Consider the following 56,289-nt stretch of genomic DNA (forward strand, 5'->3'; position numbering starts at 1 on the left):
AGAGGAGTGAGTTGGCGGCAAGCTGCCACCAACTAAGCCGAAAATTTCAGGGTTCCCCCGGTAATTCTCAATAAACAGTGCTTGTTGAGAATGACCAGGCAATCAGACTTAACATCTAGGGGGAGATGTTCCAGTTGCTCGCTTTGTTTTGTCGGCTCTTCGGTAATTGTTATGCAAATAATTAACTTAAAATAAAATTCGATGAGAGCAACTACGCTCAAAAGTAGCTGAAATTCATACAGGGAAAAACTTAAGGTACAAACAGGTTAATGCCAAAAGATAGACAATTGAGTTAAGATTTGATATAATAGCCAAAAACGAGATTATTTTACTTATGATACTTGACAAATTTTTGAACTTAAAAGGAACGTCTATTCAAGGCTATCTACACCTAGAAAATATCGGGATAGTTTGCCGAATCGAATCGAAAAATCAAAAAGCCATCTGTCCTCGTTGTGGGTTAGAGAGCGATAAACTACACCAAAATCATCGACATTTAGTCAAAGATTTACCAATCTCAGGTCAACCAGTGTACCTACAAGTTAATCGTCGTCAATTTAAGTGTGGTAATTGTCAGAAACCCTTTAGCGAAGAGTTAGATTTTGTCGCCAAGAAACGAACCTATACGAAAAGACTAGCCGAGAATATAATCGAACAATTAAAATCAGGAGATATTTTAAATGTTAGCCGAAGAAATGACGTAACGGAAGAAGAGATTCAAAGAATGATAGAGGACATAGCTGAAGAAATTACAGAGACAGACCTATCGAAATTAAAAAGACTAGGAATTGACGAAATCGCTCTAGTCAAAGGACAAAAAAATTACTGTGCGGTTTTAGTAAATTTAGATACGGGAAAACTAATAGCTATTCTAGAGAAGCGAACACAAGAAGAATTGAGGGAAACGCTTACAGGGTGGGGAAAAGAGGTGTTAGAGCAAATTGAAGAAGTCAGCATAGACCTTTGGTTGCCCTATAAAAATTTAGTGAAAGAATTGATGCCATCGGCCGAGGTAGTCGCCGATAGATTCCATGTAATGAACAAATTAATCAAGAGTTAGACGAACAGAGAAAAGCAGAAAAAAGAGCGGTAGAAGCGCAGAAAAATAAAAAACAGAAAGCGGAAAAAGAAGCGAAGCTAGAAGTTTTAAAGCGAAGTAAATATAGTCTGTTAAAAAATGAAGAAGATTTAACGGAAACTCAAAAAATCAAACTAGAAGCTATCAAAGAAAAATTCCAAAATTTGAAAAAGATGCAGGAATTAAAGGAAGAATTTAGAAAGATTTATGAAACCTCAGAGAATCCGACAGAAGGACTGCTATCTATCTCAGAATGGTTGGCAAAATCCTCCAGTGTTTTTACCAAGAGTTGTCAAACAATCCGAAACTGGTTTGGAGAAATCATTAGTTATTTCGAGCGAAGGACAACGAATGGGGTGGTCGAGGGAATCAACAATAAACTTAAACTAATAAAACGGAGAGCCTATGGCTTGAGAAACTTTCGTAATTTTTGGGTTAGAAGTATGTTGTCTTGGCATCTTGTCTGTTGATTTAGCATAAAGGGTAACGAAGAGCCAAAATTCTTAAATAGACCATTTAATTGATTAATGCTCATTCTTAATTCTCCTGACGACCGGCTACTGGCTCGGAGACTCCTAACCCTAACAACAATTTTTGATTTTTACAAGAGGTCTATTTAGGGTTTGCTGAATAAATCTAACAACCTTGTTGGATAAGGTTTTTAGACTTTTTTTCCCTCAAAAAGTGCCGACCATTGGAGTGATTGGGGGGAAATTCCGGGACTTTTTCCCTGAAAATTAGGTAATTGACCACCTGAAAATCGGTAAAACCCCACACCCCACACCCTACCCCCAGGAAAAACTTTTTGCCGCAAACCCTATTTACCCTCGACCAACTCAAAAAAACCCCGGCCGACTTTCCCGATCGCTGCCCTCTGTGAGACAATCGATCGAGTGTTATCCTAAACTCCGCCAATTTTCATGTCCGACGACGCTACTATTCGCACTGCTGTACAACGTCTCTACAATACCTATCCTTTCCCTCCCGAACCGCTCCTAGACGAACCTCCTCCGGGTTACAATTGGCGCTGGAATTGGATTGCTGCCTATAACTTTTGTTGTCATCGTAAACCCGAACGAGAGGATATCCGGATTCTCGATGCGGGTTGTGGTACCGGTGCGGGAACCGAATATCTGCTCGCGCTCAACCCTTTTGCTCATGTAGTCGCTATAGATATCAGTGAAAAAGCTCTAGAAATTGCCAAAGAACGCTGTAATCGTTCGGGAGTCGCACTAAAACACCGAGGTTCTCTGGCTTTTCACCATTTAACCCTTGAATCCGCCACTAATCTCCCCGGAGAATTTGATTTAATTAACTGCGTCGGGGTGCTGCACCATCTCCCGGACCCGATTAAAGGGATTCAATCCCTCGCGCAAAAGCTGGCCCCCGGTGGTCTGCTGCACATTTTCGTCTATGCACAATTGGGCCGCTGGGAAATCCAGTTAATGCAATCTGCGATCGCACTTTTACAGGGAGACCGGCGCGGGGATTATAAAGATGGGGTCGCTGTCGGCCGAGAGATTTTTGCTTCACTACCGGAAAATAATCGCATTTTGAAACGGGAAAAAGAGCGTTGGTCAATGGAAAATCATCGCGATGAATCCTTCGCTGATATGTACGTTCACCCCCGGGAAGTGGACTATAATATCGATACCCTCTTTCAACTGATTGATGCGTCAGGATTAGCCTTTATTGGCTTTTCTAACCCTTCCTACTGGCAATTAGAGCGTTTATTGGGTAAATCCCCCGAATTGATGGCTAGAGCGCAAAATTTAGGGGAAAGGGAACGTTATCGCTTGACGGAATTATTAGACCCAGAAATCACCCACTATGAATTTTTCCTCGCTAAACCACCGATTTTGACTGCTGATTGGTCAGAGGATCAAGTCCTAGAGAATGCAGTGGCCGAAGTTCATCCCTGTCTTTACGGTTGGCCTAGTGCAAGTGTTCTAGATTACGATTATCGGCCGGTTAATCTCTCGGAGAGAGAATTTGCTTTTCTACAAGCTTGTGATGGTCGTTTAAGCGTGGGAGCAATCGATGCTCAAGTTGGTTTAGGATTAACTGGTGTGCGTTCTTTACAACAGCGCCAACTACTGATTTTAAGTTAGGGAAAACTTGGGGATGTTAGAGATAGCGTCCCTTGGCAATGGGTAACTTGTGAACTAACTTGGCTAAATCTTGCCAAAAATTCTTTTTTATTAACAATTATCCCCTTCCTGTCCCCATAGTTTCAGCCCCAGAATTAACCGGGGCTGAATTATAATAGTTATATAGAGTGGACAAGGCTGATAAATTTCTGATTGGTCCGATTTTTACCCAGATCGGCAAACGGGAGTTTAGTCATTATCCCAAGATTCCGAGGCGATTAAGTCACCAATTTGATCTCTGAGAAGGTAGTCACACCGTTCTAGTTCACATTCAACACAAACCCACTCCCGGGGGGAATGAACTGACAGAGGGTGTAGATCGGTTGGTGTCTGCTCACTACCCCCTGTTCTACCATCTGACGGACTTCGTCCTTAATCATCCTGATAGAGTAAGCGGTGGGAGCGGTGGAGAAAGTTATGGCACTCATGGGAGATTTCCTGCAAGATCTACAAAAGAAGTCTTATCAATAACTATAGTCTAACCTATAGGGGGACAAAAGAGATTTTTTGCTGTATCGAGGATGACAATTTTTTATATATAGCTAAACCCTCTCCCCTCACCAGTTTAGGCTTAGGTTAAGAAAAGTTAAATTTATCGGCTAAAAGCTGTCGAGTACCCTTATACCGAATCAGTGATCAGTTAAGCTGTTGACTATCTAGAGTTTGCTGAATAAATGTGAAATGTAGGCAAGGTAAGGGTTTTGTGGCTTTTCTTGCGAAACAGGTGCAAGATTTTGAAAGAATCGTGGTTCAAAACCTTGCATCTTCATCGGCCCGTGTCCTGTAGGGGCGAAGCATTCGGGCAATAACCTATCGGTGAAACCGGAGATTTTCTATCCGAATGCTTCGCCCGTACTTTTTGCCGCAAACCCTATCTAAATTACTGGTTAAGACTGCACCGCAGTGCCAGAGTTGGCAGCAGGGAAAGAAAGTTCGATCATTTGTACTTAATTTTCCCCTACGCGTTTTAAAATCAGTACAGATGATCAGTGATCAGATTTGAGTTTTCAGTTTACCGTTTACTGGACGGCTACGCCGTGCCTTTGGCAACACTGAAAAAAGTTTCCCGCTTAAGCTAATAAATGGGGAATAAAAATAAAAGCCGCTACGAGTAAAGCGGCGATCGAGGCGATTAAAACGGCACCAGCGGCACAATCTTTCGCTATTTTGGCTAAATCATGGTAGGATTGCCCCACCGTCAGATCTACCACTGATTCTAGGGCAGTGTTAATTAATTCTAAGACCATCACCAGAGCGCAGGTAAGGGTGACAATCGCCATTTCCATGGCATCAACCCGCAAAAATAAGCCCCAACTAACCGCTACTAGGGTAATCAGGGTGTGAATGCGAAAATTTCTTTGACTAACAAAAGCATAACGGACTCCGGCCCAAGCGTAGCGAAAACTGACTAACAGATTCGAGGCGACTTGCCAAGCGTATTCTCTTTGACTGGGATTGTTGCCCTCACTCACCTGTCCCGATCGAGGGATAAAATTATTGTTGAGATAGGGATTAGGTATGCTGGCAGATTGGTTGGCTTGATGATAATTTGTCTTCATATTCCTCAATAATGCTTGACAAAAATAACTAACTATGTATCGGCATTTCGACGGTTTTTAACAAAGTTTCCTGTAAAGATAGCATTTCCAAGAGACTTGTTTCATCGGGATGATCCCAACCCAAGAGATGTAAACAAGCGTGGGCAGTTAACCAGGCCAATTCTCGCGCCAAAGAATGATTTTGTGTTAAAGCCTGTTGTTGTGCTGTCTGGACAGAGATGATAATATCCCCCAAATATAAAGGTTCTGTCTCTAAAATGCCCTCATCCACTGGTAAATCCACTTCCAGAGCGGCAAAAGCGAGAACATCCGTCGGTTGATCTTTGTGGCGATATTGGCAATTATAGTCCTGAATTTCTCGATCGTCTGTTAAACGCAAACTTAGTTCATAACCGGCGGCAACGGGGAGATAATCCGATAGATAGCCTAACCATGTCTCCAACCAATAGTGCCAAGTTTCCCCATCCACAGGACTATTTCCGGGATCAAAATAATTATCCTGTAGGCATAAATCCACCAGTAGGGGCAAAGTCTCACTCACCAGATTTCACCCTAGGGACGCGTCAGATAGGAAATACCGACAAAAAAGGCCAGTAAGGCTGCCGTGGTCAAAAAAAAGTGTTTTAACGAGACGCCTTTTTTCTTGACCATATTCCGCATCGCCAGCTTGACGTAACTGGGTTGCGCTTCGGTGGCGGTTTCTACTGCGGGGTCAGTGGTGCTAACAGGTTCAGTCATCAGTAATTCCCCAGACAAAGATTGATCGCTATAAGTGTAACAGATTATTAAAAAAGTGCAAAAAAAATTCAATTATGGGAAAAATTGTTACCCTTCCGGAATAGTCAAAGTGGTCACTGCGTGCGCGTTGCGGGGGGTTTTGGGGTGTTAGGGTTTTAGTTCAATTTCCCCATTTCCCCACTTCCCCACTTCCCCACCTCCCCACTTCCCCACTTCCCCACCTCCCCAATTCCCCAATTCCCCACTTCCCCAATTCCCCACTTCCCCAGCAGTTAACCCATGTCTTCCCAAGATACCGAAAGCATCCAGACTATTTTTCAGAAAATTTGGGGCTATGATAGCTTTCGCTTTCCCCAACAGCAGATTATCGAGACAATTCTAGCGGCACAAGATGCCCTAATTGTCGTGCCCACGGGATTCGGTAAATCTATCTGTTTTCAACTGCCCGCTTTATTAAAAACCGGCTTAACCCTAGTGATTTCTCCCCTGGTTGCCCTAATGGAAAATCAGGTGGAGGAATTATTAGCCAAAAAACTACCCGTTGCCCTGATTCATAACGAAATCCCCCGACAACAGAGAAAGAAAACCTTAGCAGCGATCGCAGATCAAACCCTGCGACTTCTCTATCTTTCCCCAGAAACCCTCTTAAGTCCGCCCCTCTGGTCAAAATTAACCCTTCCCCACGTTAAAATTAACGCTCTCATCCTCGACGAGGCCCATTGTTTAACCCAGTGGGGCGATAATTTTCGTCCTGCCTACCGTCGTCTCGGTGCCGTCCGTCCCGCTCTTCTGCAATCAAAACCGGCCGGCAGCCAAATAGCGATCGCTGCTTTTACCGCCACCGCTAACCCCGCCACCCGTGAGACTCTCACCTGCGTCTTACAACTAGAAAAACCGCAGCTTTTCTTAATAAATCCTTACCGTCAAAACCTTGACTTAAGCACCAAAATATGTATTAGCCCCGGTTGTCGTCGTCATCAACTATTAAACTTCCTCACCGGTCAACCTCGACAATCCGGCCTGATCTATACTCGTTCCCGTCGCCATAGTGAAAATTTAGCGGCATGGTTGCAATCTCTCCACTATCGCACCAGTGCCTATCATGCCGGTTTATCGCCCTTTCAGCGTCGGGAAATAGAACAAAATTGGCTGCGGGGGGATTTAACTTTTGTTGTCTGTACCTCAGCTTTTGGCATGGGTATCAATAAACCCGATGTGCGTTGGGTTGTCCACTACCAACCCCCGGCTTTACTATCGGAATACCTACAGGAAATCGGCCGCGGTGGTCGCGATGGGGGTAAAATGCAGGCTCTCACCTTAATTAGTGAACCGACGGGATGGTTAGATAATAGCGATAAAAACCAGCAAAAATTCTTTAACTCCCAACAGGAACGCCAATACCGACAAGCTTGGCAAATTTTAGCCCAAATTCCCCTAGAGGGCAAATTAGAGGCGATTAGTGCCGAATTTCCCGATGGTGCGCTCATTCTCTCCCTTTTACACAGTCTTGATCGCCTAGAATGGCTCGATCCTTTTCATTATCGGCTTATTTATCGCCATAATTCCGCCAAGATGACTTTTAAACCCAGAAATGAGATATTTCCCTACCTCTATACCCGTCGCTGTCGTTGGCACTTTCTCTTAAATGCCTTTGGTTTTCAGGAAAATGCCGATAATTTTCGCTGTGGTCATTGTGATAATTGTCGTCGCAATCGACCTCTGGTAAGCTAGGGAGCGCCAGAGCAGGGAGAGCAGAGCTTTTGTACTAAATTTTCCTGTCTTTTTTCCCCTCCTGTCTGGGATTCTCCTCACTTAAGGTCAGATTTTTGATTTTTGCAGGAGATCTATAGCGGTTTTCACAGAAGTTAGTCCCGATTGAATCTATCAAGGGATTTACCGTACCTTACCCGAAATAATAGTGAAATTTTGTGACAAAGTGCAGGCAGATACAAGAATCTTTGCTAGATTCCTAGAAGGATTCTGTGATAAGTTTCCTTAAAAGGAGATTGTTTGCAGTAAGCTAATCTGGCTAACACGCTTTTGAAAGTTGCGATATTGGTTTATGCAAAGAAAGTACATATACCCAGTTCTTGGTCTTTTTGTTGGTGCTATCGTCAATGTCATTTTCAATTTGATTGCAGCGGCTATTCAGCAACGAACTATTGGTGAAAAATTTAATGATCAAATGATTTTATGGATGATCGCATTCGCGGTTTTTGGTCTGTTAATTGGGTATTGGCTAAGTCTCAAGACAGGAAATACAAACGCTTCAGAGCAGAAAGGTGGCATCAAAGCTAAAGGTATAAGAAGCCGAAAAGGGCGATTTGTGGCAGATGAGAGAACTGGACAAGGTATTGATGCAGAAGATATTAGAGCCAGAGGTGACATCTCACTTACAAGCTCAAATAGCCATTTCAATCAGCCCCCCACAAATAAAAGCGGTTCATCAGAAGCAGGAGTGATAGACGCAAGAGCATTGAGCGCTGGTGGTAACATAGCAATCTTCAATGGCTCAGTACCATTAGGAGAGCAACTTGAGTATTTCCGAAATCAGCTAAATATTTCATCTCCACAGTTAAATGATTATGCTACAGCCGAGTTTCGATCATATTGGGATATGTGGAGAATACTTCAGCTATTACGTTTGGCTGGAAATGATTTGTGGAAACAAGCAACTCATGAGAATGTTTTGACTTTTTCTAGCCAACTAAGAGCAACGCTCGAAAAAGTTGAAGAAAGCGCAATCTTTTTTGATGAAATAGACTATGAAAAACTTAAAAATATTTTAAAAATATTTGGTGAATTTAGACTCGGAAAAATTCGACTTTTAGAGATACGTTCAGAAGGAGATCTGCGGTTTGTAGTCCCAGATATAGCAGAAGAACAAATTGACCGTAATCTGCGATATAAACATGAATATGAGGAGCTTTTGAATGAAATTCGTATATCATTTAGAAAAAAAATCTGTCGTTAGCAAGTGCGATCGCTAACGCAAGTGCGATCGCCAATATTGTAGGGTGCGTTCCTTAATGTGACTCCTATTGCTCCACCGATCGATTTTTGGGGAACGCACCATGCACATTTATTGAAGTTGTGATACCAAATCCTGTTATAATAAAACGAGATATAGGGTGCGTCCGACGCAGCCTTGACCTTTTTGAAAACACTTTCAATGATGTAGCTATGGACTGGGAAACTCGAATTACACTAAATCCCGATATTTTGGTGGGAAAACCTATCATTAAAGGAACAAGGATTGCGGTTGAATTTATCATCGATCTTCTCGCCCAAGGTTGGAGTATTGATGAAATTCTGCGAAACTACCCAGGTATTACAGTAGAAGATATTCAAGCTTGTCTTAGCTATGCTAGTGTAATGCTCAAATCTGAGAAAGTCTATGCTATTGCTGCTTAACTGATGCGTTTTCTAGCGAACGAAAATTTCCCCCTTGATGGGGTTGAAGCCCTACGACAAAATGGCCATGATGTCCTGTGGATTAGGGTGGAATCCCCCGGAATCTCGGACTGTGAAGTTTTAAGTCGCGCCCAAGCAGAAAATCGTATTCTCTTGACATTTGATAAAGATTTTGGAGAACTCGCCTTTCGTTCAAGGTTGCCGGCCAGTGTTGGTATTATTTTGTTTAGAATAAGAGTACCTTCTGCATCTGTAGTCGCGGGAGCATCTCATTTACGCAATGAGTAATTATACTTAGCCTAAAAGCCACTCTTAATCGTGTCTTGGAACGAAATAGAGGCTTTTAAAGACTGCGTACATGGAGAATTAAAACAAGAATTACCCTCGAAAAGCCTATTTTTCCACTAAGTATTTATGCTCATTGCAAAGGTGAGATGCTCCCTGTAGTCGCTGAGAAAGTTGCCAAGGTTATCTCATTACGGGATGACTGGTATGGACACTTTACAGTTATTGAAGAAGACAAAATTAGAATGAGAGACTTAACGGTGCGATCGCCGATCTTGTAGGGTACGTTCCCTCATGTGACTCCTACTGCTCCAGCGATCGATTTTTGGGGAACGTACCATGCACATTAATTGAAGCGCCGATTCAAATTTGAAGTGCACCACTGGGGGGCTTCCGATGAGGCGGCTCATCAGTAGTAGAGCGGGAGCACTTCGTTAGAATAAATCAGAGTATAATTAAGGCAAAATACTGAGTTGAGGTCAACCCTATGGCAGTTCGTCAACGGCGTTATCCCAAAGATGAGTTAGCCGAGCGAGGGCAAAAACTCTACGAATCTGGCATTCGGCAGCAAGTCGAAGCCGGTAATGAAGGTAAGATTGTAGCGATCGACATTGAAACTGGAGAGTTTGAAGTCGATGAAAACGTTGTGCCTGCAACTAATCGGCTCTTTGAACGTCACCCCGATGCCCAACCTTGGATCATTCGTATCGGACATCGCGCTGTTTATCATTTCGGGGCACGGAGTTTGAAGAAAAATCCATGATGGAAGGTGTTGTAAATTTGCGGCGTGAAGCCACGCTAAGGATTGTAGTCGGAAACTCAAATCGGCAACTGCAAGCGGTTGACGCGGTGATTGATACCGGGTTCAATGGATTTTTATCTTTGCCCTCTACAATCATCGCTACATTAAATTTACCTTGGAGTGGTTCTGATTTTGTCACGCTGGGTGATGGCAGTGAAACTTATTTTGATCTGTACACTGGGACTGTGATATGGGATGGGCAGTACCAAGAGATTGATATTGCAGAATCAGAAACAGAGCCTCTACTAGGAATGGCGCTGCTTTACAGATATCGGTTGCAGGTCGATAACATTGAGGGCGGTAAGGTCAAGATTGAAGCCTTATGAGCCAGTGCTAGAAGAGATTCGGTGAGGCGCGGTCTAACAACGCAGCCGTAGGGTGCGTTCCCTAATGTGACTCCTACTGCTCCACCGATCAATTTTTGGGGAACGCACCATGCACATTTATTGAAGCTGTATTCCTTGATGGGAGAGGTAGATTTAGGAAGATGCTATGATCCAAATTAGATAGCAACACCAGATGTTTAATATGTCCCTTATCGAACTCCTGCCAACTGTCAGTCAACTAACGCATCAAGACAAGCTCAGGCTTATTCACTATCTTTTGCTTGCAGTAGCCAAAGAGGAAGGATGTAGCCTAGACACTGCAAGTAATGAGCATAATGAAAATATGCTGATCAAGCAACTAGCGGTTACTAACGCGGTTGTCTGGTCGCCTCAAGCAGATCATCAAGCTGTTCACGCTTTGTCTGAGCTTTTGGTGTCGGCAAAGGGAGTATCAAATGCTTGACGGTCATCGCTTTTCTTTTACAGAACGGACTGACAGTTCTGGTCGGTCTAGCATCTTGCCATACTTGCCGCTAACCTTAACTGATGGAAAACAGTCAATAGAGGTTATGGCTTTATTGGATACGGGTGCTAGTGTTAATGTCTTACCCTACGAAATCGGATTACAGTTAGGGGCGGTCTGGGAAAATCAAACTATTCAAATTCCCTTAAGTGGAAACCTTGTCCATAGTGAGTCACGAGGGCTGGTTTTGACTGGGACAGTTGCACATTTTGCTCCTGTTTTACTTGCCTTTGCGTGGACTCAATCAACAGATGTACCAGTAATTTTAGGTCACATGAACTTTTTTGCAGAATTTAATGTGTGCTTTTATCGAAACGAATTAGCTTTTGAGATTTGTCCGATCCAGAAATAAACTATTGCCAACCAATCCGCTGAACTTGTCATTTGCCGAACTGTTTTTACTTCGTAGCCAGTGCGATGCCGAAGGCACTGCGTAGCAGCACGCCGCTCTTGTAGGGTGCGTTCCCTAATGTGACTCCTACTGCTCCACCGATCGATTTTTGGGGAACGCACCATGCACATTAATTGAAGCTGTAAGTCTAAATGCGATACCGAAAGCACTGGGTAGCAGATCGCTGATCTTGTAGCTTGGGTTGACGAAAAGAAATCCGGCGTTGCTGACTTTGGGTATGAATCATTGCATCTACATTTTTTAAAACTCAGGCTCAAACTGACTTTTTGATATATGCAAAATTAGCATTCATACCTTGATTAAGCAACGCCAGAAATCCAACACCTTCGGAACTAAACTGCGAACGCTAATCTTGTATTGTTCTTAACCTTAAATAGCCTTTGGCCTACACGAGCATATTCACAGATTGACAGTCAGCGAGGCATTCAGCTATGTTTGAGATGTTTAGAGCAAAACTTTTGAATGCCCACGCTGTTGACCGTTGGCCCATATCGATTCTTTTGATACGCAGGCGATCGCAATGAGCCACCTCACATCCATGTTGAACGAGATCGAGAGATCGCTAAATTCTGGCTTCAGCCGGTTCGTCTTCAGAGTAACCAAGGATTTAACCGCACCGAAATTAACCGCATTCAAAAACTTGTTCAAGAAAACCAAGAACAATTACTAGCAGGCTGGAATGACTTTTTTAACGAATGAAGTATTTGAAACATTGGCAATTCAGCAATTGGCCATCAGGCTCTTCTCGACTTTGTGTGATAATTTTTGCTTATGGAATTGTGAAATGCTTATCGGGCAAGACTTTTAGGGCTATTTTGACGAAGAAACCATCAGTATAGACCTCGTTTCCACACAGAAACCAGAAGAGCCGCCATCACAGATGACACACTCAGTGTAGATTTGTCTGATGGGCGCACTATATCTGTTCCCCTGGCATGGTATCCTCGGCTCCTGCATGGCTCAATTGAGGAGCGCAATGATTATCGCTTGCTCGCTGGTGGCAGTGGAATCCATTGGAATCAACTAGAGGTAGTGATTCGGTAGTAGTGGTAAGCCATCTTGCTTATCTGGACTGAGTCGTGTAGAATATTTACTAATAAAAATAATTGCTTGATAAATGTTGGGGATTTGCTTTTTATGATTGCTATTTTTATCAATATCTTCTCTTGGATAATTAAACTTTGGTTAAATTACGATGAAGATTTAGAACTGACTGACGGACACAAGTGGGTCAAAACCTGACAAGACAAGGGTTGCCAAAAAGAAAAATATCTGGGTAGATAGGGAAAAAGCAAGAATCCCTACAAGATGAAAACCGAGAACAGAATCTTCTCCCAAGTTTATTCCTATCTAGAACAAGGAAGCCGATTTGTGGATAAAAGACATTTAACCGTCCTCAGTTGGATGGTGACAGCCCTACTCAGTAGTCAAAGTCTCAATCAAGCCAGATGGGAACCCTTTGTACAAAGCAGAGCCGAACAAGCCAATAGTTATCAGAGACGGTGGAATCGCTTTTGCCAGAATGGAAGAGTAGCGGTGGAAAAGATATACATCCCCTTAATATCCCACATTCCGCACCCTCAACTGTCACATAAGCTGTCCCCCTCCAGAGACTTGAGTAAAAATACTTATCTGGTGAAGGTTTTCTCGGTGGCCGTTAGGGGGCTCTTCTGGTTTTCGTGTGTTAATTTTTGTTATGAATTAAAGCAAGCAAACAGCTTAAGTCGAAGATGTTCAAAATTGGTAAATCCATAACTCATTCTTTTAATAAGCTTTATTTTGGTATTCATTCCCTCAATTAATCCGTTGGTTGTCTGATTTTCAAAGTAATTACAAATACCTGGCAAATGCTTCTGGATCATCCTGGCACTACTTTCATATAATATCCCGCCTATTCTTATCCATTTTTCCAATTTTCTCTCAGCACCTCTGAACGTTCTACTACTTTGATAAATTTGTCTAATTTCTTCTTTCATTTCCCAGGCTATTCCTAAGCATGGATGTTCTTTCAGAATAACTTCTAGTTGTTGTTTTTGCTCGTCCTTTAAGTCCTCTTTATTCTTCCATAATAAATGAGGTAATCCTTTTTCATGCACCCCCATTAACTTTCTCAATTTATTAAGCTCGTCATTGATGATAGCCATTACATGAAAACGGTCATAGATGATTTTAGCATTGGGAAATAATTCCTTGATCACTGCTGTAAATCCTGACCACATATCGACGCTCACTTCTTTCACTTTCTCCCGAACTGCGTCTGGCTGTGCTTTTAAGGCTTCCATTAATTCTTCTTGCTTATGTCCTTTAATCACATCTAGTAAAATTTTCTTGTCCATATCTACGACCGTTGTGATGAAATCTTTATGTCCTTTTAAGTTACTAAATTCATCTAAGCTTATTCGTTCTGGTGCTTCCCACTCTTCCTTTTCTAGTTCTTTAGCACAGTGATTAAATATTAACTCAACTTCTGACCATCCTAACCCTTCTTCTCGACTTATTTCTTCGATGCTACAATTTTTTACTCTCTCATAAATCATCGATTCATAGCGAATTGTATGATGCTGTCTTAATCTCATAAAACTCAGTCTTTCGCTGATATACTTTTGGCACTTTTGACAATGAAACTGACGGCGTGGTACTTCTAAATATACTGGATTACCTAATATTGACAAGTCTCTGACTAGATTATACTCTGTCTGATTGATTCTGTCTAAGGTTTGATGGCAATTCGGACATTCAATTGTTTCATTTAAAAGAGCAAGCTTTAGGAAAATTGTCTGAGCAATTTTTTGATAATTGACCACTGTTACATTTGGTAAATCGAGGAGTTGATCAAAATTTATCCACATAACCCACCTCCTGTTCTGTGTTACTATTATACCATGCTCACACAGAACCTAGAAGAGCCGTTAGGGGGATATTGAGACCCCTAATTATGAAAAAATAGGAATTGTTGGAAAACTTAGGCAGTGGGCTGTTCGACCATGAATCAATCAACAGAAATTGAAGTCAAAAATCTAGACCATCTGGGATTAGTAGCCGGAATTATCGATGAAATAGGAATCGTTGAAATTATCAACGAACAAGTCTCAATTGAGCGAGGAGAAATTGTCACAGCGGGGCAAGTCGTGAAAGCAATTATCCTGAACGGATTGGGATTTGTCTCCCGGGCCTTGTATTTATTTCCTCAATTTTTTGAAGATAAAGCAACCGAACATCTGCTGGGAGAAGGCATCGAAGCAAAACACCTGAATGATGATAAAATTGGTCGAGTGATGGACAAACTTTATCAACTGGATGTTTCGGGGATTTTCCTACTCATTAGTTTAGCAGCCGTGAAAAAATTTGGTGTAGCAACCGAGAACTCCCATTTAGATTCGACTTCTCTATCAGTAGAAGGAGAATATAACAAGGAATACCCAACAGTAGAAATCCTGAAATCAGGAGCAGTGGGAGAAGAAATTGAAACCAGACAACAGCCAATAAAAATTACCCACGGATACTCCCGCGACCGACGACCTGACTTAAAACAATTTATGATTGACTTAATCGTAAGTGGGGATGGAGATGTACCTTTATTCCTGAAAGTAGGGGACGGAAATGAAGCAGACAAAGCGGTTTTTGGTCAAATCGCCCGAGAATTTCAAAAACAAGTTGACTTTGACAGTTTAATAGTCGGCGATAGCGCCCTCTATAGCAAAGAGAATTTAAAACTAATGAAAGAAATGCGTTGGTTGTCTCGAGTCCCCTTCAGCATTAAAGAGGCTCAAGAGTTAGTCGATAGCATCTCAGAAAAAGAGTTAACCGATTCAGAAATACCAGGTTATTCCTGGCGGGAAACAAGCTCTAACTATGGGGGAATAGAACAAAGATGGTTGCTAGTTGAAAGTCAAGCTAGACAAGAATCAGACTTGAAAAAATTAGAGAAAAAAATCGAGCAGGAAAAGAATTCTGCCCAAGAAAAAATCCGGCAACTATCCCGAAGAGAATTTGAGAATAGAGCGGTGGCGTTGGCGATAGCCAAAGGATTATCTGACTCCTTAAAATATCATCAGTTAACGGAGATTAAAGTCAATCTCATTCCGCCTGAGACGAGAGCAGTCAAAACTCAAATCAAAAGACGATTTACCCTCTCAAAGCTATCAAGTTCAAGCCGAATTAGAGTTGAATTTGCCAGCGATTGAGAGGCTAAAGAAACGAGCAGGACGATTCATTTTAGCAACTAACGATTTGGAGAAAAAACGATTAAGCAGTGAGGATATACTCAAAAAATATAAGGGGCAACAAGCTCCAGAAAGAGGATTTTCTTTTCTCAAAGACCCCGGCTTTTTTGCCCACAGTGTCTTTCTCAAATCTCCCCATAGAATCGAGGTCATGGCCCTGCTCACGTTGCTCGTGCCTGTTGGTTTATACTATTGGCCAAAGACAACTTCGCCTGAATTTAAAACAGCAGGAGACGGGACTGAAAAATCAGTTGGGTAAGTTAACTGACCGACCAACATTACGCTGGATATTTCAGAACTTTCAAGGGATTCATCTCCTACGTATTCAAGACAATCAAAAGATTAGCAACTTAACGGATGAGAGGCGCAACATTTTGAGATTTTTTCCCAAACCTTGCCAGGAATATTATCTCTTATCTTGACCAGATGGATTGACTTCCAGGGGTGACAAAACAAAGCGAGCAACTGGAACATCTCCCCCTAGATGTTAAGTCTGATTGCCTAGTCATTCTCAATAAGCACTGTTTATTGCGAATGACTGGGGGAACCCTGGAATTTTCGGCTTAGTTGCCGGCAGCTTGCCGCCAACTCACTCCTCTAGATAAGTATTTTGACTCAGGCATCTTCCTCTTTTGAGACGTTGTGACACTTAGGGTGCGGAATGTGGGTTAATATTGAAAGCCATCGAGACTTGGAAGGAGAAGGGGGAAAGACTGTATCTAGCAATAGATACCACTCTGTTGTGGAATCAATACTGCTTTGTCTATCTAGCGGTGGTCTGCGGGGGGAGAGCCGTCCCCTTGATGTGGATGGGATTAGAACATGGTAGTGCCAGCCTAGCTTTTGAGAAATACGAACCCTTGTTGGACAGAGCCAAAGGCTATCTTCAGGGCTTTGAGAATGTCATGCTGTTAGCCGACCGAGGCTTTGCCAATCAGCAATTAATTCAATGGCTCAGGAAAAATACTTGGCATTGGTGTCTTCGCTTACCTTGCGATACCCTCATTTACGGTGTTCGCCGTCGGGGTTTTGGCTATGAGGTCAGAGAACTCTATCCTCCCAAACGGCAAGCCTGCTTTGATCGCAACGTTCAAGTCTGGCAGGAGGCTAGAATCACTGCTCATCTTGCTTTAGCCTCTGTTCCAGGGGTTAAGGATAATTGGGCAATTCTGAGCGATGAACCTCCTACCCTTGACACCTTCTGGCAGTATGGCTGACTGACGGACACAAGTGGGTCAAAACCTGACAAGACAAGGGTTGCCAAAAAGAAAAATATCTGGGTAGATAGGGAAAAAGCAAGAATCCCTACAAGATGAAAACCGAGAACAGAATCTTCTCCCAAGTTTATTCCTATCTATACTTTGCACGGCTACAACTTGCATTTTTTACTCAAGGACAATAATATAGTTTAAGAGTCATAATTAGAAGCAAAGCACTCATTAAAAACATGATTAACCTAGAATTCACGGAAGAAGAAAAGAACTCACTGTATTATGAAAGATTTCATCATCCCCATCCCCGGGTTCAACTGAAGATGGAAGTTCTCTGGTTAAAAAGCCAAAAGATACCGCACCAAAAAATTTGTCAGTTAGCAGGAATCTCGCCAAATACCTTATTAACCTATCTTCGAGATTATCAAGAGGGCGGAATAGAAAAATTAAAAGAAATCAACTTCTATCGCCCTAAAAGTGAATTAGAGTCTCAAAAAGAAACCCTCAAAAAATACTTCGAGAAAAATCCACCAGCCACAATAAATGAAGCTGTATATAGGATAGAAGAATTGACGGGAATAAAACGAAGTCCTACCCAAGTGAGAAAATTTTTAAAATCAATGGGAATGAAATGTTTAAAAGTAGGTTCTCTTCCTTCTAAAGCTGACCCAGATGAACAAGAGGACTACAAAGAAAAAAAGCTAGAACCCAGACTAAATGAGGCAAAAGAAGGAAAAAGGGCTGTTTTTTTTGTTGATGCCGCTCACTTCGTCATGGGAGCATTTCTCGGTTTTGTTTGGTGTTTTGAGAGACTTTTTGTTAAGTCACCGAGCGGGCGTAAACGCTTCAATGTTTTAGGAGCATTAAATGCAATAACTCATGAAGTTATTCTGGTAACATATGAAACTTATATTACGGCAACTCAAGTCTGTGAACTCCGGTCAAAAATAGCTGCTTTAGGACTAATGATTCCCATCACTCTAGTCTTAGATAATGCCCGCTATCAAAAATGTAAAATTGTTGAAGAATTAGCTCTTTCTTTGTCAATAGAACTGCTCTATCTGCCGTCTTATTCACCTAATCTAAATTTAATTGAAAGGCTGTGGAAATTGGTCAAAAAGAAATGTTTATATGGTAAATATTATGAAAACTTTTCTGACTTTTCTTCAGCCATTTATGAATGTTTGAATGATGCCCATTTGAAACATAAAAAAGAACTGGATTCCTTGCTGACTCTACGATTTCAGAAGTTTAATAAATCTCAGATTATGAACGTCTAAAGTATAGAACAAGGAAGCCGATTTGTGGATAAAAGACATTTAACCGTCCTCAGTTGGATGGTGACAGCCCTACTCAGTAGTCAAAGTCTCAATCAAGCCAGATGGGAACCCTTTGTACAAAGCAGAGCCGAACAAGCCAATAGTTATCAGAGACGGTGGAATCGCTTTTGCCAGAATGGAAGAGTAGCGGTGGAAAAGATATACATCCCCTTAATATTGAAAGCCATCGAGACTTGGAAGGAGAAGGGGGAAAGACTGTATCTAGCAATAGATACCACTCTGTTGTGGAATCAATACTGCTTTGTCTATCTAGCGGTGGTCTGCGGGGGGAGAGCCGTCCCCTTGATGTGGATGGGATTAGAACATGGTAGTGCCAGCCTAGCTTTTGAGAAATACGAACCCTTGTTGGACAGAGCCAAAGGCTATCTTCAGGGCTTTGAGAATGTCATGCTGTTAGCCGACCGAGGCTTTGCCAATCAGCAATTAATTCAATGGCTCAGGAAAAATACTTGGCATTGGTGTCTTCGCTTACCTTGCGATACCCTCATTTACGGTGTTCGCCGTCGGGGTTTTGGCTATGAGGTCAGAGAACTCTATCCTCCCAAGCGGCAAGCCTGCTTTGATCGCAACGTTCAAGTCTGGCAGGAGGCTAGAATCACTGCTCATCTTGCTTTAGCCTCTGTTCCAGGGGTTAAGGATAATTAGGCAATTCTGAGCGATGAACCTCCTACCCTTGACACCTTCTGGCAGTATGGTCTTCGTTTTCCCATTGAACATCTCTTTCAAGGGCAGTAAATCGGGCGTTTTTGACTGGGAACATTCTCGTGTTCGCTCTGCTGCTTGTTTAGAACGTCTCTATCTCATTGTTGCCATTTCTATTCTCTTTGCTACTTTAACTGGCATGGCGGTTCAACAATCTGGCTCTCGCCGTCAGGTTGATGCTCATTTTCGGCGTGGTTTGAGTTATTTGAAAATTGGTTTACGTTGGCTGGCGGGAGTTGTTCATAAGGCGCGTCCCTTCTTGCGACTTGACCACTTATTTTCTGTTGACCCTTTTCCCTGTTTTGCTTCTCGCAAAGCTCGTCAGGAGGCTCTTCTGGTTTTCGTGTGTTAATTTTTGTTATGAATTAAAGCAAGCAAACAGCTTAAGTCGAAGATGTTCAAAATTGGTAAATCCATAACTCATTCTTTTAATAAGCTTTATTTTGGTATTCATTCCCTCAATTAATCCGTTGGTTGTCTGATTTTCAAAGTAATTACAAATACCTGGCAAATGCTTCTGGATCATCCTGGCACTACTTTCATATAATATCCCGCCTATTCTTATCCATTTTTCCAATTTTCTCTCAGCACCTCTGAACGTTCTACTACTTTGATAAATTTGTCTAATTTCTTCTTTCATTTCCCCGGCTATTCCTAAGCATGGATGTTCTTTCAGAATAACTTCTAGTTGTTGTTTTTGCTCGTCCTTTAAGTCCTCTTTATTCTTCCATAATAAATGAGGTAATCCTTTTTCATGCACCCCCATTAACTTTCTCAATTTATTAAGCTCGTCATTGATGATAGCCATTACATGAAAACGGTCATAGATGATTTTAGCATTGGGAAATAATTCCTTGATCACTGCTGTAAATCCTGACCACATATCGACGCTCACTTCTTTCACTTTCTCCCGAACTGCGTCTGGCTGTGCTTTTAAGGCTTCCATTAATTCTTCTTGCTTATGTCCTTTAATCACATCTAGTAAAATTTTCTTGTCCATATCTACGACCGTTGTGATGAAATCTTTATGTCCTTTTAAGTTACTAAATTCATCTAAGCTTATTCGTTCTGGTGCTTCCCACTCTTCCTTTTCTAGTTCTTTAGCACAGTGATTAAATATTAACTCAACTTCTGACCATCCTAACCCTTCTTCTCGACTTATTTCTTCGATGCTACAATTTTTTACTCTCTCATAAATCATCGATTCATAGCGAATTGTATGATGCTGTCTTAATCTCATAAAACTCAGTCTTTCGCTGATATACTTTTGGCACTTTTGACAATGAAACTGACGGCGTGGTACTTCTAAATATACTGGATTACCTAATATTGACAAGTCTCTGACTAGATTATACTCTGTCTGATTGATTCTGTCTAAGGTTTGATGGCAATTCGGACATTCAATTGTTTCATTTAAAAGAGCAAGCTTTAGGAAAATTGTCTGAGCAATTTTTTGATAATTGACCACTGTTGCATTTGGTAAATCGAGGAGTTGATCAAAATTTATCCACATAACCCACCTCCTGTTCTATGTTACTATTATACCATGCTCACACAGAACCTAGAAGAGCCGATATACCAAGCGTTACCCAAAAACTCGGTAAAAAGATGACATCCTAAAGGGAACAAACCAAAGGTTATGAGGAACGAAGTAACCCTATTATTACTCTTTAGTAAAGGTCGAAAACTAAGAGCAGTCAGCTAAGACGAAAACTCTGCAATACAGCAGGTAATAGTAGGGAAAGATTGAGTCAAAAGCCAACGCCTATTTGTAACGAATAGGATATGCAGACGGACTCACGATTACATGGAATGAAAAGTTGTAAGTAGTAATGTAAAAGTTATGACCACTGTTCAACAGATGGATAAATGGAAGACTTGGCAAGACATCAATTGGAAAAAGGTTGAACGTCAGGTTTTTAAGTTACAAAAACGAATTTTCAGAGCGTCTAGTTGTGGAGATGTCAAGAAGGTTCACAGACTCCAAAAATTATTGTTAAAGTCCTACAGTGCTAAAGCGTTAGCGGTGCGTAGAGTAACCCAAGACAATCAAGGAAAGAAAACCGCAGGTGTGGATGGAGTTAAATCTCTAACCCCAAAACAACGGTTAACCCTAATGACTGAACTAAACTTGGGAACAAAGGTCAAACCCACACGCCGAGTATGGATTCCCAAACCCAACGGCGAAAAACGACCTTTAGGAATAAGTAGTCATGCAAAATTAATTACCTGCCCGATCGAGCTAAAACCCTTACGGGGCAATGATCGTCATGTGTAAATAATTTTGCCTAGGTACTTACCTACCATGAAAGACCGTGCCTTACAAGCACTAGCTAAACTGGTACTAGAACCAGAGTGGGAAGCCAAATTCGAGCCTAACAGCTATGGATTTAGAGTAGGACGCTCTTGTCACGATGCTATAGCAGGGATATTCCAAGCCATTAACAAAAAGGCAAAGTATGTTCTTGATGCAGATATAGCTAAATGCTTTGACCGCATTGACCATCAAAAACTGTTAGAAAAACTTAACACCTACCCAACCATGAGGAAACAAATCAAATCATGGTTAAAAGCAGGAGTCATAGACGACAAACAGTTATTCCCAACCTCAGAAGGTACACCGCAAGGCGGAGTGTTATCGCCATTATTGGCAAATATAGCACTTCATGGGTTAGAGGAATTGGTTATGAATCTAGCACCCTCATTTGACATGAAACGCAAAGACGGGACACAAATGAGTGTTAGAGACAAAATAAAATCAGTGACCTTAATCCGATATGCAGACGATTTTGTGGTACTACATGAAAACCTAGGGGTTATTCTCCTAATCAAAAAGGAAATAGAGGGATGGTTACAAAACATCGGACTTGAGTTAAAACCAAGTAAAACAAGAATAGCCCACACACTGAGAGAACATGAAAGCGAACAAGCTGGATTCGACTTTCTAGGGTTGGTTCTTCGTTACTTGGTATGGTTCGATAGGGGGGCATAAATCGACTAAATCCTTATCTGGCAAGAGACTTAATTGATTAGTTCGCTCTAGATAAAAAACAATTGACAAAAATCGCTAAATGCCTTTCTCTATAAGGGTTCCATCCCTTATAACCCCCGTCCATTGCATAACACAAACCGAAGAGCCCTAGGGTTTAATATAAGACAATTTCCCGTCGGTAAATACACCTCGGGAAAAGTCAGAGGTAATCTGCTTGGTTTCAAAACAATAATAACCCCGGCTCTTCTCGACTTTGTGTGATAATTTTTGCTTATGGAATCGTGAAATGCTTATCAGGCAAGACTTTTAGTGCTATTTGGCGGAATAAACTATCAGTATAGACCTCGTTTCCACACAGAAACCAGAAGAGCCTAACCCCTAACAAAGAGAGTCAAATAAGACACTATAGAGAACTTAAACGCATCATAAACACCAGCAAGGGAATCAACCAAGCTGAACTCATTAAAAGGTTAAACCCTGTAATAAGAGGATGGTGCAATTACTTCTCAACAGTGGTTAGTCAGAAAATCTTTGAAAGATTAACCCACATCCTAGGGCATAAACTCATCAAATGGGGGATAAAACGCCATCGAAACAAAGGAAGAAAGTGGATTTCTAAAAGACACTTTCACACAATAGGTGGCAATAACTGGGCTTTCACAACCAGAGAAGAAAATAATCCTCTAAGGTTGTACGAACATAGAGAAACGGAAATCCGACGCTATGTGAAGGTCAAAGGGAACGCCTCACCCTACGATGGAAACCTAGTTTATTGGAGTTCAAGAATGGGGACTCATCCCGAAATGCCAACAGAAATTTCAAAACTGTTGAAAAAGCAAAAAGGGAAATGTACTCACTGTGGACACTTCTTAAGAGATGGGGATTTAATGGAGATAGACCACATCACCCCTAAATCACTAGGGGGGAATAACAGTTACAATAACCTCCAACTTCTTCATCGACATTGCCATGATGAAAAGACAGCCAATGATGGCAGTCTAGGCAACAAATCTGACTGCAATAGTGTCAAGCCAGAACCGCCCATACCAGATAATTACATCTGGGTAAAGGATATGTTGGTAATGACGTAGGAATGACAAACCCCGTGTAGTTGAGGAGCGGAATGACGAGAAATTGTCACGTTCCGTTTTGTAGAGCAGTAGGAGAGGCGACTCTCTTACTGACTTTAATTATCAAGGTCGCCGGTGGGCAATCGGAGACCTTAAAAAACGGACGGGTCGGACAGCATAAGACTTCTGTTAAAGAAGCAGCGTCCTGTGAAGCGTCAACCCCATTGACGCGACCATCCTAAAAAGGTGGCGTGGTGAGGAATCACCGTCCGTTTACGGCGGTGAGGATGTCAACGACAAAAATAAGCTAAACTAACGGCAAAGATAATAGGTTTTGATTTTTTCCTTGGGATTACTTATGGACGGTATCTGTACCTTAGCTAACGATCGCGTTTACGATCAATTAGTCGCCCTACTCAACAGCATCGAGGTCAATGGAGGAAAAGCTCTTCCTGTTTGTGTCTATCCCTACGATGACAACATCGAACGTATCAAAGCGGAAATTGCTCAACGTCCTAACGTACAGTTGTTTGATAATCAGGAAATTATTGAACGCTGGGAAAATTTCGCCAAGTCGATTTGGGATAGCCACCCGCAAGCCCGCGAACGTTGGTTGAAATCGGGTTGCACTGACCGATATTATCGTATGGGAATGCACCACCGTTTTATTGCTTTTGATAGTCCCTTCGATCGTTTTATCTACATGGATGGGGACACCTTGCTACTCGATGCCATTGATAAAATCTTCGCTATTCTAGATAGGCACGATTGTGTTGTTTATGACTTTCAGCACAAAGATCCCACTCATGTCTATGAAGTTTCTCAACCAAAATTATTCGAGGTTTTTTCCCGTGATCGTATCGAAAAGGAGATTTTTTGTGCAGGTTTCTACGCTTCTAAAACTGGTTTATTAGATGAAAATCAGCGAGATTGGCTCATAGAACAATTGCGAGCAGGAGAAGCGGAAATTCTCCTGAGAGGGGGACAAGCGAGCTAGAAGGTAGATAGGGCAAGCGATATCGCTCTTTGTCCTTTGATGTAATCCTTCAACCGATAGCGGCTAATTTGCATTAACTCTTCTATATTTTTTTGGAACATTTGATGTAGCTGGAGCCAATGATAGAGATGTTGACCCACATAAAAACTACTGTGTCTGCGTTGACCTTTATATCTTTTTTCAGGTCTTGTGACATATTTTTGGATTCCCATATCCTTAATTTTTTTACCTTGCAGTGTGGCACTTGTATAGGCGATAGCTATAACAATTATCAGCTTTGATAAGTATTGCGGTGCTAATTGAGAACCTTCTAAGCTATAGCCTCCCGACTTAAAATCTCGGAACATCTCCTCAATATCAAATCTTTTTTGATAGGCAATTATTGCCGTCTCTAAATCCCCAAAATTTGTCAGAATATACCAAGGTTCTTTTGTTTGAAAACCCCGATAGGTTTTTTTCCACTTACCAGCTAAGTTAAACTGTCCAAATCCCTGCTCTTTTGTAATATTGACATCATTCAAAAATAGTTGAGTTCCTGGACTTAAACCTAACTCTCTCATTTCTTGATAAATTCCTTCTTTTGTCTTGACATTTGTACTTTTTTTTTGTCTTAAACAAAAGTATAAACTCTGCTCCCAAAGCCACTTTCCAAGACTGACTGAGCAAAATTCTCTATCTCCTAACACCACGATTTTATGACCTGATAGCACCTTCAATATTTTCCCCAATACTCGCTGCTGTTCTTCGAGATTACTACTTCCTTTTTTATCCAATATCTCCCAATAGATTGGGATGGCTCTCTTGTCATAAATTAGACTCACCATCAAGATATTAATTGCTCCCCAACTCGTTCGGTCTATGGCAATATATACTAATCCTTTTATTGTGAATCTCTCCTGCTGTTTTAACATCTCTTTTAAGCAGAGAAACCAGATTTTTTCAATATTCAGAATTTCCAGCTTTAAAAATCTTTTTAGTTTTTTTCTCCGACTCTCAAACAGGATTGGTATTGGTAAGGCTTCAGCTAATATCTCTAACTTTGCTTGCTTCAATATTTGCAAGGTTCCAACTACCATTAACAACAGTAGATATCTGGCTCGCCCCAGTTCATTTTCTAACACTTTCTGGTATAGTTCACTTATCATTTTCGTTATTTAGGTCATATATGGTAAATATGACTTATCTTTTTTTGGAGTCTGTGTCTGTATTCCATGCTACATAAGCTTTTCAGCTGGCTTGTCCCCCTGTCAGGAAATTCTCTATCCGATGGCTCCCGATCAAACTATCGTCAATTATATGATGATGCGCTCAAATTTTTCTATATATAATCTAGCTCTTCAATTGCCTAAAGAAGAACGCACCGGCTGCTGTGTCACCTCTCCCCATTTTCAGGCTTTAGATAATATTCTTTACGATCAGGGCAAACGGTTGACATACCTTCACTACATCGGTTTATCTTCCTCTCTGTTCACTCGACTTTGTAGCGGTGAAAATCTCGATTTTCCCTATCGAGATATTTTCTTACACTATCGTTATCTCTACGAACCTAGTCAACGTCCTATATTTACCGGTAGTCCCAAACCCTATCAACCACCGACCCCTACCTTTTGGCAAAAAGTAACCAGAAAACTCGGCTTAGGAAAATAATAATTACAGTCATTTCAATTATTAAGATTGAATCGTATCAGACTTATCCGAAATGACTATACATTTTCAAGGTCTAATCTTCTGCATAAGAAGAGTCCAAGCGAAAAAAAGCCAAAAAGTAGCGGAATGTATAACGCGCCACTACATCTCAGAAAAAACCTCTTACAATAGAGACAAATCAGAGATCAATGGGGGTGAACGTCATGTTAGTGATTTTAACCGACGAACACATTCTCGATACGGGTTCTGTCTGTCAGGGCTGTCTTTTAGCCAACCAGCAGGGACAACCCCGGTGGCGAGAGGGTAAACTAGGCTGTGGTCACTCCTTGGGTAAAGGAGGAAGCCAACAGCCCAATCTCTACGAGTGTCAGATGGGCTTTACAATTGCTAATATTGAAGGCTAATCAGACCTTTTAAATGCTCAACTTAGAGTTGAGTTAGGGGGATTTTCCTGGCAATCAGAGGAAAGAATCAAGGCTATTACTAATCCCCAATTAGATACAATGACAATAATGGCTGAGGGTTTCGTAGCATCGCTCGTAGGCTTTTTGGGCTTGGGTTAAAACAGCGTCGGAAATTTCTATGTCTAATTTTCTGGCTTGTTTAATAATTTTACCCGCTCTGATATTCTCGGAAGAATCTCCTATACCGCGAGTGCCAGTGGTTTTTAAAACTCGATATTCTTCAGAAAATCCCGTTTTAGTATCGAGATGACTCTGTAAACTATTAAAGACCAATTGACTTTGGTTTAATACCTGATCGTGGGTGATAAATAAACTCTTTTCTTTGCTGTTAATTAATTGAGCATAACTTTCTAAGGTGGCTAAACGACCGGTATAATAACCCAGGGCGTGCTGCTCGTTTTGATGGGGTTTAATATCTAGAATACTAGCTAAAGTGCGCTGCGGTTCTCGTAGTAAAAATATGGTCTTAACCGGATCAGATTGCAAAAAACTATGATCTAAAAACTTCTGATCATGAAGAACTTTATCTAAAATATATTTATGATTCATGTTTAAATCTTTCAACCGCCAGTAGAGTTGAAACATTAAAGTTTTAAAATCCTGTTCACTCTCATAAACCAGATGAGTTTCGCCAAAACCGATAATTTCAGGATTAGAATTGAGGATATGGGTCAATAAAGACGAACCCGATCGCATATGGCTAAGGATAAATAAAACCTGATAGGGTTGGGGACGAAAGAGGATTTTATAGGGGTCTTTGGGTATATCAATGCGTGCCTGAAAATACTTATAAGTTAAACGATGGGTTAAACCCTGCCAAGATTGGGGTAAGCGATCGAGGGCTATAGTCATAGGTTAATCAGGAATTGTGTCAACTTGTCGCTAAGATTCCCCTATAATGTATCCCATTTAAGACCCAAACAAAAGTGAGGTTTATACAAAATGGGATTGCCAAGTTGTTCGCTCTGGTTTTTTACGGCGCGAACCGATGTCTGGTTTATGATGAACACTATTCCCCATCTAGTCAAAATGAGTCAGTTTCCCTTCGAGGAAAAGGTACTGGCTATTGACACGGCCCCTTTAAGCGGGGAAAAGGTTAATCGCCCCGGACTGGGTACAATGGAGGAGTTAAGAGCCTGTGCTGAAAAATTAGTTAAAGATGGCATAATCGATCGCCTAGTGGATTTTAACTACGATCCCAGCTATCGTCAGCGCATCTATCAAAAGCATTTCGGCAGTCCCCTCCGTTCCACCCATAACTACAAAGGTTATCCGATTTTCGGCTCGATCTTCAAAATCGAGTCCTGTCGCAGCGATTATATGGTTCATTATGACAGTGACATGATGCTCTACCAAGAACCGGATTACAGTTGGATCCGCGAAGGGATCGAGTTAATGGAAACCCATCCAGAAATGATGTTTGTGCGTCCTTTGTCCGGCCCACCCCGGCCCGATGGTACGATTTATTCTCAGCATCCTTGCACGAAAAATCCCGACGGATTCTATCAATTTAAATTTTTTGGTAGTCGTGCCTATTTACTTAATTGTCGTCGCTACGATCGCCTTTTACCGATCACCCCCCTCTGGCGCTCTTATAAAAATACCTTTCTCGATTATCTACCCGATGGTTTAAAAGCTTGGGGCAATATTTTGACCGGCAAAGGAAAACTCGACTCTTGGGAAATTATGGTTTCTCGCTCCCTAGAACAAACCAACTACTATCGCGCCACTCTCACCAATGCCAAGGGTTGGACTCTGCACCCCAACGAGCGCTCTGCCGCTTTTAGGCAAGCTTGGCCGACTATTATCGAAAAAATCGAAGCGGGTATTTACCCACCGCCCCAAGCTGGTTATTATGACCTGATTCCGGAATTATGGTATTAAAAGAGCGTTATTTCTCTAGATTTGAGGTGAGGCGGTACTTAGAGATTGCAGGTGGGGCGATATTTTTGTTTCAATTAGAGAAGACAGGAGATGAAACAACCCAAAAGAAAACCCAACCACCGCCGGAGATTGGGTTGTCTGGTTATCAATTGATTTTAAGGGGCCAAAGCGTTACCGCGCAGGAGAGAACCGATGGTTTTAGCAGTAATCTTCATTTGTACGAGAGGATTAGCGGGAACAACGGTTTTATAGAGATAACTGTCAAAAGTCATCTTCTGTACGTCCTTATCGGAACACATTTCCACAAAAGCTTCCCGGGTGGCATCGGTACGGTAGAAAACCCGCTGCAGGATATCTAACACCAGATAGGTCATACCGTATTTCTTATCCCAACGCTTGAGGTAGAGTTTTAACTCGTCCTCTGTGGGGATACGTTGGCCGCCGTTGGTGACTTCGACAATGGTTTCCGCACACATCCGCGCCGATTTAGCCGCGAAATAGATGCCTTCTCCCGAAGACTTCGTAACTGTTCCCGCAGCATCACCTACGAGGGCCACGCGACCAACTACACGACGAGGACGGGGATGTTCGGGGATGGGGTGAGCCTCCACCCGGATGATTTCGCCACCTTCGAGACGACGGGCCGCACGAGCGCGAATACCAGCTTGTAGGTCTTTAATCATGGCTTTATTGACCTTCATTGTGCCAGTACCGACGGCGACGTGATCGTATTTGGGGAATACCCAAGCGTAGAAGTCGGGGGATACGTCTTTTCCTACATACATTTCCGCCAGATCTTCGTAGTAGGCCATTTTATCTTGGGGGAGACGGATGCGTTCTTGGAAAGCGATCGCATAGTTGTAATCCCCAGCATCAATAGCTTTAGCAATGCGGGAATTAGCACCGTCGGCACCGATAACCACATCCACCTTCAGAGATTTCATTTCCCCTTGGGAATTGCCGTGGGAGTGATCAGCGTAGTGTAGGGTATAGGGATCGGTGCTATTGGTGGGAATGTCGAGACCGTAAACGGTTCCGTTGATTAAATGCGCTCCTAATTTATGGGCGCGTTCTCTCATAAAACCGTCGAGGACTTCCCGACGACACATTCCGATATATTCGTCTTGATTATCGAGATTAATATCGACTTCGACGTTAGAGGGGGAGATCATTTTCATTTTTCTCACCCGGCGATCGATAATTTCAGGAGGTAGGTCAAATTCGCTCACCATACAGAGAGGAATCGCTCCACCACAGGGTTTAGCATTATCTAATTTGCGTTCAAATAAATAGGTTTCAATGCCTGCTTTAGCTAATGTTTCTGCCGCCGAAGAACCGGCCGGCCCTGAACCCACAACAGCGACTCTTAACACTCAGGTTTTCTCCTACATACTTACGAGCGAGTACGCTTTGCAGTGTACCACAGGGGTTTAGCCGAAAGGAACGATATCCTCCGATTCTGCCCGATCTTGCAACAGTGCTTAACATCCTCTGTTACAAAAGTTTATTTTACTGCCCGTAGATGTTTTTTTATCGATGTGTTGTATTGTGTTACACCCGTAGAGAAAAAAAGTGCTAAACCCCTCTCCCAAACTGGGAAAAGGGGATAGGTGCGAGGATTCTTAACCTCTTGCTTTCAACCAATCAGTAATAGCGGGGGGTAAATCCCGTTGCACTTTGCCACTGACATACATTCCGATATGTCCGACCGGGAAAGCACAAGCGGTATAGTCAGAAGTACCGATATAATTCCCTAAAGCGAGGGAAGAAGCGGGAGGTACAAGGTGATCTTTATCCGCATAAAGATTGAGAATTGGCATGGTCAGATTGTGTAAATCTACCCGTTTATCTCCTAACATCACTTCCCCTTTAATCAGTTTATTTTGCTGATAGAAATCCTTGAGGAACTGTCGGTAGGATTCTCCCGCTTGGTCGGGACTATCAAAAATCCATTTTTCCATACGCAGAAAATTAACTAATTTTGATTCGTCTTCCATGATGTCAGGAAAATCGAGGTATTTCTGATAACCTAACTGTAAAGGTTTCAATTCCAGAAACTCTAAGTTGAGAAAATCTCCTGGAATATTGCCCATAGTATCTACCATTAAATCGATGTCTAATGCTTCGGAACCCAAGGAACATCCCCCGCGCATATTTAAGAGGGTCTCGGTTTGATAAAAGTCCACCGGTGTCACCATTGTCACCAGATTTTTTATCTTATCAGGATAGAGGGAACTATAGCATAAACTAAAGGTTCCTCCCTGACAGATTCCCAACAGATTAATCTTGTCGAGATGGTGACTTTGACGAATAAAATCGACGCAATTATCCACATAACCATTGATATAATCATCAAGGGTTAACCAGCGATCGCTTCTGGTGGGATAGCCCCAATCAATTAAGTAGATATCTAAGCCTAATTTCAGCAGATTTGCCACTAAAGAACGCCCTTCCTGTAAATCTACCATGTAGGGACGATTGACCAAGGCATAAACCATCAACAAGGGAATCTCGAAGGGTTTTTCGACCACGGGTTTAAAGTGGTAGAGAATGATTTTATCTTCCCGATAAACTGCTTCTTTTTCCGAGACTCCACACTGAATATCTTCTTCTTTAACTCGTTTGAGATTGTCCAAACCTTTGAGATTTTTTTGAGTTAATTCTAGATAATCTTGGGTAAAATCTTCCAGTTTCACTTGCGTCAAAAATGGCCACATAATTTAATTCTCCTAGAAAAGTGGGGAAGTGGGGAAGTGGGGAAGTGGGGAAGTGGGGAAGTGGGGGAATTTCAACTAAAACCCCTAAAACCCTAACACCCCAACACCCCATCACCCTATCTCCTGAATCCTGACTCCTGACTCCTGACTCCTGATAGCTTACCTGATTGTCAAGCACAATTAACTAATTGTTACTTTCTACTGCTTGTTTTTCTCCTAAAGTTTTTTTGAGACTTTTTACCTCTTTGCGTAATTCATAGATAGTCCGATGAATTTCATCGACTTCGCTGCGGGTAGGCAGATTCATTGAGCGCAGGTAAATTTCCATTAAATCCTGCTGTTTGAGGCGATAATCATTGAGGGAATTAATAAATTTTCCCCGTACTTTTAGGTTTTCTGGTTGACAAAAAGCCTTTTCAAAAATATCATCGGCGACGACACTCCACAGATCTTGAAATTCTCGCCAATTCTTGACAGGTTGACCTTTTTCTGCTAGGAAAACTAATTTTTTAGTTAAAGCTTCAAAGGATTTAACTTGAATATCAGCCAGCACAATTTGATAGTTAATACTAGCTTGATAAAGAATGCGCCAAGTTTCAAAACTATCGAGTAATTTGCGGTTAAATTCTCGCGGCAATCCCAATAAAGGCATCTGTAACCATTGGCCAAAAGTTTCATCATAAAACTTCTGCCAATAGATATTATTGAGTTCGATCAAAGAAGAAGTATTACCTAACCAAGCTTTGGTTATTGTGTCATTTGACAGCACCAAAGGATCGAACCATAAATGATTGAGACTTTGCAATTGTTGCAGGTAAATTGTCCATAGTTGACTGACATCTTGACTACTTTGGGAAGTGGTAGTAGTAAAACTATTCAGTTGACCGCGCATCTGTTGGGTATAATTATTTAAAATTGTTTGCCAGTCTTCTCCTGTTTGCATTTTCGGAAAGATATTTTCCCAAGCTTCCATCGATAATTTTAGGAATTTGATCAATAAATCCCGATTATCAAAATAGCGCTGGGTTGCCTCTTGTAATTCTGGTTTAATATTGCCCATAGGAGTCGGTATCGCCCCCATCATATCAAACCAACTTGACCACATTTTTGCCCCGGTTTCCGTCCAAAGATTGACGTAATCCGCAGCCATCTCACTCCAAGCTTGTGTCGGTTTATCCATTATTTTTGCCCTTTTCCTTTAACGCTGATTTCGCTAGTTTACTAACCCACCCTACACCCGATAACTAATAACTGATAAGTCATATTTTTCCAGACTTGGCAATTTTTGCTAGTAATCTTAACGCTTCATTGACTGAGGCTGAATCTTGAAAAATTTCCGCCACATCGGGAGCGAGAATTATCACATTACTAGCCTGTCGATAAGCTTGATAATATTTGCCACGAATACCACTGGAAAAGTCATATTCAGACCTCATCTCGTCACTAACCGTTTCTTCAGACTCCTGATTCATAATTTTTTCTCTCCTGTTTACTAGCTAAACGGGCGCTAATTAAGTGAATCTCATTTTCTCTTTCTGTATGGGATATGACTAACAGCTTTTGTGATTTTGACTGTCCTATCGTCAGAAAACGAAACTCACCCACTGAATCAAGCAACTTAGCAGGGACAATAACAAACACATTTTCCATCTTTGAATTAGATAACTGATAACTCACCCACTGATAACTCACCCACTGATAACTGATAACTGATAACTGATAACTGATAACTGATAACTGATAACTGATAACTGATTAGGTGTGATGGGCCCCATTAACTCTGAGGACTTCTCCAGAGACATAACTGCTGGCAACAGGAGAGAGTAAATAGGCAGTTGCCCAGGCGATATCTGCGGGTTCACCGAAGCGACGACAGGGAATTTCGGCGGTGATTTTATCGCGAACTTTATCGGGAATCGCTAAAGTCATTTCCGTGTTAATAAACCCCGGCGCAATCGCATTGGCGCGAATATTATAACGGGCAGCTTCTCGCGCTAGGGATTTGACTAAACCGATAACTGCCGCTTTTGTAGCCGCGTAATTAGTTTGGCCGGCATTACCGCGATCACCGGAAATAGAACTAATACAAACGATCGATCCCGCTTGTCGTTCGTACATTCCCTCAATAAACGGCTTAATCGTGTGATTAACCCCTTTTAAGTTGACATTAATCACTAAATCCCAATCTAGGGGCGTTAATTTAGGGAAAAAGTTGTCTCTGGTAATCCCCGCGTTAGCGACGATACCGTAAACCGGTCCCAATTCCGCTTCAATTTGTTTAGCTGCCGCTTCCATGGATTCCAACTTAGTCACGTCGGCCACAATGCCTAAACCCTGGGGATTATCCGTGGCTAAATCCGTGTAAGCCACCTTAGCCCCCAAATCTATCAAAAGAGAGACAATAGCCGCCCCAATGCCTCGATTTCCGCCCGTAACGACGATAACTTTCTCCTCTAGTCCCAGAGATACCATAGCTTTTTCCTCCTAAACTCTTTCAATTGCGATCGCTGTTCCGCCACCGGTCCCATGACAGATGGCCCCCATACCGAGGGTTTTATCCTGTACTTTCAACGCGTTAATTAACGTCACCAGAATCCGCGCGCCGGAAGCGCCGATAGGATGACCCAAGGCGATCGCACCACCGTGAACGTTTTGTTTTTCCCTCGCTAACCCCAGATCCATCTCAAAAAGCAGATTATTTAAGGCAAAAGCTTCGTTATTTTCCACTAAATCGAAATCTTCGATCGTTTTATCTAGGGATGCCAGTAATTTTTTCACCGCGAGGACGGGGAACTCTGGGAAGCGATCGGTTTTTCCAGCACCCACAGCACCGCCAAGGATTTTGGCAATTGGTTTTAAACCGTACTGATCCACAGCTTTTTGACTGGCTAAAAGGATAGCGGCGGCCCCATCGGAAATCTGACTACTATTCCCCGCGGTTAAAACTCCCGACGGATTAAAAGCCGGCCGCAGTTTTCCTAAACCTTCCGGGGTACTATCGGAACGAATACCCTCATCTTGAGCGATAATTGTGGAACCTTTCTTAGATTTAAGCTCAATTGGCACGATTTCACCGTTAAACCAGCCTTTTTCTGTGGCTGTGGCCGCTCTTTGGTGGGATAAAGCGGCAATTTCATCTAATGCTTGCCGAGAGACACCGCGATCGAGACAGAGGCGATCGACTTGGGAACCCATGCCCTCAGTCGTGGTAGCATCGGTTAAGCCATCGTGGAGTAATAGGTCGGTTAATTGTTCCGGCGCACCCATGAGGAATTTATAACCCCACCGGGCCCGATGGGAGAGAAAAAAGCCGGTTTGGGACATGGATTCAATACCACCAGCGAGGATGAGATCCGCTTCTCCAGCGCGAATTGAGGTAGCAGCGTTACTAACGGCAATCATTCCCGAAGAACAAACCATATCCACCCGATATCCGTCCACGCTTACGGGAATTCCTGCTTTAATCGCCGCTTGTCGGGGAATTAACTGACCATGACCCGATCCCAAAACATTGCCGAAAATATACAAATCTAGGGCTTCTGGGGGCAAATTAGCGATTTCTAGGGCAGATTTCATCACTGTTGCCCCTAAATCGGCCGGGGATAATCCGATTAATCCCCCACCAAAACGACCAATTGGAGTCCGGACAGCGGCCACGATATAAACTTCTTGCATAGACTTCTCTCTATTGGGAAGCGAAGATACTAGATAGAATTTGCTTAAGAATATCGAGTCCGAAAAAAGCAAAATCCCAATTGACTGTCATTGGTTACAAGTTCTTGGCCTCGATGCCTTGAGTTTTTGTCTATCTACTCTCGATCTTGCAACAGAATTTCTGTGTCAGAAGATATATTCATTAGAATTTAACTTTTCTGGTAGCAATCCCCTTTTTTTATGGATTTAGTCAAGCGTCTAGTTTTTATCGGTGGTGGCCATAGTCATGCGATCGCTCTTCGTCTTTGGGGGCAATCACCTCTCAAAAACGTTCAATTAACTTTAATTAGCGATGTCACCCATACCCCCTATTCGGGAATGTTACCCGGCCACATCGCCGGTTTTTATGATTTTGCCGAGACTCATATCGATTTACCTTCTCTAGCTAGGTATTCTCAAGCGCAATTCTGTTTAGATAAGGCCACTAACATAGATACAAAAAAATGTCAAGTAATTTGTCATAATTCTTCACCAATTCCCTTTGATTATCTCTCGATCGATATTGGCAGCATCCCGGCAGTGGATAATGTTATCGGTGCTAAAGAGTACGCTATCCCCGCCAAACCAGTGCCGATTTTTCGGGAAGGATGGCAAGAAATCCTGAAAAAAGCGGTTAGTAACCCTAATAATACTCTAAATATCGTCATTGTTGGTGGGGGTGCCGGCGGAGTCGAATTAGCTTTAAATATGCAGTCCCGTTTGACCAAAATTCTCAACTCTAGCAGTAATTTGAATTTATCTCTAATTCATCGAGGAAAAAAACTACTACCGGCCCATAATAATTGGGTCGGTCAACGTTTAGAGAATATTTTTAAACAAAGGGGAATTAGATTATATTTATCCACGGATGTGACGGCAGTGCAAGCAGATCGGATTATCTGTGCATCGGGGTTAGTTTTGCCGATGGATTATACAATTTGGGTAACGACTGCCTCGGCCCCTAGTTGGATTAAAGCGTCGGGATTACTGACAGATGAACAAGGGTTTATTTTGGTGAATAATTATCTGCAATCTCTTTCCCATCCCCATATTTTTGCCGTGGGAGATATTGCCACGATTCCAGATTATCCCCGTCCGAAAGCGGGAGTTTTTGCCGTCCGACAAGGAAAACCCCTGTTCGATAATTTAGTCAGAATTCTGCAAAATCAGCCCCTAAAACCCTATTTTCCCCAGAAAAATTATCTGAGTTTAATCGGGACGGGAGACCAAAAAGCGATCGCATCTAGGGGCGGTTTTGGCTGGCAATCACCGTTATTATGGTTATGGAAAGATCGGATCGATCGAGCTTTTATGAGACAATTTGAACAAAAATGATGAGTTGCTTTGTCATAGGATTGAATGGCAGTTTAAGTCGGTTGGGAGGTGTGAGAAGCATGACTTAAAGTTGTTGTCTAAATGTCCAAATCGTGAGAAAAAGTTTAAGATTGCTGCTTTGTGGGAGTTTGAAGAATTTGAAGGCGCAGTTTGCGATCGCTGTTTTCTCTCTTTTGCTGAGATGAGAAACTGCAAACATCGAAAGAATCTTAAAAAATTTGACTCTAAGGGAAAAATAAATAGCAATATAGCTCTAATATAAATTTAGAGCCAAGAGGATATTTATGTTTAATTTTAACATAGAAGACTATTTAACGGATACAAAATTAATTAGAATGTCGATTTCCTATGCAATGTATAGTAGGCTTAATGACGATCAATTTTGTAATTTTTTTGAACTAAGTATCAATTGTAAAAATCAAAATAAAATCGACCTTTTAGTTGAATATATTAAAAATATCTACTCTTTAAAACAACCTTATATACCAGATGAGTCATTTAAAATAAGGAAGTAAAGCGATAAATCAACAAAATGCTATGGTCATCAATCTCAATATCCCACCCTCCCAACCATCAGCTAATCTAAAGGTAAAAATACTGATAGAAACCCTTAAAAATGGTCAATATGCTGTATCTATCGCTGAATTGCCTCATTTTCGAGTCCAAGCACCCACCAAAGAAGAAGCCATTTCCCAACTACAAACAACCTTTATCGAACAAATTAGCCAAATTGAAACGATATCATGGACAACACCCCTAGATAACCCCTCACCCAATTGGCGAGAATTTGCAGGTATCTTTGAAAATGACGCAGATTTTCAAGAAATCATGGATACACTTCAAGCAGAACGTACTTTAGATGATGACAGTGAAGTAGATCCCTCATATTATCTGTAGAGGATAAAGATTTGTGTCTCAATATATTCTCGATACTGACCATATTTCCCTAATTCTTGGCAATCATCCCCAAGTTATTGCTAATGCGTCCCGTCATTCCATTTCCGTTACAATCATTACTGTTCAGGAACTTTTCAGTGGAAGGAACCACAGAGACACAGAGGACACAAAGATCGATCGCTACTATATAAGTTAAACTTAAGTAGGGAGGCACAATTATTTGTAGGATGGGTTAGCGGTAGCGTAACCCATGCGGGCGTTGGGTTTCATGCTTCAACCCAACCTACGTTTATCTTATATTTAATTCCACCCACCCACTTATTACACAAAGTCGAGAAGAGCCCTTTTTAAGTTTCTTCTCTTTTTGTTAATGAAAGATGTGACCAATGGATGCCCTAAAAGGGGCGAGGTTTTAAACCCAAAATTCTGATAAAGTAAAAATCGTCCCGATACCTTGACTGGTCAAGGGAGAGAACGTCAATAGTTTGTTAAATAGTACATATAAACCAATGCCACGTCTTCGCTCGATTATTTCCCTAGTTTTAGTCCTAGTTACTACCCTGCTGGTTAGCTGCAGTGGTCCCCAAGCAACTATCCCCACCGTTTACAGTCCGCAAAAAATCGAACAGTTACAGGTTTACATCCAACCCATAGAAGGATTTCGCCAAAAAATGAGCGTTTTGCAAGACCTCATCGCTGACAAAAATTGGGTAGATACTCGCACCTATATCCACGGTCCTTTGGGGCAATTGCGTCAGGAAATGGTAGGATTATCCCGTAATTTACTGCCCAAAGACCAAGAAAAAGCCAAGCAGTTAGCGAAAAATCTTTTCGTTCACTTTGAACGTATCGATGCGGCAGCCAAAGAAAAAGATGCTAGTCTTGCTGCTAATCAATTCCAAGAAGCATTAAAAGACTTCGATGCTTTCTTAAATATTGTTCCTAGTTAGTTTTTATCAGTGTTCAGTTATCAGTGATCAGTTATCAGTGATCAGTTATCAGCTTTTTTAAAAAATCTCTGGCTTTTTGCCTAGAGATTGTTGTCAGAGAGAAGCACACAAAAACTTTTTTTCTTATTTATAGCAGCAAATTTTAACCCCCCGCAAGGGCAAGGATGATATTAGTTAAACTGATCAAGCTTGCACTCAAATCATCAAACCCTGATGCTGAAAAACCTTCCAGAAAAAATTTTTCTTTTAGGGTAGGGGGTAGGGGTAAATTTTCCTTCAGGTTCGGGTTTATTGAGGAGTAGGGACAAGAAACAATGTCCTCAAAAACACAGTTAAGTACCTAAGCAAAATTAATTACACATCTAAGCTCTCAGCCGTCAGCCTTTTGCTGATGTGAGTAAACAGTGAACTGAAAACTCAAATCCGATCCCTGATAGCTGTCTCGGAGTCTCGGAGTCTCGGAGTCTCGGAGTCTCGACTAGGAAATTAATTTTGCACGACTACTTATCGCAGTGATCTTAATAGTGAGGTAGGAAGTCTCTGGTTTTAGGGAACAGGCAAGAGGGAGCGCCGGAGTTGGGCAAGTGGGGAGAAAGGAGCAGGGGAGGGGGGAGAAAAAAGCTGACGGCTGCGAGCGGGGGGAATCAAGACAATTTACAATTGCTTAATAATTGTTGCCACTGCCGTGATAATATGTCTTGTGGCTTACCTGAGCGTCATAGCTGGGAAAGCAATCCAGATATTGAGATTAGTCTATCGCTGATTTAGGTGTACCTTGTCTGACCCATCGATCAAATCTCCCCCAACCCCAGAAACCAACCCGCTGTCAGATCCGATGCGGGAATACTATCAACTACAAAACACCCTATTGATCACCACCCTGATCTTAAGCGGTCTGATCTTTATACCCGTGTGGCTGTTTTATTCCCTCAATACTGCCCTTAATTACCTATTAGGGGCAATGGTGGGAGTCGTTTACCTAAAACTCCTGGCCGGGGAAGTGGAAAAATTGGGGGTAACGAAAAATCGGGTAGGCAAAAAAGGATTAGCCCTATTCGCTGGATTAATCATCATCGCCAGTCGTTGGCAAGAACTGCACATAGTGCCGGTTTTTTTGGGTTTTTTGACCTATAAAGGCGCAATCATCGTCTATACCCTGCAAACCATCTTCAAGCTGGAGCAGAAAGCCGATTCCTAAACCCTTTAACCGTTCAAAATAACCCTGAGTTGCGAACCTGAATCTCCCCAAGGTGGAAATGTTAGACAGTTTAAGTGTGCTTAATTTTTATAGTCTCGCTTCCCTGGAAGTGGGACAACACTGGTACTGGCACATCGGCGGACTAAAAATTCACGGGCAAGTGATCGCGGTCTCCTGGATCGTCTTCGCTATCTTAATCATCGCCTCGATCGCCGCTACCCGCAAAATCCAGAAAGTCCCTAGCGGTATTCAAAACCTCATGGAGTACGTTCTGGAATTTCTGCGCGATTTAGCCAAAAACCAGCTAGGAGAAAAGGAATATCGACCCTGGTTGCCCTTCATCGGCACCCTATTTTTATTTATTTTCGTTTCTAACTGGTTAGGGGCCTTGATTCCTTGGAAGTTAATCGAACTGCCCGAAGGAGAATTAGCCGCCCCCACTAACGACATCAATACCACGGTGGCGTTAGCCCTACTGACTTCCCTCGCTTACTTCTACGCAGGCATCAGTAAAAAAGGACTCGGTTACTTCGCTCACTACCTAGAGCCGATTCCCGTGCTATTACCGATCAAAATTTTAGAAGACTTTACCAAACCCCTCTCCCTCAGCTTCCGTCTTTTCGGAAACATCCTTGCAGACGAGTTGGTAGTAGCCGTATTGGTCTTCCTTGTCCCCCTAGTCGTACCCCTACCCCTGATGGCTCTCGGTTTATTTACCAGCGCTATTCAGGCCCTTGTCTTCGCCACCCTTGCCGGGGCCTATATCCATGAGGCCCTGGAATCGGAACACGAAGAAGAACACGCTTAAAAGCGAGGGACGAAAAAAGAAAAATTTCTTAGGAAAAAGTGTCCAAATAATAGGATAATAACTAAGAAATTATTGGTCGAATTCAGGATGAGCAACTGAATTCCCAGATCGTTCTTTCCCAAAAACTCTTTCGGGAGTTTTGAGCAGAAAACCAGCCATTTTTTACGGCTGAGAACGCGCTCTGTAAACAACAGATTGAAATTGATTAGTAAATAGAGGAAAAAATCACCATGAACCCCACAGTAGCTGCCGCTTCCGTTATCGCCGCCGCCCTCGCCGTTGGTTTAGCCGCTATCGGCCCCGGTGTTGGTCAAGGTACCGCTTCTGGAGAAGCTGTTTCCGGTATCGCCCGTCAACCCGAAGCTGAAGGAAGAATTCGTGGTACCCTTCTCCTCAGCTTGGCATTCATGGAATCCTTAACCATCTACGGCTTGGTTATCGCTCTCGTTTTACTGTTCGCTAACCCCTTCGCCTAATTAAAAAAGCAGTGGGCTATCAGCCCCCAGTCCTCAGCTTGGCAGCAGAGTTTTAAAAACTCGAAAAAACGCCAAGAGAGCCAACTAAAAAATCTGGTTTTTGGGACTGAAGGCTGATAGCTAGTTAAGGGAATTTTAGTGATTCCCCCTGACTGTTTATTGTTAAAGCAGGGGGATCATCTTCCTTTTTTGAACCTGTCTATAGCTTCTATTTATCAGGAATAAATCAATGTTTGATTTCGATGCCACCCTGCCAGTGATGGCACTACAATTTATTCTTTTGGCAGTGATCCTGAACGCCGTTTTTTATAAACCCCTCAGTAAAGTTTTAGATGAACGGGCGGAGTATATTCGGCAAACCGAAGGTGGAGCCAAAGAACAACTAGCCAAAACCGAAGCACTGGTACAAGAGTACGAATTGCAATTAAGTTCGGCTCGTAAACAATCCCAAGAGATTATCGCCCAAGCGCAAGCCGAGGCCCAAAAACTAGCCAGCGAACGAGTTGCCGCAGCCCAAAAAGAAGCGATCGCTCGTAAAGAAGCCGTCGCCGCCGAAATTGCCCAACAGAAAGAAGAAGCCTTTCGTTCTCTAGAAGGACAAGTGGCCTCTCTTTCCCGTCAAATTCTCGAAAAACTCCTCGGCGCCGAACTCGTTCGCTAAACCCCAGCCCTTGGTTAATAACAGTGATCAGTGAAAAGATAGAAGTCAGTCGTCAGGAGTTAGAAGACTGGAAACTTACCTCTGATAACTGATAACTGAATAACCTACTCCCCGCCCTCAATAATCATGATCATCGACACAGTTTTATTATTAGCCACGGAGGCGAAGGAAGCGGCAGCAGAAGGATTCGGCATCAACACCGATATCCTAGGAACTAACCTATTTAACCTCTCAATTCTGCTCGGTTTAGTCATCTTCTACGGCCGCAAAGTTCTCGGACAAATCCTCGGAGAACGTCAGTCGAAGATTGCTGAAGCTTTAGCCGAAGCTGAAGACCGGAAAAATATTGCCGCTAACGCCCTCGCCGAAGAACAGAAAAAACTCGCCCTAGCAAAACAAGAGGCGGGACAAATTATCAATAATGCTCGAGATAGAGCTAAAACTGTCACCGCCGACATCGCCGCCCAAGCCGAACTCGATATTCAAAGAATGCGCGAAAGTGCCGCTAAAGATCTCTCGGCGGAACAGGATCGCGTTTTAGTAGAATTACGCCAAAGAATTACCGCTTTAGCCTTAGCTAATGTGGAATCCCAATTAAGCACCGGCCTGGAAGAATCGGTACAACAAACCCTAATTGATCGCAGTTTGGCCAACCTAGGAGGTAAATAGATGCAGGGAAGTTTAATCAGTTCAGAAATAGCCGAACCCTACGCCCAAGCATTACTTTCCGTCGCCCAAAGCAGCGGACAATTAGAAGCGATCGGCGGCGAAATAAAATCCCTCTTAGAATTGTTGGAAAATGCTCCCGATCTAAGGGCTTTTATCGGCAATCCCGTCATCAAAGAAGAAGCTAAAAAAGCCGTTCTTTCCCAAGTAATGGGAACCAGTGCCAATCCCTATTTAACTAACTTCATGATGTTATTAGTCGATAAACGTCGGATTCAATTTTTAGAACCCGTTTGTCAACAATATCTCACCCTGGCCAGAGCGCTGACTAACACCGTTTTAGCGGAAGTTTCCTCGGCCACCGAATTGAACGATAGCCAAAAACAAATCGTCATCGACAAAGTGAAAACCCTCACCGGGGCAAATGTGGTCGAACTGAAAACCAAAGTTGATGGCAGCCTCATCGGTGGTGTGGTGATCAAAGTCGGTTCTCAGGTCTTTGATGCCAGCATTCGCGGTCAACTACAACGCCTCAGCCTCTCCCTGCGCTAAGGTCATCTAATCTCCCTTTTTTGCCGTTTTTTCACCTTCTAATTTTTTACTTTTTCCCAGATTAAACTATGGTAGCTATCAGACCCGACGAAATTAGCACGATTATTCGTCAACAGATCGAATCCTATAACCAAGAAGTACAGGTCTCCAACGTGGGAACCGTCCTGCAAGTGGGTGACGGTACTGCCCGCATCTACGGCCTACAACAGGCCATGTCGGGAGAACTATTAGAATTTGAAGATGGAACCGTCGGCATCGCCCTTAACCTCGAAGAAGATAACGTCGGTGCGGTGTTAATGGGTGACGGTTTCGGGATTAAAGAAGGCGGTACGGTGAAAGCTACCGGTAAAATCGCTCAGGTTCCCGTGGGTGATGCCTTAGTCGGCCGCGTGGTTGATGCCCTCGGTCGTCCCATCGACGGTAAAGGGGACATCCTCGCCAGCGAAACCCGTCTGGTGGAATCCCCCGCCCCCGGTATTGTCGCTCGCAAATCCGTCTGTGAACCGATGCAAACCGGCATTACCGCTATCGATGCCATGATTCCCGTCGGTCGTGGTCAACGGGAGTTAATTATCGGTGACAGAAAAACCGGTAAAACAGCGATCGCCATTGACACAATCATTAACCAGAAAAGCGAAGACGTGATCTGTGTCTATGTCGCCATCGGTCAAAAAGCCTCCACCGTCGCCCAAGTAATCGACACCCTCACCCAAAGAGGCGCCATGGATTACACCGTGGTGGTGGCCGCTAACGCTAACGACCCCGCCACCCTCCAGTATATCGCCCCCTATACTGGAGCTTCGATCGCCGAATACTTCATGTATAAAGGCAAAGCGACCCTAGTTATCTACGATGACCTCACCAAACAGGCTCAAGCTTATCGTCAGTTATCCCTGCTCATGCGTCGTCCTCCCGGTCGGGAAGCTTACCCCGGCGACGTTTTCTATCTCCACTCCCGTTTACTAGAGCGCGCCGCTAAACTCAGCGATGCTCTCGGTGGTGGTAGCATGACCGCCCTGCCGATTATCGAAACCCAGGCCGGTGACGTTTCTGCCTACATTCCCACCAATGTAATTTCGATTACTGACGGTCAGATATTCCTCTCCACCGACCTCTTTAACGCTGGTTTCCGTCCCGCAATTAACGCTGGTATTTCCGTATCCCGCGTGGGTTCGGCGGCTCAAACGAAAGCGATGAAGAAAGTTGCTGGTAAATTAAAACTCGAATTAGCCCAGTTTGACGAATTAGAAGCTTTTGCTCAATTCGCTTCTGACCTTGATGCGGCCACCCAAGCACAACTGTCTCGCGGTCAACGTCTGCGTCAAATCCTCAAACAGCCCCAAAACTTCCCCCTCTCCGTTTGGGAACAGGTGGCGGTGGTTTATGCCGGTTTAAACGGTTATCTCGACGATATCGCCACCGATAAAGTTATCGATTTCTGCACCGGTTTGCGGGAATACCTGAAAACCAGCAAACCTCGTTACGTTGAGATCGTCAGCACTGAAAAACAACTCAACGACGAAGCGGAAGGCCTGCTCAAAGATGGCATCAACGAGTACAAACAGGCTTTTAAATAATCTCGGTAATCAGTAAATGAATGTTGGTAATGGGGGTTAGGTTTTGGGGGATGGGGTGTTGAGGTTTTGGGGTTTTGGGGTATGAGTTGAAATTTCTCTATCTCCCCATTTCCCTGTTTCCCCACCTCTCCATTCCCTCCTAAACCCCGACTCTTGACTGATAACTGATAACTGATAACTGATAACTGATAACTGATAACTGAATTATGCCTAATCTCAAAGCGATTCGCGACCAAATTCAATCGGTCAAAAATACCAAAAAAATTACCGAGGCCATGCGTCTGGTGGCGGCAGCAAAAGTGCGTCGCGCCCAAGAACAAGTTCTCTGTACCCGTCCTTTTGCCGATGCCCTCGCTCAGGTACTCTATAATCTTCAAGGTCGTTTAGCCTTTAGTGATGTTAATTTACCCCTGCTGGCCCAACGGGAAGTAAAAACCGTGGCTCTGTTAATAGTCACAGGCGATCGAGGTCTTTGTGGCGGTTATAATACTAACGTCATCCGTCGTGCCGAACAACGGATGAATGAATTAAAAGAGCAAGGGATTAACTATCAATTAGTTATTGCCGGCCGGAAAGCGGCACAGTATTTCGAGCGCCGGAATGCTCCCATTGCCGCTAAATTTATTAACCTCGAACAGATTCCCACTGCCGATGAAGCTGGCACGATTGGGGATGAATTGCTTTCCTTATTTTTATCGGAAACAGTCGATCGAGTCGAGTTGGTTTATACTCGTTTTATCTCCCTGATCAGTTCCACTCCGGTGATTCAAACCCTGTTACCTTTAACTACCCAAGGTTTAGCGGTACAGGATGACGAGATTTTCCGTTTGGTGACTAAAGAAGGAAAATTTAAGGTACAACGGGAAAAAATGGCCAGCCAACCGGCGCAGGTTTTTCCCCAAGACATGATTTTTGAGCAGAATCCCGTCCAAATCCTCGATTCTCTCCTACCTTTGTACTTAAATAACCAATTACTGCGCGCCCTCCAGGAATCGGCAGCTAGTGAATTAGCAGCCCGGATGACGGCGATGAGTAACGCCAGCGAGAACGCCAGCGAGTTAATCGGGACTTTAAGCCGTACCTACAACAAGGCGCGTCAAGCCGCTATTACCCAAGAATTGCTAGAAGTAGTAGCGGGAGCCAACGCTCTCTAGGTTTAAGCCATTTTTTCTTCTGATTATCAGTAGGAGTGATTATTTTCACTCCTTTTTTTATATAGGGTCTGCTGAAAAAGTTTTTCCTGGGGGTAGGAGTCAGGAGTCAGGAGTCAGGAGTCGGTCGTTTTAGGCTTTGTTGCCCTTGTTTTTTGTACCAAGCGATGTACTACAAGAAGGATAATGCAAGGTTTTTGAACGTCCCAATCCTATTTTCTTGCACTAACATCGGACTTTAACAGGTCAAAAGCTTTATTTTAAAAGGGTTTTACCATTATTCAGCAAACCCTATATAGGGCTTGCTGAAAAAGTAGGGACGAAGAACACCTAAGGATGATTAGATTGTTTTCTTAAGCACAATCTCAGAGCGACTATCAAAACCTAGATCCCCAATACCAACTACTTCCCAACCTTGAGAGCCCAAATCATTAAGAATTTGTAGCAAATCCGCTCCTACTTGGTTGCCATTCAGAAACCAGACCACAGCATTAGGTTCATTCTTTCCTACAAGAATCTGATATTGGAAAATAGCCATTTGACCTCTTGTATTGGGTTGCCTTTGGATCAGTCCAACGGAATTCTAGGCTCTTCTCGACTTTGTGTGATAATTTTTGCTTATAGAATCGTGAAATATTTACCTAGAAAGACTTTGAGGACTATTTTGCTGAAGAAACTATCAGTATAGACCCCGTTTCCACACAGAAACCAGAAGAGCCAATTCTAGACGAACTTTTCCAGGTAATACCCCCAATTAAGATTTTATTAAGAGTTCATTCTCGCACCTCTAGAAGTTTAAACCATGTCACTCGCTGAGTTAATTCCTCTGGTCAACAATCTGAGCCAGTCAGACAAATTATCACTCTTTAAAGTCCTAGCCACACAAATCCCAGACGCTGAACTACAATTCATCTTCTCCGCATCAGAGTACCCAATTTTGTCCCCCTACGACGCAACGGCAACTGCAAACATTCTGATGCAGATGATTCAGGATGACCAAGGGGCATCTGCTCATGCCTAGTACAGTTGAGTTTCCCTTTTCTGAGGATGAGGCATTACCGACAATAGACATCTCCAAAAATTATAACCCAGTCACAGCTTGCTTTCGGTTTGTGTACTAACTAAACAGTTCAATGGCTGTAATGTATATCTATCGTTGCTAATTCAATTTTACTGAAAAAATATGAGGCAATTAAAATAATTTTTATTCGGGTAGATTCCTTAACTAGAAAGACTTTTAGTCTTGAGATTATATTAGGTCGAGGTCTAATTCCTATCATTTTCAGTATCGTGCTTGTGTTTAGTATTGATGGAGAAAAGTAATGCTAATTTTTTTGAGAAAATTAGTTAAACCATGATTATAACATATAATTAATTTGCAAGAGTTATAGTTAACTTGGTTAGGGCTATGGATTTATTAAAAAATCGTTTTGTGCAGTCGTTGGGAGTCGGGGCGTTTTTTTACCTCCTAATGCTTTCCTTAAATTGGGTGGTGTTGTTCACCCTGAGAATTCTTGAATCTTTTTCTAGTTGGTATCGATACCGCGCCGCTCCCTATTCCTTCCAAATCAGTATCGGGGTGACGCTGGCCTATTTGCTGATCACGGCCGTCTTGAGTAGCCGGCGTGATTAGATACCGTTGCTGCAGCGTTGTCGGCTGTAAAACGTAGTCCAGTAGGGTGCGTTAGACGGCAAAAATTGCTGCTCTGACTGGAAGGTGACAATCCGTCGTAACGCACCACCTCTCATCAACATTTACTCATACCGACGGTTACGTTTGCGGATAATCCCAGTGACAATCCGTCGTAACGCACCACCTATCATCAACATTTACTCGTACCGGCGGTTACGTTTGCGGATAATCCAGAGGATAAACCAGATAACCAGGACAAGTAGGGCTATTTTTGACACGGGAGCCAGATATTCTTCCACAAGGGGGTAATTTTTCCCTAAAAAGTAACCTGCTGCCGTTAAAAAAACGACCCAGAGGGTCGTGCCGATGGTGGAGTAAACTAAAAAGGGAATCATCGCCATGTGATTCATCCCGGCGGGTAGGGAAATCAAAGTTCGTACTCCGGGGACTAAACGACAGAGTAAAACCGCTTTACTACCGTGACGGTTAAACCATTGATTAGCTTTTTGAATATCTTTAGCGGAAACGGTAATCCATTTGCCGTATTTATCGGCTAGTTTTTCGATTTTTTCCTCATCCACAACCCGACCGAGATAATACCAAGGTAGCGCTCCGACTACGGTTCCGACAATCCCCGCTACCACTGCCGGAATAAATTGCATTTGTCCCTCATGGACTGTAAAACCCGCTAGGGGCATAATTAATTCCGAGGGAATGGGAGGAAAAAGATTCTCTAAAAACATTAATAGGGCTATGCCTAAATAGCCCATAGAAGTCATTGTATTTGTAATCCATTCAGTCATAATTTTTTAGGATTTAGAAAACAGTTTAAAAGTAAAAAAAGGGGGTTGGGTGTTAGGGGTGGGGAAGTGGGGAAGTGGGGAAGTGGGGGAGTGGGGAAGTGGGGAAGTGGGGAAGTGGGGAAGTGGGGGAGTGGGGAAGTGGGGGAGTGGCAAGAATAAATCAAAGCAATCTCCTGACGACCGACTCCTGACGACCGACTCCTGACGGCTAAAAAACTGATGACTGAAAACTGATAACTGATAACTGATAACTGATATTAGGTTCCGGAAGTCCAGGAGTTGATATATTCTAATTGGGCTTCGGTGAGAGTATCGATTTCAATCCCCATGGCTTGCAGTTTCAAACGGGCGATTTCTTGGTCTAATTCGTAGGGAATTGAGTAGATGCCGGGGGCTAATTTACCTTTATTTTTAACCAAGTATTCTACACCGATCGCTTGGTTAGCGAAACTCATATCCATAACGGCGCTAGGATGACCTTCGGCGGCCGCGAGGTTAACTAGGCGACCTTCACCGATAACAACGACGGATTTACCGCTTTTTAGTCTATATTGTTGGGTAAAGTTGCGAACTTCCTTAACATTATCGGCTTTTGCGCCTAAAGCTTGCAGGTCGATTTCAATATCAAAGTGACCGGAGTTGGAAACAATCGCCCCATCTTTCATCAGGTCAAAATGTTCAGCCCGGATAACGTGCTTGTTACCAGTAACGGTGATGAAGATATCGCCTTCTTTAGCGGCTTCATCCATGGGCATAACCCGGAAACCGTCCATCGCCGCTTCAATGGCGCGCACGGCGTTGATTTCGGTGACAATTACATTAGAGCCTAAACCTTTGGCCCGCATAGCGACACCTTTACCACACCAACCATAACCAGCCACAACCACGGTTTTACCGGCGAGGAGGATATTGGTGGCGCGAATGATGCCATCAAGGGTAGATTGACCTGTACCGTAGCGATTATCAAAGAAATGCTTGGTTTCTGCGTCGTTAACGTTCATTGCGGGGAAGGATAACACCCCGGCTTTGAGCATCGCTTGCAAACGGACGATACCGGTGGTAGTTTCCTCGGTAGTACCGATAATGTCGGGTAATTGGTGACTTCTTTCTTTAACCAGGGTGGCTACCACATCACAACCATCATCGATGATAATCTGGGGTTTATGATCGAGGGCGATTTGAACGTGACGGTGATAGGTGTCGTTATCTTCCCCTTTGATTGCATAAACGGGGATACCGTAATCAGCCACTAAACAAGCGGCCACATCATCTTGGGTGGAAAGGGGATTACTAGCAATTAGTAACGCATCAGCGCCACCGGCTTTTAGTGCGATTGCCAAATTAGCGGTTTCGGTGGTAACGTGGCAGCAAGCGACTAAACGCAGTCCAGCAAAGGGTTTTTCGATGGCGTAACGTTCGGCTAATTGACGCAAAACGGGCATTTCCCGACCGGCCCATTCGATGCGCTGTTTGCCGATGGGGGCTAAACTAATATCTTTGATGTCGTATTTCTGTTGAACTGGTGTTGCTACCATAAGGGGTTTTCCTTAAATACAAGCCTCGGCTATTGGTTAATTTAACTTAACATTGTCTGGGGATTTTGGCTAATGTCAAGCTTTTCACCGGTTTTTTATATAGGAAAAAGTTATCAATCCCTCACTGACCTATCCAGAACTCGGTACATTGTCTCTATTTTGGGTAATTATATAGTACAATAAAACTACTGTATGATCTAAATCAAGCTAGAAATCTCTATCTCGTGATGATAAGATCGACTAATGGGCGAGAAACTGACAGGCGTTAATCCCAAGATAATCCAATGGGCAAGAGAAAGGGCGAGATATTCTCTTGAGTCTGTGGCACTCAAGTTTAAAAAAGATGTTTCTGTTATCGAGAAATGGGAGTCAGGAGAGGACTTTCCTGCCTATAGTCAATTGGAAAAGTTAGCAGAAATATATAAACGTCCTCTCGCTTTATTCTTTTTCCCAGAACCTCCCCTAGAAGCGGAGGAAAAACAAGAATTTAGAACTTTGCCAGACTTTGAAATCGAAAACCTGGCCGCCGATACTATCTATGCTTTACGACAAGCAAAAGCGATGCAATTGTCGCTACAGGAAATTAATAATGGTATTAATCCTAGTACCAAGAAAATCTTTCAGGATATTTCGGTTAGCTCTAGGGATGATTTAAGGATATTAGCCGAACAGATCAGAAATTATTTAAACGTTACTCTAGAAGAACAACTGACCTGGAATGATCAGGAAACTGCCTTAAAAAAATGGCGGAGTGCCGTGGAAGAAGCCGGTATTTTTATTTTTAAGCGTTCTTTTAAGCAGCGAGAAATTTCGGGATTTTGCTTGATAGATATTGAATTTCCGATCATCTATATTAATAATAGCACGGAAAAATCTAGACAAATATTTACCATTTTTCATGAATTAGCACATATTCTTTTGCAGACTAATGGAATTACTAAGTCTGACGATAGATATATTAATAGTTTGCAAGGAGAAAATAAATATATCGAGATATTTTGTAATAAATTTGCTGCGGAGTTTTTGCTTCCTAATCATGTCTTTTCTGAGATAATCAGAGAAACAATAGTTAACGTTAACGATAACGATAAAATTATCTCGAAAATTTCCAGTGATTATAAGGTTAGTCGAGAAGTAGTTTTACGAAAACTATTAGATAATAACTTAATCTCCCAGAAAGAATATACTCTTAAAGTAAGGGAGTGGTACAGTGAGCAGGTGGGAAAAAGTCAGGACAAAAATAAACAATCTGGAGGTGATTACTATGCTAATCAGGCGACATATTTGGGAGAAAATTACCTAAAACTTGTGTTCAATAAATACTATCAAGGCCAATACGATATCGAGCGTGTTGCTGATTATCTAAACATTAAAAAAGTTGCTACGGTGGAAAAACTTGAACAATATTTATTAGACAAAGGACTGTTTTGATGGTTTACATTTTTGACACAAGTAGTTTTAAGGTCTTAGGAAACTATTTTCCCAAAAGTTTTCCTACCGTTTGGCAAAAAATCGATTTGATTGTGTCAGAAGGTAAACTACAATCAGTACGCGAAGTGCTTAAAGAAGTAGAATATGGCAATAATAAACGGCTCTTCGGTTTGTGTTATGCAATGGACGGGGGATATAAGGGATGGAACCCTTATGTAGAAAAGCATTTGGCCATTTTTGTCAATTGTTTTTGATCTAGAGCGAACTAATCAATTAAATCTCTTACCAGATAAGGATTTAGTCGATTTATGCCCCCATATCGAATCATACCAAGTAACGAAGAACCTAATAAACAATTTGTTTTAGATTGGATAGACTCCAATAAACAAATATTTTTACCACCCACTGCTCAGGAAACTTTATTTATTCCTGAAATTTTTTCTATAAGAAACTTTAAGGATTTAGTGATTCAAAAAGCCAGATTACAAGGAAAGCCAGTGGCAGACCCATTTATTATTGCCGCTGCTAAGATAAAAGACGGTTGCGTAATTACCGAAGAAGCCTTAAAGCCTAATGCTCCCAAAATCCCCACAGTCTGTCAACACTTTTCTATCGATTGTACCAATGTTCAGGGTTTAATGGAGCGAGAAGGTTGGCAATTTTAAAACTAAAATTAATGGATAAATTGCCAATAAATTTATATGTTGAAAAGGCTTTTTCTGGAAAACTAATAACCATGTTCAGCCAGAAATTCTAGGCTAATCTCGCTAGGAGCGTGATAAGAGCGCATTCCTAGCAATTTTTCCACATATTTGCCTAAAATATCCCCTTCTAGATTCACCCAATCGCCTAATTTTAAATGGGAAAGATTGGTTTCAGCGTAGGTGTGGGGGATGACAGCCACTTTAAACCAGCTACCGGAGGCATCACAATCGGCCACGGTTAAACTAATGCCATTAACAGCTATACTGCCCTTACCGACGATATAACGAGCTATGTAGTTATTCCACTGCTCTTCTAGGGAACTAGGGGCAGCAAAGGTCATTTCCCACGAATTAGCCACGATTATCGATTCGACTAAACAACCAATACCGTCCACATGACCGGTGACAAAATGACCGCCGATTTTACTACCCACCCGCAAAGAGGTTTCTAGGTTAACGTTGGTTTCTGTGTGAATTCTTCGTCCCAAAGTAGTGCGCTGTAGGGTTTCCGGGGAAGCGGTGGCCAGAAAACCCTCTGAGAGAATTTCCTCAACTGTCAAACAAACCCCATCCACAGCCACACTATCACCAATCATTAAATCTCGGAGAATTGTATCAGAGGATACAGACAAATAAAGTCTATCGGCATCGACGACCCGAATTGTTCCCAAGGCTTGAATTAATCCTGTAAACATCGGCTTTTTTCTCGACTATAAATCCTTATGAGTGAAAGATTGGGCATTTTCCCCAGAATAATCGGCGACAATATGACCATCTCCGGCTAATTGATATTTGTAGGTCACTAATCCCTCTAATCCCACCGGACCCCGGGGAGGCATTTTTTGGGTACTGATACCCACTTCGGCCCCGAAACCGTAACGGAAACCATCGGCAAATCGCGTGGAACAATTATGAAAAACTCCAGCGGCATCGACTCGATCGCTAAAGGTTTTGGCCGTGTTAAAATTTTCGCTGACAATGGCTTCCGTATGTCGAGAACCGTAATAATTAATATGTTCGATTGCCGATTCTAGACTATCGACAATTTTAATTGACAGAATTAAATCACTATATTCGGTTTGCCAGTCTTCTTCTGTGGCCGATGGCACGTTAATCATCTGACGAGTTGCTTCATCTCCCAATAATTTAACCTTTTTTTCCTCTAATGCCTGGGCCACTGCGGGTAAAAATTGTCTAGCGATGTCTTGATGAACCAATAAAGTTTCAATGGTATTACAAGCGGCAGGATATTGGGTTTTGCCATCGACGGTAATTCTAATTGCTTTGCTTAAATCGGCTTCTTTGTCGATGTAGAGATGACAGATACCATCGGCATGGCCGAGGACGGGAATGCGGGTATTATTTTGGATATAACGCACAAATTCGTTAGAACCTCTAGGAATAATTAAATCGATGTATTGATCAAGTTTTAAGAGTTCCTTAATTTCTTCTCTTGTTGTTAACAATTGCACCGCCGCTGAATTAACTTTAGTTTCACTCAATGCCTGATGAATAATTGTTACTAAAGCTTGACAAGAACGGAGCGCCTCTTTCCCCCCTTTTAAAATAACGCCATTACCAGATTTTATCGCTAAACTGGTAATTTGAATTAAAGCATCGGGACGAGCTTCAAAAATAACACCTAAAACCCCTAAAGGACAGGTTATTCTCCGCAGAATTAAACCTTGATCTAATTCCCGGTTAATTTGCATTGTAGCTAAAGGATCTGCTAATTTAGCCACATCTCGCACCCCAGCAATAGCGGCTTTTAATTTGCCAGGACTTAACTCTAATCGCGCACATAAAGCTGGGGATAATTCCATCGCCTTAGCTGTTTGAACATCGGCGATATTCGCTTCTAGTATCTTATCAGCATTGGCAGTCAAAGCCTCAGCAATAGCCTCTAAAGCTTCATTCCTTTCTTCGTTAGTCAGGATAGCCAGTTGACGACTCGCTTGACGGGTTTCTCTGGCGATTTCGGGGAGGGATAGAGAAGTTGTAACCATAGAAAATTAAACGTAATAACCACTATCTTGTTTATTTTATCTTATTTTTGAGAAAGTTTCAGGGTCATTAGACCTCTGGTAAAAATAAAAAATTGTTGTTAGGAGTCGGTAGTCAGGAGAATTAAGAATCAATAATAATCAATTAAATGGTCTATTTACAGATTTTATGGGTGCATCTCATTTTTGTAAATCTACTGAGTTGGGATTTTTAAGGGGAAACTCCCTGCTAAAATTGAGCGTCATTTCCGATTTTATCACTCAATCCAAACCTTTGGGGGGTTCTACCCCCCAAACCCCTAGGGTTGATTCAAGGTAGGGTTGATTCAAGGTAGGGTTGATTCAAGGTAGGGTTGATTCATGAATCAACCCTACCCAAACCCCGGAGCGCATTAGCTTTTCGGTGAGATGCTTACACGCAGCTGCTGACACATTTGTAATCATTTAAGAGTCACTGATAATTGCTGACTGTCGGTATTTCTGTAAGTGTGATACCATTTTTCTTTATTCGTGTCCCTCTCCCTTTCTGGGAGAGGGGTTCGGGGTGAGGGTAATTAACCATCTTTGCTATTACTTTAGAAAAATGGCATAAGATGCACCTGATTTTAGGCAATTTAATCCTTATTTTTGCCAGTTTTGAAACCTCAAAAATTAATTAGCCAAGAGGTTTATTGAAGGTTATCAACCCTTGTCATGATCATCATAAATCTAGTTAACTAGAAAAAATAGCCGAAATTAGTGTTTTTTCTATCCTATATCTGTAGAGACATTAGAGTTAACATCCCTACAGAATCTAGACTATCTAGACCAGATTGGTAATCAGACAGTTAGATACCTCTTGACGCGCCCAATTATCGGCGGCTAAAATGTCATCTAGGCTAGGGGTAGAAGTGTTATGAATCGCAAAACGATCGCACACTTTTTCAATCACCCGGGGAATATCTAAGAAACTAATCTTTTCTTCTAAAAATAATGCTACCGCTTGTTCATTGGCTGCGTTTAATACTGCTGGCATTGCCCCACCCGCGCGGCCGGCTGCGTAGGCTAATCCCATACAGGGATATTTTTGATGATCGGGTTCTTTGAAGGTTAAACTGCCGGCTTTAACTAAATTTAAAGGTTCCCAATCCGTATAAATTCTTTCAGGCCAAGACAAAGCATATAACAGGGGTAAACGCATATCGGGCCAGCCTAACTGGGCTAAAACTGAGGTATCCTGTAACTCAATTAAAGAGTGAATAATACTTTGGGGATGAATAACAATATCGATCGCATTATAATCGACACCAAATAAATAATGAGCTTCGATAACTTCTAGACCTTTATTCATTAAAGTAGCCGAATCGATGGTGATTTTTCTGCCCATAGACCAGTTGGGATGTTTGAGGGCATCAGCTACGGTTACTTGCGGCAATTTTTCCACGGGTAAATCGCGAAAAGCACCCCCAGAAGCAGTGAGAATAATCTTTTTTAATCCCCCAGTGGGAACTCCCTGTAAACATTGAAAAATAGCTGAATGTTCCGAATCGGCAGGTAATAATTTAACTCGGTGTTTTTCCACTAAAGGCAGCACCACTGGACCGCCAGCAATCAGGGTTTCTTTATTAGCGAGGGCAATATCTTTACCAGCAGTAATAGCGGCAATTGTCGGCAGCAATCCCGCACAACCGACAATTCCCGTGACGACGCTTTCGGAATCGCCATAACGGGCCACTTCGATTACTCCTTCCTTTCCTGCTAGGATAATCGGCGTATAGTCAAGGTCGGAAATTAGGCTTTTTAGGTCTTCTAGTTGACTTTCGTTATTAATCGCCACGATTTGCGGGCGAAATTGCCGAATTTGCTCCGATAGTAGTTGAATATTATTACCCGTGGCTAATCCCACCACTTGAAACTTATCGGGATGATCGGTGACAATATCGAGAGTTTGAGTTCCGATCGAGCCTGTAGAGCCTAAAATCGAGATTTTTTTCATTAGAAACTTACTATAATTTGGGGATTAGCTTTAAATATACGTTCTCTGGGGTCTTTCTGGCACATTAGAGTAAATATTAAATATTTGTTAAAAAAGTTGATAGTTTGACCTTTTTATGCTATTGGTTAGAAAAAGTTAGCGATAGAGATGGTGACGGAGAAGAAATCGAATAGAAAGGCCAATGGATTAGGCTGTCTAGCGGGGGGTCTGGTTTTTTGCCTCTTATTTCCCCTGTGTTTTTTCTTTTTTGGTTGGTTATCCTTCGCTCTTGGGATGAGTTGTGCTTTCCCCAGTCAATGTTCGACAGAGGGGGAAATAATCAAGTTTATCCTATCAATGATTTCGTTTTTTGGGGGAGGATTCGCCGTACCTATATTCCTCAGTTGTGCCGTTGGAAAAGCCGTCAGATTTGGGTTAAGTCGGAGAAAAAATAACCGAACTTAAACATAAGTTCGGCTAGATTTAATTTAACAACTGGATAAAACTAACTTTCTGTCGCCGTTGCTGTGGTGGGAGGCAACTTAATATTAGTAGCTAATCCCAGAATTTGCAGCAGACGGATGGTCATCCAAGTCAGGTCAACTTCCCACCATTGTAGGCCATGACGGGCAGAATACTGATAGGCATGGTGATTATTGTGCCAACCTTCACCGAAAGTTAAGAGGGCAACCCACCAACAATTTTTAGAATTATCGTGGGATTCATGGCTAACATAACCGAATTTGTGGGTGGCGCTGTTGACAAACCAAGTAGAGTGGAAAACTAAGACCAAGCGAACAAAAATTCCCCAAATTACAAACGGCCAACCACCCATAGCATAGAGAATTAAGCCTAAAACAATTTGGATAGGAACAAAATAATTTTGACAGAATTTATAGAAAGGATCGTCGGCGATATCCTGGGTAAAACGGGCAATTTCTTCGTCGGCAGGAATTTCGTGTAACATCCAACCCATGTGACTCCACCAGAAACCTTTATTAGAATCGTGGGGATCGGGAGCAGTATCAGAATATTTATGATGAAGACGATGTAAACCTATCCATGCGATCGCACCCCCCTGACAAGCGAGGGTTCCGCACAAAACCAGAAAGTATTCTAACCATTTGGGAGTCTTAAAACTCCGATGGGAGACCAAACGATGAAAACCGAGGGTAATTCCTAAACCCCCGGTAATCCAATAGAGAATCAATGTCACTCCCACAGCACCCCAGCTAAAATTGCTAGGTAAGAAGGCTAAAAGAGCCACTAAGTGGATAAAAGCCATGTAGATGAGAGTCACCCAGTCAATGGGAAGTTTTTCGGAAGTCGCAACAGTCATTGAATAACCCAAAGGGAAACAACAGGAGACAGAGCATCATCGTCTTATCTGTCTCGATTTGACACAGGGGGAACTTTGACGCTTAATGAATAGTAACAAATATCACAGTCTATTGTTTGATGGATATCCCCCCTCTACTCCACAGGGCAGAAAAGGCCTTACTCCCCATCTTTTCGGAAATTGACGCACAGGTCAAGGAAAATCTCCGTCAAGTCCTCTGCGCTTTCCGTGCAAACCGCGTCGGGGTGCATCATTTTGCTAGTGTTAGTGGTTATGGTCATGATGACTTGGGACGGGATACTTTAGATCAAGTGTTCGCCCAAGCCCTGGGGGCCGAAAAGGCGGCGGTGCGGGTACAATTTGTTTCAGGAACCCATGCGATCGCCTGT

General features: G+C 42.5%; 61 protein-coding genes and 7 pseudogenes (1 of these 68 cut by a window edge). 43 read left to right on the plus strand and 25 right to left on the minus strand.

Annotated features, from left to right (window positions below):
- Window positions 1–32: 32 nt before the first annotated feature.
- Entirely contained in the window at window positions 33–221 is a 189-nt protein-coding gene (locus tag VL20_RS28325) for a hypothetical protein (protein WP_072926766.1), read from the minus strand.
- 113 nt (window positions 222–334) lie between these two features.
- Between VL20_RS28325 and VL20_RS11950 the strand changes: the two are divergent.
- A pseudogene (locus VL20_RS11950) lies at window positions 335–1,548 on the plus strand (ISL3 family transposase).
- Window positions 1,549–1,998: 450 nt separating this feature from the next.
- Complete coding sequence (locus VL20_RS11955) at window positions 1,999–3,189, plus strand: class I SAM-dependent methyltransferase (RefSeq protein WP_052276627.1); 1,191 nt, start codon at window positions 1,999–2,001, stop codon at window positions 3,187–3,189.
- A gap of 228 nt (window positions 3,190–3,417) precedes the next feature.
- Here VL20_RS11955 and VL20_RS11960 read toward each other — a convergent pair.
- From VL20_RS11960 to VL20_RS31140, 5 genes and pseudogenes are all read right to left on the minus strand, one after another.
- Window positions 3,418–3,656: pseudogene (locus tag VL20_RS11960) on the minus strand (DUF4327 family protein).
- 642 nt (window positions 3,657–4,298) lie between these two features.
- Window positions 4,299–4,787 (minus strand): diacylglycerol kinase family protein, encoded by a 489-nt coding sequence (locus VL20_RS11965; RefSeq protein ID WP_002789713.1) that lies wholly within the window; start codon window positions 4,785–4,787, stop codon window positions 4,299–4,301.
- Window positions 4,788–4,815: 28 nt separating this feature from the next.
- Complete coding sequence (gene ybeY, locus VL20_RS11970) at window positions 4,816–5,328, minus strand: rRNA maturation RNase YbeY (protein ID WP_052276628.1); 513 nt, start codon at window positions 5,326–5,328, stop codon at window positions 4,816–4,818.
- An 11-nt stretch (window positions 5,329–5,339) separates the two neighbouring features.
- The gene (locus tag VL20_RS11975) at window positions 5,340–5,525 is read right to left on the minus strand and encodes a DUF3285 domain-containing protein (protein WP_052278450.1); all 186 of its coding nucleotides are present in this window, start codon (window positions 5,523–5,525) and stop codon (window positions 5,340–5,342) included.
- A 147-nt stretch (window positions 5,526–5,672) separates the two neighbouring features.
- The gene (locus tag VL20_RS31140) at window positions 5,673–5,816 is read right to left on the minus strand and encodes a hypothetical protein (RefSeq protein ID WP_158499342.1); all 144 of its coding nucleotides are present in this window, start codon (window positions 5,814–5,816) and stop codon (window positions 5,673–5,675) included.
- Between VL20_RS31140 and VL20_RS11980 the strand changes: the two genes are divergently transcribed.
- The 12 genes from VL20_RS11980 (at window position 5,805) to VL20_RS32625 (ending at window position 13,042) form a co-directional block, all read left to right on the plus strand.
- Entirely contained in the window at window positions 5,805–7,256 is a 1,452-nt protein-coding gene (locus VL20_RS11980; protein ID WP_052276629.1) for a RecQ family ATP-dependent DNA helicase, read from the plus strand. The two genes, VL20_RS31140 and VL20_RS11980, sit on opposite strands and share 12 nt — an antisense overlap.
- A 331-nt stretch (window positions 7,257–7,587) precedes the next feature.
- Entirely contained in the window at window positions 7,588–8,499 is a 912-nt protein-coding gene (locus VL20_RS11985) for a hypothetical protein (RefSeq protein ID WP_052276630.1), read from the plus strand.
- A 209-nt stretch (window positions 8,500–8,708) separates the two neighbouring features.
- Window positions 8,709–8,939 (plus strand): DUF433 domain-containing protein, encoded by a 231-nt coding sequence (locus tag VL20_RS11990; RefSeq protein ID WP_052276631.1) that lies wholly within the window; start codon window positions 8,709–8,711, stop codon window positions 8,937–8,939.
- Between the two features lie 3 nt (window positions 8,940–8,942).
- The gene (locus VL20_RS11995) at window positions 8,943–9,227 is read left to right on the plus strand and encodes a DUF5615 family PIN-like protein (protein ID WP_284526117.1); all 285 of its coding nucleotides are present in this window, start codon (window positions 8,943–8,945) and stop codon (window positions 9,225–9,227) included.
- 146 nt (window positions 9,228–9,373) lie between these two features.
- Window positions 9,374–9,505: a hypothetical protein gene (locus VL20_RS32615; protein ID WP_284526118.1), complete on the plus strand. Its 132-nt coding sequence runs from the start codon at window positions 9,374–9,376 to the stop codon at window positions 9,503–9,505.
- Window positions 9,506–9,711: 206 nt separating this feature from the next.
- Window positions 9,712–9,987, plus strand: a complete 276-nt coding sequence (locus tag VL20_RS12000) for a hypothetical protein (RefSeq protein ID WP_002752924.1) — start codon at window positions 9,712–9,714, stop codon at window positions 9,985–9,987.
- On the plus strand, window positions 9,984–10,352 hold the full coding sequence (locus tag VL20_RS12005; RefSeq protein ID WP_002752923.1) for a hypothetical protein: 369 nt from the start codon (window positions 9,984–9,986) through the stop codon (window positions 10,350–10,352). The genes VL20_RS12000 and VL20_RS12005 overlap by 4 nt, the downstream gene beginning before the upstream one ends.
- A 193-nt stretch (window positions 10,353–10,545) precedes the next feature.
- On the plus strand, window positions 10,546–10,815 hold the full coding sequence (locus VL20_RS12010; protein WP_002789718.1) for a hypothetical protein: 270 nt from the start codon (window positions 10,546–10,548) through the stop codon (window positions 10,813–10,815).
- Window positions 10,808–11,227 (plus strand): pepsin/retropepsin-like aspartic protease family protein, encoded by a 420-nt coding sequence (locus VL20_RS12015; protein WP_052276632.1) that lies wholly within the window; start codon window positions 10,808–10,810, stop codon window positions 11,225–11,227. The genes VL20_RS12010 and VL20_RS12015 overlap by 8 nt, the downstream gene beginning before the upstream one ends.
- Window positions 11,228–11,845: 618 nt before the next feature.
- The gene (locus VL20_RS32620; RefSeq protein ID WP_249264998.1) at window positions 11,846–11,986 is read left to right on the plus strand and encodes a DUF4160 domain-containing protein; all 141 of its coding nucleotides are present in this window, start codon (window positions 11,846–11,848) and stop codon (window positions 11,984–11,986) included.
- 201 nt (window positions 11,987–12,187) lie between these two features.
- Window positions 12,188–12,331 carry a DUF2442 domain-containing protein gene (locus VL20_RS28340; protein ID WP_284526120.1) on the plus strand — a complete coding sequence of 48 codons (144 nt, stop codon included), beginning with the start codon at window positions 12,188–12,190 and terminating at the stop codon, window positions 12,329–12,331.
- A gap of 264 nt (window positions 12,332–12,595) precedes the next feature.
- Window positions 12,596–13,042: a hypothetical protein gene (locus VL20_RS32625; protein WP_284526121.1), complete on the plus strand. Its 447-nt coding sequence runs from the start codon at window positions 12,596–12,598 to the stop codon at window positions 13,040–13,042.
- Here VL20_RS32625 and VL20_RS12020 read toward each other — a convergent pair.
- Window positions 12,982–14,136, minus strand: a complete 1,155-nt coding sequence (locus VL20_RS12020) for an ISL3 family transposase (protein ID WP_052275466.1) — start codon at window positions 14,134–14,136, stop codon at window positions 12,982–12,984. The genes VL20_RS32625 and VL20_RS12020 overlap by 61 nt on opposite strands.
- Window positions 14,137–14,271: 135 nt before the next feature.
- Between VL20_RS12020 and VL20_RS12025 the strand changes: the two are divergent.
- The 5 genes and pseudogenes from VL20_RS12025 to VL20_RS32635 all read left to right on the plus strand — a co-directional run bounded on the left by VL20_RS12025 (window position 14,272) and on the right by VL20_RS32635 (window position 19,115).
- A pseudogene (locus tag VL20_RS12025) lies at window positions 14,272–15,932 on the plus strand (IS1634 family transposase).
- Window positions 15,933–16,184: 252 nt separating this feature from the next.
- Window positions 16,185–16,727, plus strand: a complete 543-nt coding sequence (locus tag VL20_RS12030; RefSeq protein ID WP_158499343.1) for a transposase — start codon at window positions 16,185–16,187, stop codon at window positions 16,725–16,727.
- A gap of 230 nt (window positions 16,728–16,957) precedes the next feature.
- Complete coding sequence (locus tag VL20_RS12035) at window positions 16,958–18,001, plus strand: IS630 family transposase (RefSeq protein ID WP_052276633.1); 1,044 nt, start codon at window positions 16,958–16,960, stop codon at window positions 17,999–18,001.
- Between the two features lie 24 nt (window positions 18,002–18,025).
- Complete coding sequence (locus VL20_RS32630; protein ID WP_284526122.1) at window positions 18,026–18,706, plus strand: transposase; 681 nt, start codon at window positions 18,026–18,028, stop codon at window positions 18,704–18,706.
- A gap of 64 nt (window positions 18,707–18,770) precedes the next feature.
- Entirely contained in the window at window positions 18,771–19,115 is a 345-nt protein-coding gene (locus VL20_RS32635; RefSeq protein WP_284526123.1) for a hypothetical protein, read from the plus strand.
- Window positions 19,116–19,121: 6 nt separating this feature from the next.
- Here VL20_RS32635 and VL20_RS28360 read toward each other — a convergent pair whose 3' ends face one another.
- Complete coding sequence (locus VL20_RS28360; protein WP_128575107.1) at window positions 19,122–20,276, minus strand: ISL3 family transposase; 1,155 nt, start codon at window positions 20,274–20,276, stop codon at window positions 19,122–19,124.
- Window positions 20,277–20,606: 330 nt separating this feature from the next.
- On the opposite strand from VL20_RS28360, the pseudogene VL20_RS12055 reads away from it, so the two are divergent.
- From VL20_RS12055 to VL20_RS12065, 3 genes and pseudogenes are all read left to right on the plus strand, one after another.
- Window positions 20,607–21,725, plus strand: a pseudogene (locus tag VL20_RS12055) (reverse transcriptase domain-containing protein); the annotation flags it as partial.
- Between the two features lie 425 nt (window positions 21,726–22,150).
- Complete coding sequence (locus tag VL20_RS12060; protein ID WP_128575200.1) at window positions 22,151–22,846, plus strand: group II intron maturase-specific domain-containing protein; 696 nt, start codon at window positions 22,151–22,153, stop codon at window positions 22,844–22,846.
- Window positions 22,847–23,183: 337 nt separating this feature from the next.
- A pseudogene (locus tag VL20_RS12065) lies at window positions 23,184–23,798 on the plus strand (Npun_R2821/Npun_R2822 family protein); the annotation flags it as partial.
- 20 nt (window positions 23,799–23,818) lie between these two features.
- Here VL20_RS12065 and VL20_RS12070 read toward each other — a convergent pair.
- Entirely contained in the window at window positions 23,819–24,967 is a 1,149-nt protein-coding gene (locus tag VL20_RS12070; RefSeq protein WP_052276387.1) for an IS4 family transposase, read from the minus strand.
- A gap of 106 nt (window positions 24,968–25,073) precedes the next feature.
- On the opposite strand from VL20_RS12070, the pseudogene VL20_RS12075 reads away from it, so the two are divergent.
- A pseudogene (locus tag VL20_RS12075) lies at window positions 25,074–25,469 on the plus strand (Npun_R2821/Npun_R2822 family protein); the annotation flags it as partial.
- A gap of 203 nt (window positions 25,470–25,672) precedes the next feature.
- Window positions 25,673–25,873: a hypothetical protein gene (locus VL20_RS12080; protein WP_002735656.1), complete on the plus strand. Its 201-nt coding sequence runs from the start codon at window positions 25,673–25,675 to the stop codon at window positions 25,871–25,873.
- Window positions 25,874–25,963: 90 nt separating this feature from the next.
- Here the strand turns inward: VL20_RS12080 and VL20_RS12085 are convergent, their stop codons facing one another.
- Window positions 25,964–26,785, minus strand: a complete 822-nt coding sequence (locus VL20_RS12085) for a sulfotransferase family protein (RefSeq protein ID WP_052276636.1) — start codon at window positions 26,783–26,785, stop codon at window positions 25,964–25,966.
- A 90-nt stretch (window positions 26,786–26,875) separates the two neighbouring features.
- On the opposite strand from VL20_RS12085, the gene VL20_RS12090 reads away from it, so the two are divergent.
- Window positions 26,876–27,817: a hypothetical protein gene (locus VL20_RS12090; protein ID WP_052276637.1), complete on the plus strand. Its 942-nt coding sequence runs from the start codon at window positions 26,876–26,878 to the stop codon at window positions 27,815–27,817.
- Between the two features lie 155 nt (window positions 27,818–27,972).
- Here the strand turns inward: VL20_RS12090 and chlP are convergent, their stop codons facing one another.
- From chlP to phaA, 7 genes are all read right to left on the minus strand, one after another.
- Window positions 27,973–29,190: a geranylgeranyl reductase gene (chlP, locus tag VL20_RS12095; protein ID WP_002735532.1), complete on the minus strand. Its 1,218-nt coding sequence runs from the start codon at window positions 29,188–29,190 to the stop codon at window positions 27,973–27,975.
- Window positions 29,191–29,439: 249 nt separating this feature from the next.
- Complete coding sequence (locus VL20_RS12100; protein ID WP_052276638.1) at window positions 29,440–30,534, minus strand: class III poly(R)-hydroxyalkanoic acid synthase subunit PhaC; 1,095 nt, start codon at window positions 30,532–30,534, stop codon at window positions 29,440–29,442.
- Window positions 30,535–30,718: 184 nt separating this feature from the next.
- Window positions 30,719–31,714: a class III poly(R)-hydroxyalkanoic acid synthase subunit PhaE gene (gene phaE, locus VL20_RS12105; RefSeq protein ID WP_052276639.1), complete on the minus strand. Its 996-nt coding sequence runs from the start codon at window positions 31,712–31,714 to the stop codon at window positions 30,719–30,721.
- A gap of 79 nt (window positions 31,715–31,793) precedes the next feature.
- Window positions 31,794–32,006 carry a hypothetical protein gene (locus tag VL20_RS12110; protein ID WP_052276640.1) on the minus strand — a complete coding sequence of 71 codons (213 nt, stop codon included), beginning with the start codon at window positions 32,004–32,006 and terminating at the stop codon, window positions 31,794–31,796.
- The gene (locus VL20_RS12115) at window positions 31,990–32,184 is read right to left on the minus strand and encodes a BrnT family toxin (protein ID WP_128575443.1); all 195 of its coding nucleotides are present in this window, start codon (window positions 32,182–32,184) and stop codon (window positions 31,990–31,992) included. The genes VL20_RS12110 and VL20_RS12115 overlap by 17 nt, the downstream gene beginning before the upstream one ends.
- A gap of 105 nt (window positions 32,185–32,289) precedes the next feature.
- Window positions 32,290–33,006: an acetoacetyl-CoA reductase PhaB gene (gene phaB, locus VL20_RS12120; protein ID WP_045360892.1), complete on the minus strand. Its 717-nt coding sequence runs from the start codon at window positions 33,004–33,006 to the stop codon at window positions 32,290–32,292.
- 12 nt (window positions 33,007–33,018) lie between these two features.
- On the minus strand, window positions 33,019–34,209 hold the full coding sequence (gene phaA / locus VL20_RS12125) for an acetyl-CoA acetyltransferase PhaA (RefSeq protein WP_052276642.1): 1,191 nt from the start codon (window positions 34,207–34,209) through the stop codon (window positions 33,019–33,021).
- Window positions 34,210–34,428: 219 nt separating this feature from the next.
- Between phaA and VL20_RS12130 the strand changes: the two genes are divergently transcribed.
- Together VL20_RS12130 and VL20_RS12145 are read left to right on the plus strand one after the other, a co-directional pair.
- Complete coding sequence (locus VL20_RS12130) at window positions 34,429–35,562, plus strand: FAD-dependent oxidoreductase (protein WP_052276643.1); 1,134 nt, start codon at window positions 34,429–34,431, stop codon at window positions 35,560–35,562.
- A gap of 537 nt (window positions 35,563–36,099) precedes the next feature.
- On the plus strand, window positions 36,100–36,459 hold the full coding sequence (locus VL20_RS12145) for a hypothetical protein (RefSeq protein WP_002763370.1): 360 nt from the start codon (window positions 36,100–36,102) through the stop codon (window positions 36,457–36,459).
- Between the two features lie 49 nt (window positions 36,460–36,508).
- Here the strand turns inward: VL20_RS12145 and VL20_RS28370 are convergent, their stop codons facing one another.
- On the minus strand, window positions 36,509–36,673 hold the full coding sequence (locus tag VL20_RS28370; RefSeq protein ID WP_002763369.1) for a hypothetical protein: 165 nt from the start codon (window positions 36,671–36,673) through the stop codon (window positions 36,509–36,511).
- A gap of 295 nt (window positions 36,674–36,968) precedes the next feature.
- Between VL20_RS28370 and psbQ the strand changes: the two genes are divergently transcribed.
- The 9 genes from psbQ (at window position 36,969) to VL20_RS12190 (ending at window position 44,501) form a co-directional block, all read left to right on the plus strand.
- Window positions 36,969–37,409: a photosystem II protein PsbQ gene (psbQ, locus tag VL20_RS12150; protein ID WP_002737745.1), complete on the plus strand. Its 441-nt coding sequence runs from the start codon at window positions 36,969–36,971 to the stop codon at window positions 37,407–37,409.
- 835 nt (window positions 37,410–38,244) lie between these two features.
- Window positions 38,245–38,607, plus strand: coding sequence for an ATP synthase subunit I (locus tag VL20_RS12155; RefSeq protein ID WP_002739749.1), 363 nt, complete (start codon window positions 38,245–38,247; stop codon window positions 38,605–38,607).
- 58 nt (window positions 38,608–38,665) lie between these two features.
- The gene (gene atpB, locus VL20_RS12160) at window positions 38,666–39,415 is read left to right on the plus strand and encodes a F0F1 ATP synthase subunit A (RefSeq protein WP_002739857.1); all 750 of its coding nucleotides are present in this window, start codon (window positions 38,666–38,668) and stop codon (window positions 39,413–39,415) included.
- Between the two features lie 230 nt (window positions 39,416–39,645).
- Window positions 39,646–39,891, plus strand: coding sequence for an ATP synthase F0 subunit C (atpE, locus tag VL20_RS12165; protein WP_002740068.1), 246 nt, complete (start codon window positions 39,646–39,648; stop codon window positions 39,889–39,891).
- Between the two features lie 229 nt (window positions 39,892–40,120).
- Entirely contained in the window at window positions 40,121–40,552 is a 432-nt protein-coding gene (locus VL20_RS12170) for a F0F1 ATP synthase subunit B' (protein ID WP_052276646.1), read from the plus strand.
- A gap of 126 nt (window positions 40,553–40,678) precedes the next feature.
- On the plus strand, window positions 40,679–41,221 hold the full coding sequence (locus VL20_RS12175) for a F0F1 ATP synthase subunit B (RefSeq protein WP_052276647.1): 543 nt from the start codon (window positions 40,679–40,681) through the stop codon (window positions 41,219–41,221).
- The gene (gene atpH, locus VL20_RS12180; RefSeq protein WP_002793185.1) at window positions 41,222–41,770 is read left to right on the plus strand and encodes an ATP synthase F1 subunit delta; all 549 of its coding nucleotides are present in this window, start codon (window positions 41,222–41,224) and stop codon (window positions 41,768–41,770) included.
- Between the two features lie 68 nt (window positions 41,771–41,838).
- On the plus strand, window positions 41,839–43,347 hold the full coding sequence (gene atpA, locus VL20_RS12185; protein ID WP_052276648.1) for a F0F1 ATP synthase subunit alpha: 1,509 nt from the start codon (window positions 41,839–41,841) through the stop codon (window positions 43,345–43,347).
- Window positions 43,348–43,553: 206 nt separating this feature from the next.
- The gene (locus VL20_RS12190) at window positions 43,554–44,501 is read left to right on the plus strand and encodes a F0F1 ATP synthase subunit gamma (RefSeq protein WP_002789751.1); all 948 of its coding nucleotides are present in this window, start codon (window positions 43,554–43,556) and stop codon (window positions 44,499–44,501) included.
- 337 nt (window positions 44,502–44,838) lie between these two features.
- Here the strand turns inward: VL20_RS12190 and VL20_RS12195 are convergent, their stop codons facing one another.
- Window positions 44,839–45,036: a hypothetical protein gene (locus tag VL20_RS12195; protein ID WP_002740312.1), complete on the minus strand. Its 198-nt coding sequence runs from the start codon at window positions 45,034–45,036 to the stop codon at window positions 44,839–44,841.
- Window positions 45,037–45,131: 95 nt separating this feature from the next.
- On the opposite strand from VL20_RS12195, the pseudogene VL20_RS33770 reads away from it, so the two are divergent.
- From VL20_RS33770 to VL20_RS12205, 3 genes and pseudogenes are all read left to right on the plus strand, one after another.
- A pseudogene (locus tag VL20_RS33770) lies at window positions 45,132–45,314 on the plus strand (hypothetical protein).
- A complete protein-coding gene (locus VL20_RS12200) occupies window positions 45,301–45,519 on the plus strand; it encodes a hypothetical protein (protein ID WP_043999501.1) in 219 nt (72 codons plus the stop codon). The pseudogene VL20_RS33770 and the gene VL20_RS12200 overlap by 14 nt, the downstream one beginning before the upstream one ends.
- 387 nt (window positions 45,520–45,906) lie before the next feature.
- Window positions 45,907–46,131, plus strand: coding sequence for a hypothetical protein (locus VL20_RS12205; protein ID WP_002763361.1), 225 nt, complete (start codon window positions 45,907–45,909; stop codon window positions 46,129–46,131).
- A gap of 197 nt (window positions 46,132–46,328) precedes the next feature.
- Here the strand turns inward: VL20_RS12205 and VL20_RS12210 are convergent, their stop codons facing one another.
- On the minus strand, window positions 46,329–46,934 hold the full coding sequence (locus VL20_RS12210) for a DedA family protein (RefSeq protein WP_002769621.1): 606 nt from the start codon (window positions 46,932–46,934) through the stop codon (window positions 46,329–46,331).
- A gap of 257 nt (window positions 46,935–47,191) precedes the next feature.
- Window positions 47,192–48,469 carry an adenosylhomocysteinase gene (gene ahcY, locus VL20_RS12215; RefSeq protein WP_002795864.1) on the minus strand — a complete coding sequence of 426 codons (1,278 nt, stop codon included), beginning with the start codon at window positions 48,467–48,469 and terminating at the stop codon, window positions 47,192–47,194.
- Between the two features lie 243 nt (window positions 48,470–48,712).
- Here ahcY and VL20_RS12220 point away from each other — a divergent pair, with 243 nt between their 5' ends.
- The 3 genes from VL20_RS12220 to VL20_RS12230 are packed head-to-tail and all read left to right on the plus strand — an operon-like array spanning window position 48,713 to window position 50,565.
- On the plus strand, window positions 48,713–49,900 hold the full coding sequence (locus VL20_RS12220) for an ImmA/IrrE family metallo-endopeptidase (RefSeq protein WP_052276649.1): 1,188 nt from the start codon (window positions 48,713–48,715) through the stop codon (window positions 49,898–49,900).
- Window positions 49,900–50,154, plus strand: coding sequence for a DUF4411 family protein (locus VL20_RS12225; RefSeq protein ID WP_052276650.1), 255 nt, complete (start codon window positions 49,900–49,902; stop codon window positions 50,152–50,154). Before VL20_RS12220 ends, VL20_RS12225 begins: the two co-directional genes overlap by 1 nt.
- A gap of 54 nt (window positions 50,155–50,208) precedes the next feature.
- The gene (locus VL20_RS12230) at window positions 50,209–50,565 is read left to right on the plus strand and encodes a DUF4411 family protein (RefSeq protein ID WP_284526127.1); all 357 of its coding nucleotides are present in this window, start codon (window positions 50,209–50,211) and stop codon (window positions 50,563–50,565) included.
- A 62-nt stretch (window positions 50,566–50,627) separates the two neighbouring features.
- Here the strand turns inward: VL20_RS12230 and VL20_RS12235 are convergent, their stop codons facing one another.
- The 4 genes from VL20_RS12235 to VL20_RS12255 form a co-directional block, all read right to left on the minus strand.
- Entirely contained in the window at window positions 50,628–51,299 is a 672-nt protein-coding gene (locus VL20_RS12235; RefSeq protein ID WP_052276651.1) for a riboflavin synthase, read from the minus strand.
- 15 nt (window positions 51,300–51,314) lie between these two features.
- Window positions 51,315–52,610, minus strand: coding sequence for a glutamate-5-semialdehyde dehydrogenase (gene proA, locus VL20_RS12240; RefSeq protein ID WP_052276652.1), 1,296 nt, complete (start codon window positions 52,608–52,610; stop codon window positions 51,315–51,317).
- A gap of 799 nt (window positions 52,611–53,409) precedes the next feature.
- Window positions 53,410–54,582: a 1-deoxy-D-xylulose-5-phosphate reductoisomerase gene (gene dxr, locus VL20_RS12245; protein ID WP_052276653.1), complete on the minus strand. Its 1,173-nt coding sequence runs from the start codon at window positions 54,580–54,582 to the stop codon at window positions 53,410–53,412.
- Between the two features lie 484 nt (window positions 54,583–55,066).
- Window positions 55,067–55,900, minus strand: coding sequence for an acyl-CoA desaturase (locus tag VL20_RS12255; protein WP_052276655.1), 834 nt, complete (start codon window positions 55,898–55,900; stop codon window positions 55,067–55,069).
- A gap of 119 nt (window positions 55,901–56,019) precedes the next feature.
- On the opposite strand from VL20_RS12255, the gene VL20_RS12260 reads away from it, so the two are divergent.
- Window positions 56,020–56,289: the 5' end (the start) of a methionine gamma-lyase family protein gene (locus tag VL20_RS12260; protein ID WP_052276656.1), read on the plus strand. The gene runs 984 nt beyond the window's last position; 270 of the gene's 1,254 nt are visible here — the first part of the coding sequence; the start codon lies at window positions 56,020–56,022; its stop codon lies off the right edge, out of view.

This window comes from Microcystis panniformis FACHB-1757, assembly GCF_001264245.1.
Lineage (GTDB): Bacteria > Cyanobacteriota > Cyanobacteriia > Cyanobacteriales > Microcystaceae > Microcystis > Microcystis panniformis.

What these genes read in the sequence shown, in the direction of transcription:
- VL20_RS11955 (WP_052276627.1), top strand. Translation starts at nt 1,999, where the DNA reads ATGTCCGACGACGCTACTATTCGCACTGCTGTACAACGTCTCTACAAT.
- VL20_RS11965 (WP_002789713.1), bottom strand. Translation starts at nt 4,787, where the DNA reads ATGAAGACAAATTATCATCAAGCCAACCAATCTGCCAGCATACCTAAT.
- VL20_RS11975 (WP_052278450.1), bottom strand. Translation starts at nt 5,525, where the DNA reads ATGACTGAACCTGTTAGCACCACTGACCCCGCAGTAGAAACCGCCACC.
- VL20_RS11980 (WP_052276629.1), top strand. Translation starts at nt 5,805, where the DNA reads ATGTCTTCCCAAGATACCGAAAGCATCCAGACTATTTTTCAGAAAATT.
- VL20_RS11985 (WP_052276630.1), top strand. Translation starts at nt 7,588, where the DNA reads ATGCAAAGAAAGTACATATACCCAGTTCTTGGTCTTTTTGTTGGTGCT.
- VL20_RS11990 (WP_052276631.1), top strand. Translation starts at nt 8,709, where the DNA reads ATGGACTGGGAAACTCGAATTACACTAAATCCCGATATTTTGGTGGGA.
- VL20_RS11995 (WP_284526117.1), top strand. Translation starts at nt 8,943, where the DNA reads ATGCGTTTTCTAGCGAACGAAAATTTCCCCCTTGATGGGGTTGAAGCC.
- VL20_RS32615 (WP_284526118.1), top strand. Translation starts at nt 9,374, where the DNA reads ATGCTCCCTGTAGTCGCTGAGAAAGTTGCCAAGGTTATCTCATTACGG.
- VL20_RS12000 (WP_002752924.1), top strand. Translation starts at nt 9,712, where the DNA reads ATGGCAGTTCGTCAACGGCGTTATCCCAAAGATGAGTTAGCCGAGCGA.
- VL20_RS12005 (WP_002752923.1), top strand. Translation starts at nt 9,984, where the DNA reads ATGATGGAAGGTGTTGTAAATTTGCGGCGTGAAGCCACGCTAAGGATT.
- VL20_RS12010 (WP_002789718.1), top strand. Translation starts at nt 10,546, where the DNA reads ATGTTTAATATGTCCCTTATCGAACTCCTGCCAACTGTCAGTCAACTA.
- VL20_RS12015 (WP_052276632.1), top strand. Translation starts at nt 10,808, where the DNA reads ATGCTTGACGGTCATCGCTTTTCTTTTACAGAACGGACTGACAGTTCT.
- VL20_RS32625 (WP_284526121.1), top strand. Translation starts at nt 12,596, where the DNA reads ATGAAAACCGAGAACAGAATCTTCTCCCAAGTTTATTCCTATCTAGAA.
- VL20_RS12020 (WP_052275466.1), bottom strand. Translation starts at nt 14,136, where the DNA reads ATGTGGATAAATTTTGATCAACTCCTCGATTTACCAAATGTAACAGTG.
- VL20_RS12035 (WP_052276633.1), top strand. Translation starts at nt 16,958, where the DNA reads ATGATTAACCTAGAATTCACGGAAGAAGAAAAGAACTCACTGTATTAT.
- VL20_RS28360 (WP_128575107.1), bottom strand. Translation starts at nt 20,276, where the DNA reads ATGTGGATAAATTTTGATCAACTCCTCGATTTACCAAATGCAACAGTG.
- VL20_RS12070 (WP_052276387.1), bottom strand. Translation starts at nt 24,967, where the DNA reads ATGATAAGTGAACTATACCAGAAAGTGTTAGAAAATGAACTGGGGCGA.
- VL20_RS12080 (WP_002735656.1), top strand. Translation starts at nt 25,673, where the DNA reads ATGTTAGTGATTTTAACCGACGAACACATTCTCGATACGGGTTCTGTC.
- VL20_RS12085 (WP_052276636.1), bottom strand. Translation starts at nt 26,785, where the DNA reads ATGACTATAGCCCTCGATCGCTTACCCCAATCTTGGCAGGGTTTAACC.
- VL20_RS12090 (WP_052276637.1), top strand. Translation starts at nt 26,876, where the DNA reads ATGGGATTGCCAAGTTGTTCGCTCTGGTTTTTTACGGCGCGAACCGAT.
- VL20_RS12100 (WP_052276638.1), bottom strand. Translation starts at nt 30,534, where the DNA reads ATGTGGCCATTTTTGACGCAAGTGAAACTGGAAGATTTTACCCAAGAT.
- phaE (WP_052276639.1), bottom strand. Translation starts at nt 31,714, where the DNA reads ATGGATAAACCGACACAAGCTTGGAGTGAGATGGCTGCGGATTACGTC.
- VL20_RS12110 (WP_052276640.1), bottom strand. Translation starts at nt 32,006, where the DNA reads ATGAATCAGGAGTCTGAAGAAACGGTTAGTGACGAGATGAGGTCTGAA.
- VL20_RS12115 (WP_128575443.1), bottom strand. Translation starts at nt 32,184, where the DNA reads ATGGAAAATGTGTTTGTTATTGTCCCTGCTAAGTTGCTTGATTCAGTG.
- phaB (WP_045360892.1), bottom strand. Translation starts at nt 33,006, where the DNA reads ATGGTATCTCTGGGACTAGAGGAGAAAGTTATCGTCGTTACGGGCGGA.
- phaA (WP_052276642.1), bottom strand. Translation starts at nt 34,209, where the DNA reads ATGCAAGAAGTTTATATCGTGGCCGCTGTCCGGACTCCAATTGGTCGT.
- VL20_RS12130 (WP_052276643.1), top strand. Translation starts at nt 34,429, where the DNA reads ATGGATTTAGTCAAGCGTCTAGTTTTTATCGGTGGTGGCCATAGTCAT.
- VL20_RS12145 (WP_002763370.1), top strand. Translation starts at nt 36,100, where the DNA reads ATGGTCATCAATCTCAATATCCCACCCTCCCAACCATCAGCTAATCTA.
- psbQ (WP_002737745.1), top strand. Translation starts at nt 36,969, where the DNA reads ATGCCACGTCTTCGCTCGATTATTTCCCTAGTTTTAGTCCTAGTTACT.
- VL20_RS12155 (WP_002739749.1), top strand. Translation starts at nt 38,245, where the DNA reads ATGCGGGAATACTATCAACTACAAAACACCCTATTGATCACCACCCTG.
- atpB (WP_002739857.1), top strand. Translation starts at nt 38,666, where the DNA reads ATGTTAGACAGTTTAAGTGTGCTTAATTTTTATAGTCTCGCTTCCCTG.
- atpE (WP_002740068.1), top strand. Translation starts at nt 39,646, where the DNA reads ATGAACCCCACAGTAGCTGCCGCTTCCGTTATCGCCGCCGCCCTCGCC.
- VL20_RS12170 (WP_052276646.1), top strand. Translation starts at nt 40,121, where the DNA reads ATGTTTGATTTCGATGCCACCCTGCCAGTGATGGCACTACAATTTATT.
- VL20_RS12175 (WP_052276647.1), top strand. Translation starts at nt 40,679, where the DNA reads ATGATCATCGACACAGTTTTATTATTAGCCACGGAGGCGAAGGAAGCG.
- atpH (WP_002793185.1), top strand. Translation starts at nt 41,222, where the DNA reads ATGCAGGGAAGTTTAATCAGTTCAGAAATAGCCGAACCCTACGCCCAA.
- atpA (WP_052276648.1), top strand. Translation starts at nt 41,839, where the DNA reads ATGGTAGCTATCAGACCCGACGAAATTAGCACGATTATTCGTCAACAG.
- VL20_RS12190 (WP_002789751.1), top strand. Translation starts at nt 43,554, where the DNA reads ATGCCTAATCTCAAAGCGATTCGCGACCAAATTCAATCGGTCAAAAAT.
- VL20_RS12195 (WP_002740312.1), bottom strand. Translation starts at nt 45,036, where the DNA reads ATGGCTATTTTCCAATATCAGATTCTTGTAGGAAAGAATGAACCTAAT.
- VL20_RS12200 (WP_043999501.1), top strand. Translation starts at nt 45,301, where the DNA reads ATGTCACTCGCTGAGTTAATTCCTCTGGTCAACAATCTGAGCCAGTCA.
- VL20_RS12205 (WP_002763361.1), top strand. Translation starts at nt 45,907, where the DNA reads ATGGATTTATTAAAAAATCGTTTTGTGCAGTCGTTGGGAGTCGGGGCG.
- VL20_RS12210 (WP_002769621.1), bottom strand. Translation starts at nt 46,934, where the DNA reads ATGACTGAATGGATTACAAATACAATGACTTCTATGGGCTATTTAGGC.
- ahcY (WP_002795864.1), bottom strand. Translation starts at nt 48,469, where the DNA reads ATGGTAGCAACACCAGTTCAACAGAAATACGACATCAAAGATATTAGT.
- VL20_RS12220 (WP_052276649.1), top strand. Translation starts at nt 48,713, where the DNA reads ATGGGCGAGAAACTGACAGGCGTTAATCCCAAGATAATCCAATGGGCA.
- VL20_RS12225 (WP_052276650.1), top strand. Translation starts at nt 49,900, where the DNA reads ATGGTTTACATTTTTGACACAAGTAGTTTTAAGGTCTTAGGAAACTAT.
- VL20_RS12230 (WP_284526127.1), top strand. Translation starts at nt 50,209, where the DNA reads ATGCCCCCATATCGAATCATACCAAGTAACGAAGAACCTAATAAACAA.
- VL20_RS12235 (WP_052276651.1), bottom strand. Translation starts at nt 51,299, where the DNA reads ATGTTTACAGGATTAATTCAAGCCTTGGGAACAATTCGGGTCGTCGAT.
- proA (WP_052276652.1), bottom strand. Translation starts at nt 52,610, where the DNA reads ATGGTTACAACTTCTCTATCCCTCCCCGAAATCGCCAGAGAAACCCGT.
- dxr (WP_052276653.1), bottom strand. Translation starts at nt 54,582, where the DNA reads ATGAAAAAAATCTCGATTTTAGGCTCTACAGGCTCGATCGGAACTCAA.
- VL20_RS12255 (WP_052276655.1), bottom strand. Translation starts at nt 55,900, where the DNA reads ATGACTGTTGCGACTTCCGAAAAACTTCCCATTGACTGGGTGACTCTC.